This window comes from Allomuricauda sp. TY007 (genome assembly GCF_010468565.1).
Classification (GTDB): Bacteria; Bacteroidota; Bacteroidia; order Flavobacteriales; family Flavobacteriaceae; genus Flagellimonas.
Genome location: NZ_WUEG01000004.1, coordinates 230,687 through 288,357, shown reverse-complemented (window position 1 = coordinate 288,357; position 57,671 = coordinate 230,687). Strand labels below are relative to the sequence as shown.

The window sequence follows — 57,671 nt, the reverse complement described above, 5'->3', positions numbered from 1 at the left end:
GAGGTATTACAATATATGGTCACAACCGATAGAATGGCCGAAATTGGCGATGTTTTGGCCAACACATTGGGCGCATTTGCAGGAATTGGGCTTATTGTGTGGGTTTTTTCTAAGAAAAACCCGTTAAAATGGAAATTTTAATTGTTTATTTAACCAATTAATAATTAAATTAGCAAACACTAAATTTAGAAAAGGAGAAAAAGGATGGAACCAAAAAAGAACCCGAAAGCAGACGTAGGAAGAAACAGTACGCTATATTTTGTTATAGGATTGGCCGCTGTTTTGGCATTGGTCTACGGTGCCATGGAGTGGAAAAAATATGATAAGGTCAATGACTACGACATTTCTATGAATGTTGAAGATCAATTGGACGAAGAAGTGCCAATGACCGAGCAAATCAAAACTCCGCCACCGCCACCGCCACCTGCTGCCCCCGAAGTAATCGAGGTTGTAGAAGATGAAGAAGAGGTGGAAGAGACCGTTATCGAGTCTACCGAAACTAGCCAAGAAGAAGAGGTGATCGAAATCGAGGAAGTTGAAGTGGAAGAGGTGGAAGAGGATATTTCCGTTCCTTTTGCCGTAATTGAAGATGTTCCTGTTTTCCCAGGTTGTGAAAATGCAAGCGATAAGAAAGCATGTTTCCAAGAAATGATGCAGAAGCACATCCGTAAAAACTTCCGTTACCCAGAAATTGCCCAAGAAATGGGGGTTCAAGGTAGGGTTAGCGTAATTTTCGTTATCCAGAAAGATGGAAGTATCGGAAACATTAGAATGCGCGGACCGGATAAAAACTTAGAAGCTGAGGCAATGAGAATTATCCAAAAACTGCCTAAAATGACTCCTGGAAAGCAAAGAGGTAGACCCGTAAAAGTACCTTTCAGTATTCCAATTACATTTAAGCTACAGTAATAAGAGTTATATAATTCCTGTCGAGGCAGGAATGGAAAAGCCCGAATGATAATTTCATTCGGGCTTTTTTTATGGATTTAACTCCAAGAATCATAAAACTTTAGCTTTCGTTGCAAAAGATACGTACTGGCGTTATCTTTGCCAGCCAATAAAGATGTGGATGAAATCTGCCGTAGGTTCCGTAAAAAATAATACCTTTTCCTTATTATTTTCCGATTTTAAGGAGATTACCAAGGCCAAACTGGCCATTAGTGTGGTTTTCTCTTCCATCGCGGGGTATTTTCTAGGCGCATACCAGATTGATGTAGTTTCCCTTTTATTATTAATGTTCGGGGGCTATTGTATGGTAGGGGCATCAAATGCATACAATCAAATCATAGAAAAAGATTTGGACGCTTTAATGAAGCGTACCAGAAATAGACCCATCCCATCAGGGAGAATGTCCGTGAGAACCGCATTGATCATTGCCGTAGTCTTGACGGTCTTGGGGGTGTTGGCATTATTTGCCCTAAGCCCAAAAACAGCCATGTTCGGGGCCATATCCATTTTTTTGTACACCAGTGTGTATACACCATTAAAAACCAAATCGCCACTTTCAGTATTTGTGGGGGCTTTTCCTGGGGCGATTCCTTTTATGTTGGGGTGGGTAGCGGCAACGGATGATTTTGGCATTGAACCAGGAACGTTGTTCATGATCCAGTTTTTTTGGCAGTTTCCCCACTTTTGGGCACTTGGCTGGATGCTGGACGAAGATTACAAACAGGCAGGGTTTAAAATGTTGCCTACAGGCAAAAAGGACAAGGGAACAGCAATACAAATCATTCTGTATACCATTTGGATGATCGTTATCTCCATAATCCCCGTATTTGGTTTTACAGGAAGATTGCATCTTTCTATTCCAGCAGCCGTAATTGTACTGCTGTCCGGATTGGTCATGTTGTTCTTCGCCTTCAAATTATACGAAAACAGGGACAATCCTTCAGCAAGGAAATTGATGTTGGCCAGTGTCACCTATATATCATTGATTCAAATAGTGTACGTAATAGATAAGTTTATAAACTAAAATGGATTTAACCCAAGGAACAGCGAAAGAAAAGAACAGTCGGGCAAAAAAAATGATGCTCTGGTTCGGTATTGTGAGTTTGATCATGGGCTTTGCCGGTTGGACCAGTGCTTACATAGTGAGTAGTAAACGGGAGGATTGGGTAAGCGATTTGGAGCTGCCAAGTGCATTTTTCATTAGCACCGCCATGATTATCTTGAGCAGTATTACCTATTTGTTGGCAAAAAAAGCCGTAGCCAAGAACAATCAAAAGAACGGGACAATATTTTTGCTCATCACATTGGTGCTCGGAATAACATTTATATCCTTACAATTTGTAGGATTTTCCCAGATGTTGGAAAACGGCTATTATTTTACTGGTCCCACGAGCAACATAAAAATGTCCTACGTATTTTTGTTGGCAGCGGTGCACATTGCCCACGTCGTGGCAGGATTAATATCACTTTCTGTGGTATTGGTACAGCAACTCAGAAATAAGTATACCCCCGAAAATATGTTGGGAATGGAGCTTGGTGCCACATTCTGGCATTTTCTGGATTTTATTTGGGTATATCTAATTCTATTTATGTATTTCGTGAAATAAATTTTGATTGGAGCAGTTTTCAATCAAGTTTGTCTTTTACAATACATCAAAAAATGTAAATTTGTGAAAGTTTTAATAAAACGACCTTTTATATGGATGCAACGGTAAGTACCGGTACAGAAGACAGTGTTTGGGGAGGCGGGAACAGACCCCTCGGCGCTAGCTATGGAAAAATGATGATGTGGTTTTTTATCATGTCGGATGCCTTGACCTTTTCTGGTTTTTTGGTGGCATACGGTTTCTCAAGATTTAAGTTTATAGAGCTATGGCCAATTGCCGATGAGGTATTTACCCACGTGCCTTTCTTCCATGGAAACTACCCCATGTACTATGTGGCCTTTATGACCTTTATTTTGATTATGTCTTCCGTAACCATGGTATTGGCTGTGGATGCAGGTCATAAAATGAAACAGAAAAGCGTTATCCTTTACATGTTCCTTACCATAATCGGTGGTGCCATCTTCGTTGGTTCACAAGCTTGGGAATGGGCAACTTTTATAAAAGGGGATTATGGAGCGGTAGAAACGAACTCGGGAAGAATTCTTCAGTTTGTGAATGCCGAAACAGGTGAAAGAGCTGCTTTGTCGGATTTTGCCGAAACCCTACCGGAAGAAAGGATAAAGCACCAAGCAAACGAGGGAATTTGGTTTGAGAACGAAGGTTACAAAACATCCTATTCTCTAAATGAAGTTGTGGAAGGTTTCAAGGCAACACCAAATATCTTGATCCGTACCGAACAATTGAATGAAGAGGGAGAAAAGACCCTTTTGGACAGAAAAGAATCTTTGGCCAAAATATTGGAAGCCAATCAAGTGGTAGAAGGTGCCAACCTTGTCCACAACGAATACGGTCATAGACTGTTCGCGGATTTCTTCTTCTTTATCACAGGATTCCATGGATTCCACGTATTCTCGGGTGTAGTAATCAACATCATCATATTCTTTAATGTGATTTTGGGCACATACCAACGCAGGGGCCATTACGAAATGGTGGAGAAAGTTGGGCTGTACTGGCACTTTGTGGATTTGGTATGGGTATTCGTATTTACATTCTTTTATTTGGTATAAAAACATTGATTTTAAATGGCACACGAACATAAACTTGAGATTTTTAGAGGACTTTTAAAATTTAAGTCGAACACCCAAAAAATTTGGGGCGTACTTATCTTCCTTACAATAGTTACCACTATTGAAGTTGCTTTGGGTATTGTTAAACCAAGATTTTTGACCCACGGCTACTTTTTGGGGATGAAATTGCTCAATTGGATTTTTATCATCCTAACGTTGGTGAAAGCCTATTACATTGCGTGGGACTTTATGCACCTTAGGGACGAAAAAACACCACTAAGAAGGGTAATTGTATGGACCCCCGTATTCCTAATATGTTATTTAATATTCATTCTGCTGTTCGAAGCAGATTACATTTATAATGTATATACCGAGGGATTCATAACCTGGGACTTCTAAAAAAGTATTTAACAAAATTAAAAGACGGTTTTCCAACCGTCTTTTTTTATTTTTGTACGGTTGAACACTATGAAAAAGAAAATCGTATTAGCCGCCCTTTTTGTGCTCCCTGTCGTGGTCTACTTGTTTTTTGCATCAGGGGTAAACAATTTTGGACGTTTGCCAATCCTTACCGAAAAAGTGTCCGATGTTTCCCGAATGGATCCCAACGTTCAGTTTAAAGACAAGATAACCATTCTCGGTTTTTTGGGAAACAATGTGGAAAAAATGCAAGGAAATGCTTTCAATCTAAATCAAAAGATTTACAAAAGATTTGGGGAGTTCAACGATTTTCAAATGATTATGGTCGTTCCCAAAGGTAATGAAGAGCAAGTGGGAGAGTTGAAGAATGAATTGGGGAAATTGTCCAATGTGGATAAATGGCACTTTGCCTTTGGAGCCGAAGACGAAATCAAGTCACTTTTTGAATCATTGCAAGCCAATATTGATTTGGACGATGATTTGGCTACACCCAATGTTTTTATAGTTGACAAAGACCTAAGCCTACGCGGACGAACCGACGACGAAGATGAAGGTGTCAAATATGGATTTGATACCTCTTCCGTAGCAGAACTGAACAATAAAATGGTGGACGATGTCAAGATTATCTTGGCAGAATACCGTCTGGCCCTAAAAAAGAACAATGCCGACAGGAGCAAATAATAAAAAAAAGTACACCTACATTTGGGTATCCGCAATCATCTTGATTTTTGGGATTTTTGCCGTGTACGAAATTACAAAACGTGTAAAAGGGGGCACAGTCGTGGAAAACGACCGTATGAGTGTTCCAAACAAAAATACCAAAGTGGGTTTTGTGGTAAACCAGGGAGAAAAACGAAGAGTTCCCGACTTTTCATTTTACAATCAGGATAGCGTATTAGTTACCAACGAAGATTATTTGGGGAAGGTATATGTGGTGGAATTCTTCTTTACCACCTGTCCTACCATTTGCCCTGTAATGACCAAGAACTTGGTAGAACTGCAGGAAACCTTTAAAGGAGATGAGGATTTTGGGGTGGCATCCTTTACCATCAACCCACGGTATGATACACCATCCGTGTTGACCAAGTATGCCAAAAAATATGGGATTACGGATAAGGATTGGCACTTGTTGACAGGTAATCAGGACAAGATCTATCAATTGGCACGAGAAGGATTTTACATCTTTGCCAATGAAGACCAAGATGCCCCGGGCGGGTTTGAGCATTCCGGTATGTTCGCATTGGTTGATAAAAATGGATATATTCGTTCGCGTGAAGATGAATTTGGCAACCCGCTGATCTATTATCGCGGTACCATTACAGAAGAGCAAGAAGTAAACTCAGAAGGGGAAACCCAACAGATTACAATTTTAAAAGAGGACATTAAAAAATTATTGGCAGAATGACCGATGAAATTTCTTTGAAGGAAAAACGGTATAATAGGTTGATTACCGTAATTTCAATAGCAGTACCACTAGTGGTTGCTCTATTGTTTGGGTATAAAATTCCAAATGCAAAGCCATTATCATTTTTGCCGCCGATCTATGCGGGAATCAATGGTTTAACCTCTATATTGCTTATTGTTGCATTTATAGCCATTAAAAATGGCAGACAATTGATACACCGTAGGTTGATGACGACCAATATTGTGCTTTCAGCATTGTTTCTGATCATGTATGTAGCCTATCATATGACCTCTGAAACGACTGTTTTTGGTGGAGAAGGCCCCATTAAATTTGTTTATTACTTTATTTTGATGACACACATTGTCTTGTCCATATCGGTAATTCCTTTGGTGCTGATTACTTACTCAAAGGTGTATCTCGACGATTTTGAGGCTCACAGGCAATGGGCAAAATATACCTTCCCAATATGGCTATATGTTGCGGTTACCGGAGTTCTGGTCTATGTGATGATTTCACCCTATTATCAATATTGATTTTTCCATGAAAACAAAATTGCTACTCATTCTATTTGTTATATTGGTTTTCCCAACTGTGTCGGAAGCCCAGTGTGCTATGTGCCGTGCAGTTGTGGAAAGTGAATCCGATGGAAAAACTGCAGAGGCGATCAATAACGGAATTGTTTACCTAATGGCCGTGCCCTATGTTTTGGTGGCAGGCCTTTTCTACTTCATTTATAGAAAAATGAGAAGCTAAAATAGCTTTTCTGCACAAGTTTTACCTTACACCTGTATATTTAGTAAGTTTGATTGTCTTATTGATAGACGCTTGCGTGACTCATTAATCAAAATAACCGGCCTTGTTCGACCTGGAACAGTGGCAAAAATATTTGACACCATAATAAAGGGTCAGCAACATTTTTTTAACCGGACTTTCTGTTGCCACGGGTATCTTTATTTGGGTAATCCTACCTGGGTTTTGCCAAGGAACATATGATTAAATCCGTCGTTAGGAAAAAAAAGTAAAAAATCTTGTAACAATTTAACAACTTTACTGTCTTACTTGCAGAGGTAAACGTAAGATAGCTAACATCATCAATCATGATAGAAATCAAAGATCTTCATAAATCCTATAAAATGGGGAGCAACTCCCTTCATGTTTTAAAGGGAATAAATTTTAAAGTAGAAGAAGGGGAGCTTGTGGCCATTATGGGATCTTCCGGATCTGGAAAATCCACATTGTTGAACATTTTGGGAATGTTGGACGGCGCGGATTCCGGTGAGTATACCTTGGATGGTGTGCCGATCAAAAACCTGAGCGAAACCAAGGCTGCCCAATATAGGAACAAATTCTTGGGATTCATCTTTCAATCCTTCAACTTGATCAATTATAAAAGTGCCTTGGAGAATGTGGCCCTTCCGCTCTATTATCAAAAAGTGCCCAGAAAGGAGCGCCAAGAAAAGGCCATGAAGTATTTGGAGCGAGTTGGCTTAAAACCATGGGCGGACCACTTGCCCAGTGAACTTTCCGGAGGTCAAAAGCAAAGGGTGGCCATTGCGCGAGCCATGGCTGCAGAACCCAAAGTGCTTTTGGCGGATGAGCCAACGGGTGCCTTGGACAGTACAACTTCTTATGAGGTCATGGACCTTATCCAAAAAATCAACGATGACGGCAATACCATATTAGTGGTTACCCACGAGGAAGATATAGCCCACATGTGCAAACGTATAGTACACCTTAAGGATGGTGTTATTGTGGAAGACAAGAAAATTGAACAAGTAAGAGCAGAACAGTATGTTTGATCGAGACGTTTGGCAGGAAATATTCAATACGATCAAAACCAATAAGCTGAGAACTTTTTTGACAGGTTTCTCCGTGGGGTGGGCCATCTTTATTTTGGTAATGTTGCTCGCTTCGGTAAACGGTATGCAGAATGGTTTTGTTGGTCAGTTCAACGATGATGCCACCAACTCTATCTTTGTTCGCCCAGGAACTACATCCAAAGCGTATGGTGGTTTTGAAGCTGGCAGACGTATTCAATTAAAAAATGATGATTTAGAATATATCAAGCAGAGCTTTTCTAAAGATATTGAATACATAAGTGCCCGATATTATGCCAACGCAGCGGCAAGGTATAAAGACGAAACAGGCTCATATTCCGTGCAGGCAACCCATCCCGATCATCAGGCCATAGAAAAAACCTTGGTAGTTGCCGGTAGGTATATTAATGAGGCAGATATTGTCAATAAGGCCAAAGTAGCTGTAATCGGCAGAAAAGTGGCCGAAGATCTGTTCAAAAAAGAAGACCCTCTTGGAAAGTTTATAGAGTTCAATGGTTTACCCTTTAGGGTAATCGGGATTTTTACCGATGATGGCGATGACAATGCGGAAAGAAGAATTTATGCGCCAGTGAGTACCTATCAACGCATTTATGGCAACACCAACGAAATTGCCAGTATTGCTTTGACCTATAATCCCAATTATGATTTGACAGAGGCATTGGCATTTTCCGAAAGATTGGAAATGTTGATGAAAAGACGTCATAAAATTGCTCCGGACGATCAAGCTGGCCTTAATGTATGGAACTATGCAGAAGCCTTTGAAAATATCAGCAGTTTTACATCGGTTTTAAAAGGAATCGGTATCGGAGTTGGTTTTTTGATCCTCGTTGCAGGAATCGTTGGTATCGGAAATATTATGGTATTTACGATCAAGGAAAGAACAAAAGAAATCGGGGTGCGGAAAGCACTTGGGGCAAGACCACGTCAAATAATAAACTTGGTATTGTTGGAATCCGTTTTTATTACCGCCATTTCTGGTTTTGTGGGATTGTTGTTTGCTTGGATGATTTTGGCAGCGGTAGGCCCCATGATAGAAACACCTGCCTTTAGCAACCCCTCTGTAAATCTTTCCACCGTGGTTACGGCCACAATTATTTTGATAATTGCAGGAGTATTGGCAGGGCTATTACCGGCCATGAAAGCTGCAAATGTTAAACCCATTGTTGCACTAAGTGATATATAGTTATGTGGTTATTTGATAAGGATTTGTGGATAGAAATTTTTCATACGCTGAGCAAGAATATGTTCAGGACCTTCCTAACTATGTTGGGCGTAATTTTCGCCATGATCATATTGGTGCTGTTATTGGGGTCTGCCAATGGAATGAGCAATGGTTTCAATAAAATTTTTGCAGGAACAGCCTCGAACAGCTTGTTTGTTTGGGGACAATCAACCTCCGAACCCTACAAAGGTTTTGAACGTGGGCGAAGAATCCGTTACAAGCTCGAAGATGCGGACATCTTAAAAAGACAGATTCCGGAGATTGAGGTCCTGGCACCACGAATTGAGCTGGCCAATCACAGGGGAACCGTAACCGTTTACAGAAATGGACAGACAAGTGGTTCTGCAGTGTACGGGGACTTTCCGGAAATAGACAACATCACCAAAAAGAAACTGGTGGAAGGCAGGTTCTTGAACCAGACCGATATTGAACATTCCAAAAAAGTATGTGTTATTGGGGAGGAGACCTATAAACTCCTTTTTGATAAAGGGGATAAGGCCATAGGCGAGGATATCCGTATCAACGGCGTATATTTTAGTGTGGTGGGAATTTACAAGCCCAACAACAACATTAATATTGATGGAGAAAATGCAGTATTTATACCCTTTACCACTTTTCAAAAAGCCTTTAATTCTGGCGATAGGATGGGATGGATGGCCATAGCGGTCGAAGAGAATACACCAGTGCCCTTTGTAGAAAGTCAGATTAAGAGCATTTTAAAGGCCAAGTACGATATCCACCCAGATGACGAGCGTGCCATAGGAAGCTTCGATATGTCGGAAATATTCAATAACATCACAGCATTTACAACGGTTCTAAAAGGGTTTTCCTTTTTTGTGGGAATCTTCACATTACTGGCGGGCGTGATAGCCATTAGTAATATACTATTGATTACGGTAAAGGAGCGTACACAAGAGATAGGAGTGCGTAGGGCCTTGGGCGCAACCCCGGTCATCGTAAAACGTCAAATTGTTGTGGAAGCCATCGTTTTAACAGCATTTGCAGGTTTGGTAGGATTTGCGGTCGCAGTGGGAATATTATCCATTTTGGATGCCATGTTTGGCAGCGGGGAGAACTTCCCTTTCGTGCAGCCCATGATAAGCATTCCACAGTTTATCGTATCATTCATTTTAATGGTAGGGCTAAGTGTGCTCATAGGCCTATTGCCAGCCAACCGGGCCGTAAAAATTAAGCCCATAGACGCACTAAGAGAAGAATAATCATCAATACAATTAAATAACGAATCAAATAAGCAAGAATGAACAAGTATGTAAAATACGGATTGATAGGGGTAGTGGTCATTGGTATTTTGGCCGCCGTTGTCTACTTTTTAAAGCAGAACAGTACTCCTGTAGAGCTGTATAAAACCGAAACAGCAGAACGAAAGGACATTGTAAATAAAGTAATCGTTACCGGAAAGGTAATACCTGAGGATGAGATCAACATCAAACCTCAAATTTCCGGGATTATAGATAAAATCCTATTGGAAGAAGGAGCCAAGGTAAAGTCCGGTGACCTTATCGCAGTAATAAAAGTGGTTCCCAATGAGCAATCCGTGAACCAAGCCGCAGGAAGGGTCCGTAATGCGGAATTGGCCCTTAACAATGCCAAAATAGAGTACGATAGAAACAAAACGCTGTTTGATAAAGGTGTTATCTCCAGTCAGGACTTTAACAACTTAAAGTTGACCTATGACCAGGCTTTGCAAGAATTAAAAAATGCCCAGGCCGATTATCAGATTATCAGAAAAGGTTCTGCCGGAGGTTCAGCTAGTGCCAACACTAACATTAGAGCCACTGTTTCCGGAACTATTCTTGAGATTCCTGTAAAAGAAGGAGATCAGGTAATCCAAAGCAACAACTTTAACGAAGGGACCACCATAGCCACCATCGCCGATATGTCCAAAATGATTTTTGAAGGTGAAGTGGACGAGGCCGAGGTTGGAAAGTTAAGTGTGGGAATGCCATTGGAAATAAGCCTTGGAGCCTTGGAGGAGCAAAAATTCGATGCCAAATTAAAATTCATTGCACCTAAAGGGGTGGAAGAAGAAGGTGCTGTTCAGTTTAAGATCGAAGGTGATTTGGATGTCAAAGAAAGCGATAGCACCTCGTATGTGCGGGCCGGGTACAGTGCAAATGCCTCCATTGTTTTGGAAGAGAAAAAGGATGTGTTGGCCATAAAAGAAGCTTTGCTTCAGTTTGATAAGGAGACCGAAAAACCATACGTGGAAGTACAGACAGGCGAAAACGAATTCGAACGCAAAGATCTTGAGTTGGGTGTCAGTGATGGTATAGACGTAGAAATTGTTTCAGGCATTGACGAAGATGATAAGATCAAAGTTTGGAACAAGCTCGAGAAGAAATCTGAAGAGGATTAATCCATGCTGACCATCATTTTACAAACCAAAATCAAAAAACGAATGAAAAATAGCATAACGTTACTACTATTATTGTTCGCCGTTACCTTGACCAGTGCCCAAGTACGTCAATGGACGCTACAGGAATGTGTGGAATACGCGGTGGAGAACAATTTGACCGTAGAACAATTTGAACTAGATCTGGAAAACGCTAAAATAGATAAGTCCGATGCCATAGGAAATATGCTTCCTAGCTTAAATGGATCAGTATCGGTATCGAGCAATACAGGTTTCTCCATTAACCCAACAAACAACCTGCCTACAAACAGCACGGCAAATAACATGAACATTGGTGTTAGCTCCAATGTAACCCTTTTTGATGGCTTGAGGAACATGCACCAATTGAACAGGGCAAAAATGAATGCCATTGCCAACCAATATCGTTTGGATAATTTAAAGGACGATATTCGTTTAAATGTGGCCAATGCCTATTTACAGGTACTATCCAACAAGGAGCAATTAAAAACCTTTAAGGCGCAATACGCCGTTACGGAACAAGATCTGAAAAGAACCAAGGAGTTGGTGGAATCCGGAGTTGTGCCAAGGGGGGATCTTTTGGAGATTGAGGCAACCGCTGCCAATCAAGAACAGCAGATCGTGAACGGTGAAAGCAATGTTTTGATCGCTCGTGTTAATTTGGCACAATTGCTACAGATAACCGATTACGAAAACTTTGATATTGCAGAAGAGGAGTTCGAAATTCCGCCTTCGGATATCCTTAAAAACTCTCCAAAGGTAATTTTTGATAAGGCCTTGGGTTTTAGAAACGATATCAAATTCTCCGAATCCAATGTGGATTTGGCCGAACAGGACCTTAAGATTGCCAAAGGTGCTTATTTGCCGACCTTGTCTGCATTTTTCCAGTACGGTACAAGATATTCCGATGTGACCCAAATACCTGACGGTGATGGAATTCCCTACACGCCGAACCTAACGGACCAGTTATGGATTTTTGATGGTATAAGTTACGGGGCACAATTGAACATACCCATATTTAACGGATGGAGCACTCGTAACAACGTGATGCGATCTAAGATCAGTCTGGAAAAAGCAAAATTGCAATTTAAACAGGATAAGCTGGACTTGGAAAACACTATCCAACAGGCCTATGTGGATGTAAGTACGTTTGAAAAGGCTTATATCGCAGCGGAAAAAACTTTGGAAGCCAGACGTTTGGCCTACGAATATGCCAAAGAGCGTTTTGATGTTGGATTAATGAACGCTTTTGACTTTAGCCAGGCACAGTCCAGAGTGGAAAATGCCCAAGCCGATGTGATCCGCACCAAGTACGATTATATCTTCCGGTTGAAAATATTGGAGTTCTACTTCGGGTTGCCCATTGCATTAAACTAGTATCTTTGTGGCCGCTATGGCTATACTACTACATTTAGAAACTGCGACCACCAATTGCTCCGTAAGCATATCTAAGGATGACGACATCCTAGTCCTAAAAGAGAACAATGCCACAAGCTATTCGCATTCGGAACAATTGCATGTATTTATAAAAGAAGCCTTGAAAGAGGCTTCTTTGTCATTTTTGGACCTGGATGCCATTTCTATAAGTAAAGGACCCGGTTCGTACACAGGTCTCCGGATAGGGGTGTCCGCGGCCAAAGGGCTCTGTTTTTCCTTGGACTTACCTTTGATTTCCGTACCTACTTTACAAAGTATGGCCCATCAAGTGGATTTAAAACCGGGGGAATTGGTGATTCCTGTGCTGGATGCCAGGCGCATGGAAGTCTATTCCTGTGTCTATGGTTCTGATTATAAAGAAGTACGAGAGACCCGTGCAGAGATTGTCAATGAGGAATCTTTTGCTGATTATGTTTCCAATACCAAAGTATATGTGGTGGGTAGTGGAGCAGAAAAATGTAGGGGTGTTTTGCAACACCCCAATTTTATTTTTAATGAATCTGTAGTTCCTTCTGCTAAGGAAATGGCTTCAATTGCCTTCCATAAATATATTTCCAAACAATTTGAGGATGTGGCCTATTTTGAACCTTACTACCTCAAAGACTTTGTCCTTCAGCAGAAAAAGAAAAAAAATTAATCTTCCAATGCTTTGTGCATAACCCTTTGTGGGAATGGAATTTCGATTCCAGCAGCATCAAAGCGTAATTTTGTTTGTTCCATTACATAAAAATGTGCTGGCCAAAACACATCATTATTGGCCCAAAAGCGTAACGTTAGGTTTACCGAACTGTCTGCCAATGCGCCAACGTAGACTTCCGGTGCTGGCTCGGTATTGATGTTGGGATTATCCGCGCAAATCTGTAACAAGATTTCTTTGGCTTCCTTGATGTTGGACCCGTAACCGATACCCACATCTATTTTATCCCTTCGGGTATCTTCCATATTGTAGTTCACAATGTTCCCATTGGACAGTTGTCCGTTAGGGATAATGGCAATTTGGTTGCCAAAAGTGCTCAACTTAGTGTTGAAAATGGAAATTTCCTTTACAGTGCCATCCACACCTTGTGCAGAAATCCAATCCCCTACCTTAAAAGGTTTAAAAATGAGGATAAGTACCCCGCCGGCAAAATTGGCCAAAGACCCCTGTAATGCCAAACCAACAGCAAGGCCTGCGGCACCCACAATGGCGACCAAGGAAGAGGTCTTAACACCCAATTGCGTAATCACCAAAACAAACAGTAATGCTTTTAGGGTAATACTGATAAAACTCTGTAAGAAAGATTCCAAGGTTTCATCATAATCCTTTTTTGCAAAAAAGCGACGGACCATTCGATTGAAAAATTTGATGACCCAAAGACCTATAAAAAATGTGATGATAGCTGTTATAAGACTTGGTAAAATGCCTACAGCCCAATCCATGGCCTGATCAATGTATGTTTGATAATTTTCTAGTTCTTCCATAATGGTTTTTTAGTTTAAATGGCAACGTAGTTAATATTCAACTGAAATAAAAGAAAAGGTTTTTAAACAAATGTTAATGTTGCCTACAGCTGTTTTAAAGCCTCTTCCGCTTTTGTTACAGGGAGCTTACAGGCCCCTTCTATACAAACATAGACTAAGGTTTTGTTAGGGTTTTCCCTGTTTTTTAATAATTCCAAATTTCCCTCTTTTCTGGAACCTGCCAAAATACTGTTGGGCACATATTCCTTGCCAATTTGTTGCCCTAAACTTTTGTAGTCCTCGCCAAGTATGGCGATTTCATAAAAATCTTGATTCTGAAATAGCACCAAATGCAACCAGTTGGCAAAACCTTGTGCCCTGCGATCAAAATCCTTTTGAACATTTTTCAACATTTGCTCGGACATGGTTCCATAGGGTTCTTTGGGATAAAGCTTGTGAAATTTATACAGATTGATGGCCATGATGGAGTTCGAGGAAGAAATTACATTATCATCCACCTCTATGGTTCTTCTGATCAAAGATTGATCTTCATCCGAAGTATAAAAGAACATGCCGGAAGCTTCATCAAAAAAGTGTTTTTTGGAATGATCAAGAAGATTTTTTGCCAAATCGAGCCACTTTTCATCAAAAGTAACCTCGTATAGCGAAAAATAGGCGTCGATTACGGAGGCATAATCCTCTAAAAAACCATTGATGGTGCTTTTCCCGGCTTTATGGTTACGGTAAAGCGAGCCATCACTTTTAATCATTTCACGCTCAATAAACTCGGCATTTTTTAGCGCAAGTTTTAGATAGGCGTCATTGCCTAAATAACGGTATGCATCAACCAGCCCTTTTAACATCAAACCGTTCCAAGAGGTCAAGATTTTATCATCCAAACGCGGTTTGGAGCGTTCGTTTCTTTCCTTTTTAAGCGTGTCCAGATTCTCATTTATTTGAGCATTCAATTCGGAAACGGAAATATTGAATTCTTCGGCTATTTCTTCATCATTTTTATCCCTAATGAGCACATAGTTTTCTTCTTCCCAGTATCCATAGGAATTAATGTTGAAATACTTTTGAAATAACTCGAAGTCATCTCCCAATAAACGAGTAAGTTCTTCTTTGGTCCAAACATAATAGGCGCCTTCTATCAATTCACCGTTTTTATCAAGACTGTCGGCATCCAAAGAGGAATAAAAACCGCCACTGCGATCCAAAAGTTCTTCTTGAACAAAGTTGATGGTTTCTTCCACTGCGTTTTTGTACAATTCGTTTTTGGTTACGGCGTAGGCCTTGGCATAAAGGCTTGTCAACTGACCATTGTCGTACAGCATTTTCTCAAAATGGGGCACATGCCATTTAACATCCACGGCGTATCTGGAAAACCCTCCCCCTACATGATCGTATACACCGCCGTAGGCCATCCGGGTCAGGGTCGTGTCCACGAACTCCATAATTTTAGGTTTGTCCATGGCGGTGGCATAGTGCAATAAAAAATCCCAGTTGTTGGGCATCATAAATTTGGGGGCGCGCTTGTGGCCACCTAAAAATGTATCAAAATATTGGGTCCAATTTTGGATTGCCACTTCCAGTTGATCCAAAGAATACAGGTCACTGTCCTTATCGTTTTCCACCAAATTGATGGCTTGGAGACCATTGGCCAAATCCGTGGCGTATTGGGTTACCCGTGGTTTATCTTTTTTATAAAGTTCTGCGAGCTGCTCCAACGATTTTATCCAATTGTCCTTGGGCACGTACGTAGCACCCCAAAAAGGCCTTCCATCGGGTAGCGCAACTATGTTTAGGGGCCACCCACCTTGCCCAGATATCATTTGGATGGCGTCCATGTAAATCTGGTCCACATCGGGACGCTCCTCACGGTCAATTTTAATGTTGATGAAGTTTTTGTTCATCACCTCGGCCACTTCCGCATCTTCAAAACATTCCTTTTCCATCACATGGCACCAATGACAAGCGGCATAGCCAATACTGATGAGCAATAGCTTATCCTCTTTTTTTGCCCGTTCCAACACATCGGGGTGCCATGCTTCCCAATTTACGGGATTGTGGGCATGTTGCAGAAGATAGGGGCTAGTCTCATGGATGAGTGCATTGGTATGTTCGTGGGTCACTTCCTTAGGTTTTTGTTTGCAACTTAGGGTTGCGATTGTAATTATTATGAAGAAAAGCACTTTTTTCATTAGCTGAACATTTTAAGCATAAAAAAATGCGTCCGTTGCGGGACGCATTTCCTTTTCTTCAAATTTTCTACTGAACTTCAAAAGTAATTTTTACGTTTACCCTGTAGTCATCAATTTTTCCATCTTTTACCGTGGCGCTTTGCTCGTTGATGTAGATGGAACGAATATTTTTGACGGATTTTGATGCTTGGTCCAACGCTTTGTTGGTTGCATCTTCCCAGCTTTTGCTGGAATTCGCCAATACTTCAATAACTTTTAAAACTGCCATGGTCAATGTATTTTTTAGATTCCCTTGAATTTAACAAATTTTGATGGAAATCCGGCAGTAAAATGAAGATAATTAGCCGTTTAAAGCCACTACTTCCTTGATTTTTTCGCCCATCATGTTCTTGAGCATGGTCTCGATGCCATTTTTTAGTGTAAATGTAGAAGATGGACAACCACTACAAGCACCTTGAAGGATTACGCTAACCGTACCACTTTGCTCTTCATAAGATTGGAAAAGAATGTTTCCGCCATCGCTGGCAACGGCAGGTTTTACATATTCTTCCAAAATGTCTATGATTTGCAGGGAAGTATCATCATAATCGGTCTGCACCGTTTTTTGCTCTACCGTTTCCTTACTTTTTTGAATGGCCTCTGCTGTTACTACGTCCTTGCCATCAGCCAAATAATCCCGGATAAACTCACGCAATTGCATGTTGATTTCCTCCCAATCCGCAACCTCATATTTGGTAACGGAAACATAGTTCTCGTCCATAAAAACCTCTTTTACAAAGGGAAAATGGAACAATTCTATGGCCAAAGGCGAATCTTTCGCTTCATCAATATTCTTGAATTCGTAAGTGCTGGGAACAATACGCTTGTTGGAGACAAACTTCATCACCGCAGGATTGGGGGTCACCTCCGCATAAACGGTAATGGGCTGCTTCTTTTTAACATCTTCTTCGTTTACCACAGGTTCTCCAGCATTAAGGTACTCCACCAATTGCTGGGCCACTTCGTCCTTAACATCGTTCCACTCCACAATGTCAAACCTTTCCAATGCCACAAAATTACTGGAAATGTAAACGGTTTTGATAAATGGAAGATAGAAGAGTTGTTGTGCCAAGGGGGAATTTTTGGCCTCGTCTATATTTTTATACTCATAGTTGCCCTTAACCAAAAAATGGTTGGCTTCCAACTTGATTATCTTGGGGTTGTTGGTAGGAACAACCGTAATGTTGTATTCTTTCATCTTGAATCTTTGATACAAAAATACCAATAGTTAGGATGCGCAGCAAAATATTATAATAATGTGTGCTGCTTGCCGTTATCTTAGTGTTTTATTGTATTGAACAACCATCTAGCCCCAACCGTCACATGAGACGTATTTTAACCTCAATTATCCTAACCCTGTTTTTTGGGTCCGTGGCCAAAGCACAGGAAGGAATTCCCGTGTATTTTGATTACTTGGCGGACAATTATTACTTGGTCTATCCATCCATGGCAGGTATCGCCGAGGGGACCAAAGTTCGTCTTACCGCTAGGAAACAGTGGTTTAATGTGGATGAAGCACCAAGCTTACAAACATTGAACATAAATTCCAGGGTTGGTGAACGCAGTGGGATAGGGGGCATACTTTTTAACGATTCCAATGGGTACCACTCCCAAACGGGCTTCAAAGCGACTTACGCACACCATTTGCAATTAGGCGGCGATTTTAGAACGCTCAACCAGCTATCTTTAGGTTTGAGTGCAGGCATTATTCTCAGTAGTTTGGACGAAACGGAATTTAGGTCCGTAATTCCAGACCCTGTTGTTACCGGGGTAAAGAACACGGCGAGCTATTTTAATATGGATTTGGGCGTTTCCTACAATTTGTTCGAGTTTTATGCACATGCTGCTATTTTAAATATTTTGGGCAGTGGACGTGACTTATACACGGCAGCTGAATTTGACAACTTGAGACGTTACCTGTTCTCCGTTGGATATGTTTTTGGAAAAAATACACGGGTTGAACCATCCATTTTGTTCCAGATGACGGATTTTACCAAAGAGAAAACTGTAGATTTGAATGCCAAGGTGTACCGAGATGTGAGTTTTGGTACAGTATGGGCAGGTTTGTCGTACCGACGTAGTTTTGATGGGGCACAATTTCAATCCAACGGAAATTTCGGTGAACAACGCTTGCAATTGTTTACGCCGATTATCGGGGTTAATGTGAATAGATTCATGTTTTCTTACAATTATTCCTACCAATCCGGGGATATCCGTTTTGATAACGGTGGTTTTCATCAAATCACTTTGGGTTACGATTTTGGACAAAGCGACCAAGGCAATCGTTACGATTGTTACTGCCCGGCTGCGAATAATTAACTTTCAAACATAATTGATGGATGTAGGTTCAAGGGTAGCCTGTCGCAGTCGAAAGGGTAGTCGAGATGCTTTTTTGTTTAAAAGGTAAATTTTACATCAATGATCATGAAACCAGTGAGGGGTAAATCCCCAGAAATAGGAAAAGATTGTTTTATAGCTGAAAACGCCACTATTGTTGGTGAGGTATGTATGGGCGACCAGTGCAGTGTTTGGTTCAATGCCGTGATCAGGGGCGATGTCCATTATATAAAAATGGGAAACAAGGTCAATGTGCAGGACGGTGCCGTGATTCATTGTACGTATGAAAAATCCCCAACCACTATCGGAAATAACGTTTCTATTGGACATAATGCCATAGTGCACGGTTGTACCATTAAGGATAATGTGCTGGTGGGCATGGGCAGTATAATCATGGATGATTGTGTGGTGGAAAGCAATTCCATTATTGCAGCGGGTGCGGTTGTTACCAAAGGTACACATGTAGAAGCCGGGAGTATATATGCGGGTATGCCAGCTAAAAAGATAAAGGACATCAGTCCGGAGCTTTCCAAGGGAGAAATAGATAGGATCGCCAACAACTATGTAAAGTACTCCAGCTGGTTTAAAGAAGGGTAAGCAAACAAATTATCCCTATTTTTGTCCCACTCAAAAACTCGACAATTATGAATGCATATATTTTTCCGGGACAGGGAGCACAATTTGTAGGTATGGGCTTGGACCTCTACGAAAACCATTCCGAAGCACAGGAACTTTTTGAAAAAGCCAACGAAATTCTTGGGTTTTCCATAACCGATATCATGTTCGAGGGCACTGCCGAAGACCTAAAACAGACCAAGGTGACCCAGCCCGCCATCTTTTTGCACTCCGTGATTTTGAGCAAGGTGTTGGGAGATGCTTTTAAGCCCGATATGGTGGCCGGACATTCCTTGGGGGAATTCTCCGCTTTGGTAGCCAACGGGACCTTAAATTTTGAAGATGGCCTAAAATTAGTGTCACAACGTGCCTTGGCAATGCAAAAGGCTTGTGAAGTTCAACCCAGTACCATGGCTGCTGTTTTGGGCTTGGAAGATGAGGTGGTAGAAAAAATTTGTGCCGAAGTGGAAGGTATTGTGGTTCCCGCCAACTATAATTGTCCAGGGCAATTGGTAATCTCTGGAGAGGTGGATGCGGTAAACATAGCCTGCGAAAAAATGAAGGAGGCCGGGGCAAGAAGAGCCTTGTTATTGCCGGTTGGAGGAGCATTTCATTCCCCTTTAATGGAACCGGCAAGGGAAGAATTGGCGGCAGCGATTGAATCTACGGAATTCAAAATACCTACTTGCCCTATTTATCAAAACGTGACGACCACGGCCGTGTCCGATGCCGAGGAAATCAAGAAGAATTTAATACTACAATTAACGGCCCCCGTAAAGTGGACGCAAAGCGTGCAACAAATGGTAAAAGATGGGGCTACATCCTTTGTGGAAGTAGGGCCGGGCAAGGTGTTGCAAGGCTTGGTTAAAAAAATCCACCGCGAGGCCGAAACCAGTTCGGCGACAGTTTCATAGGTAAGGAAAACACTTTATCCGAATAAATTGAGGTTTAAACTAATTGGCAAGGATATTCCTTGCCTTTTTTTGTAATATTGGTAGCCCCAAATCACCGACCTATATATAGCTTTTGGACAAACTGAAACTGATTGAACTGGTGATGTCAACCTTATATAAAAATGCCCCAAATAAACCCAGGACTGCCATAGTTCGTGGTGGGCTATTGTTTGTTCTTTTTATACTTCTTGGTATTGGTGTGGGGTATGGGCAAACTATAGTCATAGATGATGGGGATGGTGTTAATACTTCTGAAACAGGTACTTTTGATACCTTTACAGTTGTTTTGGATACACAACCTGCAACTGATGTTGTGCTCAATGTTGTTTCGGGCAATACGAACGAGGGAACGGTTGATTTTAGCACATTAACTTTCACCAATGCAAACTGGAATATCGAGCAAACGATTACCGTTACTGGTATGGATGATGATATTATTGATGGAACACAACCATACAATATTTCAATTGAGGTAAATGATTCTGTCAGTGATGACACTTTTGATGGTCTTTCAGAAGTTATATCGGCTCAGAATACGGATAATGATTCAGCGGGCATAACCATTACGGAAACGGATGGGAACACTGTTACTTCAGAAGATGGGACAACAGACACCTTTTCCGTGGTATTGGATGCCCAACCAACAAGCGATGTTGTATTAAATGTTGCATCGGATGATGTAGGGGAGGGTACCGTTTCCCCATCAATATTGACATTTACATCAGGAGATTGGGATACACCGCAAGAAGTAACCATAACTGGGGTTGACGATACAATTATTGATGGTGACCAATCCTATAATGTGACGGTAAGCGTGAACGATGGTTCTAGTGATGATGCTTTTGATGGTCTTTTTGAAACTGTTCCAGCCAGCAATGCCGATAATGACTCCGCTAGTTTTTCAATAGTTGAAACGGATGGATCTACAAATACTTCAGAGGATGGAACGACAGATACTTTCACGGTTGTTCTGGACGCCCAGCCGACGACGGACGTTGTTCTGGACGTTGTGTCCGGTAACACCGATGAGGGAACGGTTGACTTTGGCACATTAACTTTTACCAATACCAACTGGGATACCCCGCAAACGGTCACCGTCACGGGTGTGGACGATGCCATCGTGGATGGGACTGTGACCTATAATATTACAGTTAGCGTAAATGCTACGAACAGTGACAATGCCTTTGATTCGTTGTCGGACCAATTGGTGCCGGTAGAAAACGCGGATGATGACACAGCTTCAATAATCATCACACAAACAGACGGCGGCACTGTTACCTCGGAAGATGGAACCACGGATACCTTCGAAGTGCTATTGGGAGCACAACCCACAAGTGATGTTGTGCTTAATATTTCATCCAGTGATACTGGTGAGGGCGATGTTAGTACAAGTCAGTTGACATTTACCAATGCAAATTGGGATACCTCACAGGAAATAGCCGTGACTGGTGTAGATGATAATATTATTGATGGTACACAACCTTATAATATAACAATCAGTGTTGATAATTCCGTCAGTGATGATGCTTTTGACGGTCTTTTAGAAGTTGTATCCGCTCAGAATACGGATAATGATTCAGCGAGCATAACCATTACGGAGACGGATGGGAACACTGTTACGTCAGAAGATGGTACTACAGACACCTTTTCCGTGATATTGGATGCTCAACCAACAAGTGATGTTGTATTAAATGTTGCATCGGATGATGTAGGGGAGGGTACCGTTTCTCCATCAATATTGACATTTACATCAGGAGATTGGGATACACTGCAAGAAGTAACCATAACTGGGGTTGACGATACAATTATTGATGGTGACCAATCCTATAATGTGACGGTAAGCGTGAACGATGGTTCTAGTGATGATGCTTTTGATGGTCTTTTTGAAACCGTTCCAGCCAGCAATGCCGATAATGACTCCGCTAGTTTTTCAATAGTTGAAACGGATGGATCTACAAATACTTCAGAAGATGGAGCTACGGATACTTTTACCGTAGTTTTGGATATACAGCCAACAAGTAATGTGGTGTTTGACATTGAGTCCGATGATACAGGGGAGGGAACTGTCTCTACTGCAATTTTGACATTTACACCTGCCAACTGGGATACACCACAAATGGTTACGGTCACAGGTGAAGATGATTTTATTATAGATGGTGCCCAAACTTTTGCCGTAAACGTAGATGTTAATAATACAAACAGCGATGACGCTTTTGATAACTTAGCCGAAACTGTTTCAGTAACGAATTCCGATGATGATGTAGCCGGGTTTACTATAGTGGAATCGGATGGAGAAACTTTAACTTCAGAGGCAGGGACTACGGATACATTTACGGTTGTGCTTAATCGCAGGACTTTAATAGGTAATGTGGTTTTTGATATTACTTCTGATGACGTGGGGGAAGGAACGGTTTCACCTTCAACATTAACATTTACTACGGGAAACTGGAACGTTCCTCAAACGGTAACGGTAACAGGGGTTGATGATGCTATTGTAGATGGTTTGCAACCTTATAACATAAATGTTAGTGTAGCAGCAGGAAGTGCACTTTCATATTTGGGTGTTTCTGATCAAAATGTTTCAGCTGAAAATATTGACGACGACAGTGCATCCGTAACGATTGCAAACGCAAGCGGTAATGAAGATGATGGCCCCATTACAGTTTCTGCAACTTTAAACAACGAGGTCACAGGTGGCTTTACAGTTAATGTTTCTTCCGCTGATGGTACAGCAACAATCGCTAGTTCTGATTATACATCGGTCAACGAAACGTTAACATTTGCGGGGAATGCGGGTGAAGTACAGACTTTTGATGTAATTCCAACTGCTGATGCATTAATTGAAGGGGATGAAACCTTGGAAGTTTCAATGTCTGGTTTGGGTGGCACAGCCTTTACTATTGATATTTCTGATACAGCTACCGTTACAATAAACAACGATGATTCCTGTGCCGCAGGAACAACAGCCCCATCACTTAACGATGTAGGTAAGGAGTTCTGTGTAGCAAGTTTTGATGATTTTACTCAGGATTTGGATAATTATGTAGATGAAGCTGCACCAATTGGAACAGAATTGGTTTGGAGCTCAAACCCTGACTCAAGTGTAACAGCGGATTATTTGGCTTCAAGTGTTGTAACAGGCACACAGGTGGTCAACAACAATACCTATTACGGATTTTATTACGATAGTTTAAACAATTGTGCTAGCCCCAATACGGTAACGGTGCAGCTATCCGTAAACGAAGAACCCAACCCTGGAACCACAACTGGGGCCAGTGTTTGTGCCGATTCTTCGAACGGTGGCACCACCATAGATTTGGACAATCAACTTTCGGGAGCAGATCCAGGGCTTTGGAGTATCACTATGGACCCATCAGGTGGAGCTATAACCATTGATGCAGATAATGTGGTAAATTTTGATGGTCAACCTTTAGGCGACTATATTTTTACCTACACGGCTACGGCAGAAGGAGTTTGTTCCGACAAAACGGTAAATTTAATCATAACGGTTGATGATTGTTCCGGCCCTTGCGACGCTGGAAATACGGCCCCAACGTTTAACGGAGACGATACCACCATAGAATTTTGTGATGAAGTAAATACAGATTTGAGCAGTTATGTGTCGAGTACTGCCCCGGCAGGAACCACTCTTATTTGGAGTACGAGTTCGGAACCTTCAGAAACTGGAGCACACCTTAATAGCAGCAATGTAGTTGAACCTGGAACCTATTACGGCTTTTACTACGATGAGGTCAACGATTGTGGTAGCCCAGTTCTCGCCATTACTTTGGTACGTAATTTTACCCCGACAATTGATACGACCAGTGGAGATTCCAGTTGTGATGCCGCTATGTTAACATTAACAGCTAATGCATCGGTAGCAGATGAGAGTACCGTCAGTTACACATGGTATGATGCACCAACAGGCGGAAATATTGTTGGCACAAGTGCTACTTACACAACAAATACTTTGACCGAAACAACCTCTTTTTATGTTTCAGCTTCCGCCAACGGATGCGAATCTGATCGCGTGGAGGTGGTGGCTACCATTACCGATACACCAAATGCAGGTACAGCAACAAATACTTCGGCCTGTAATGTAGCAGGAAATGGAGGACCTAATGTAATAGATTTGGATGATACCCTCATCGGGGCAGATCCTGGAACTTGGGCCATCATTACAGACCCATCCAACGGAGATCTTAGCATTGGTTCCGATAATAATATTGATTTCACGGGATTGGCTACGGGCGACTATGTGTTTGAATATACCACTGCCACCGAAGCTCCTTGCCTACCAACATCCGTGCAAGTGACCATCTCAGTAAGTGATTGTACCGTAGATACTGACGGTGATGGGCTTACCGATGGGGAAGAAACTAACTTGGGCACCGACCCTAATAATCCCGATACGGATGGCGATGGCCTGACAGATGGCGAAGAAGTATTGGCGGTGGATGATCCAAGCACCGATGCTGTACCTGAAAATGCAACCGATCCTTTGGATGCTTGTGATCCTTTCTTGACGCCAGATTGTAATCCCGAGGATATAGATTTGGCGATAACCAAAGAAGTGAACGAAACGGAAGTGCTGTTGAACTCCAATATCACCTTTACCATTATTGTGGAAAATACCACAATGGATAGGGTGTTGGATATTGTGGTGAGTGACCTTTTGGGAAATGAGTATCAATATCAATCCAGTACTCCTTCCAAAGGAAGTTATGATGAAACCACAGGAGAATGGATCATTGACGAACTTGATGCCGAAGAGCAAGTGACCCTGGAGATTTCGGTAACAGTTACAGAATCTGGAGCCTTGGAAAACACAGCAAATCTTGTGTCTTCATTTCCAAATGATGGTATAGCTGACAACAATACAGCCACAGTGCAAATTCAGGTAAATCGTAGCGGATGCGAGGACCCGGGAACCATTTGTACCATCTTTTCTCCCAATGGAGACGGACGTAACGATACATTGACCCTTGTGGACCACACAAGCTATCCAAATAATTCATTCGAAGTATTCGACCGCTACGGCAACAGCGTCTTCCAAATGAACGGATACGACAGTTCGTGGGACGGTACGGGCAAAAACGGAGATTTGCCCAAAGGCACCTATTTCTATGTTTTGGACCTGAACGGCGACGGAACGGACGTGGTAAAAGGGTGGATTCAAATTGTAAGGAACAACTAAAATGCCAAATAAAAAAGGTTTTTCAAAATACGGAATGGTTCTAGGAGTGCTTTGTATGGCGTTTGGCTACACCCATGCCCAAAAAGAACCACAGTACACCCAATACATGTACAACATAGGCAGTTTTAACCCAGCTTATGTGGGAACTGTGGAGAGTCCTGAAATTATTGGCCTGTACCGTGCACAATGGGTGGATATTCCCGGTGCGCCGACCACCATACGTGGAGGGGCCAACATTCCTTTCAACAACGAAAAAATGGGACTGGGCGTCAACATTGTTAACGATGTACTTGGACCATCCACACAAACCTATTTTGATGTGGCCTATTCCTATCAAATTCAATTATCCGAAGACACTAAACTATCCTTTGGACTTAATGCAGGAGGTTCGTCCTTGAACATTGATTATTCCAAAGGTACTTTTGAAGACCCATCGGACGGTTCCATCTTGGGAGGGAATTATAGCAACTTCTATCCGACCGTGGGTGCAGGACTGTTTATGTACCACAAAGAAGACTGGTATTTAGGACTTTCAGTACCCAATTTTTTGACCAATGCCCTATATAATGATGAAGTGGCGACCATTGTAGAAGACAATATGCAGTTCAATGCCATCGGGGGCTATGTGTTCGAGTTGGGAGAACAAACCAAATTTAAACCGGCCTTTTTGGTGAATTATCTTCAGGGTTCCCCGGTAACCGTAAACCTGTCGGCCAATTTTCAATTTATTGATGCATTGACCATCGGGGCTTCCTATCGGTTTGATAATGCCGTGAGCGGACTGGCTGGATTCCAAATTTCCAACGGAATGTTCATTGGATACTCTTACGATTATAATACCAATGGTTTGGGCGAGTACAGCGGCGGTTCGCATGAAGCCATTTTAAAATTTTATATAGGTAGAGGCGGTTTTGACTTTGGAAACAACAATTCAAAGAACAAAAAATCAAAAAATAAAGGTAAGCAGATAGATTCCCCAAGATTTTTCTAACATGAACCATACAAAAAAAATACAGATAACACTTTTGGCATCCCTGTTGGGTGTGGTTTTCTGCTTCGCCCAAAAAAAGAAGTCTCAAGGCGATGTTTTCTTTTTTCAATACGAATACCAAAAAGCAGTCAATGCATACGAAGAAGAACTTTCCGAAGGTGTGTTGACCAAGCAGCAGTTCCTGAACCTTGCGGACGCTTATTTTGAAACAAATAATTACGGCAAGGCTTCGGAAGCCTATATGAAAATCTATGACCAAGACACTTTGATGGACACGCACCATTACAATAAAATGTTGCAGAGCCTATCCAAAAGTCCGAATGTCGATGGAAAGAGAGATTTTTTAACCAGTATATCATCAAGTTTTCCAAAGGAACTGATGGAGAACATGGAATTCAACAATCAGTTGTTGCAAAATGGCGCGGATGGAAATCAGTTGGAGTACGAAATCTTCAATTTGGAGGGCAATAGCCCCCAAACGGATTTTGCCCCCAGCTTTTACAATGATAAGTTATTGTTCTCCAGCGGGCGTCAAGTCAATAAAAAACTACGGTACGAACCAGGTAACGAAGGCTATTTCAATATTTATGAATCCGAGATTCAACCTAATGGGCAAATTACTGCTCTGCAATCTTTCCAAGAACTAAAGGATACCGATTACCATGAAGCGACACCGTTTTTTTCGCCTGGATTGAACAGTGTGTTTTATGTGCTGTCCAATACGCAAGATGGCGAACTGGCCTTTGATGAAAACGGTAAAAACGCCTTGGCCATTGCAAAGCAAAACATTGGAGGTTCCTACCAATTGTTGCTAAAGGATTTGAGCACCTCTTTCTATTATCCTTTTTACGATGATGCCAGCGGAAAACTCTACTTTTCTGCAGATTTCGAAGAGGGCTACGGAGGAACGGACATTTATTTTGTGTACACCAATAATGGACAGGTAATGTCCGCCCCGATCAATTTAGGGCCACGTATCAACTCATCCGGTAACGAGATCGCACCTTTTATTTTTGAGAACAGTTTTTATTTTGCCTCGGACGTATTCTTCGGACTTGGCGGTATGGACATTTATAAATCCAATATTGAAGACGGAGGTTTCGGAATCCCTATCAATCTGGGAGCACCCATTAATACCGAATTCGATGATTTTGGAATGATCATTAGAAATGATGGCGATGGATTGTTGGGCTATTTCGCATCTAACCGTACAGGCGGAAAAGGTAAAGATGATATTTATGGCTTTAAGGTTGACGAAAAGCCCGGCCTCAAGACCATTACCTTTAAAGGTGCCGTTGTGAATGCGAGCAGTACATCCAAAATAGTGCCTAATGCAACAGTGAGTCTTTGGGATATGAACGGGGAAATGTTGGCAGAGACCACTTCGGATGAAGAAGGCCAATACAGACTGGAAATCCCGTATGAGCCCGAGTTGGTGTTGGATGCATCCAAAGAGCGTTATTCAAGATTTATCAAAAAGTTTGATAAAGATGAGTTGGATGCCTTGCAAAACAGCATTTTTGATGTGCCCATCGCCTTTTACAATGACCTTGTGGAAGAGCGCGAGGGCCAGAAAGTGGTGAAGATGGACGATTTTTATTTCAATACCAGTTCCACACAACTAACGGATGATATCAAAAGCGAGCTTACCAAAGTCATTGATTTTATTGATGCGTTTCCCCGTGCCCAACTCAGAATTGAAACCTACACGGATAGCAGGGGAGGGAGCAGTACCAATTTTCGGCTTACCCAGGCCCGCTCCGATGCCATTAAAAAATATTTGGTGGAAAACGGTGTTCCGGCAAGCAATATCTTGTATTCCGTAGGTTATGGAGAGGACAAAATTTTGAACAATTGTACCAACGGCGTGTTCTGTTTGGAAACCTTGCACAAAAAAAACCAGCGCTCCTTGATTGTTGTTCTTAATGACAACGTGCTGTTTGATTAAAACTAAACCAACAACATCCAACAATAGTACAGCGCAAACAGTGAAAGGAAAATCATCCCACAATAGGTAAGCATTTTTAGTCCCATTTTAGGCTGATGTTCCTTTGGAACATCTTTTCCAGTTACCGTTTTTAGGTTCATCCATCCCAAAAGTGGGGCAAAAACAAAGGACACAAACGTAGCCAACCCCACCAGGTCCCCCATATTGGCACTAAACAGACTGATCACTATCCAATTGATCCATGCCATTGCAATGACCATCAAGGCGAAAGCATGTTTTTGGTTATAGATGTTTTTCTTAGGATATAGTTTTTGAAGCACGTCCAAACTCACACGGGAAATAGCGTCATGGGCTGTCATGCATGTACTGAACATGGTCGCAAAAGCAGCTACAGCAATAAAAAAGTAGGCCCAATTGCCAATATGTGTGGTGAACAGATTGACCAACTGGTCGGCAAAAACCACGGCATTGCCGCTGAGTTCGGTTCCGGTACCATACAGGGTCATCCAACCAATAATCATAAAAAACAGCGCCAAAACAGCCGTTAAAATATAGCCTACGTTAAATTCTTGCAGGGCAAGTTTAAGTGTGGGCTTGTTCTTCATGGTCTTTAGGTTTTCCATGCCCCAAAGGCTCACCCATCCTGATGCCTCTACGGCCGTGGGCATCCACCCCACAAGACCGATTAAAAACAAAATCCCGACCTCATTAAAAATTTCAGGCCTTTGGTAGGATGCAGCATCAGGTACGGGCCCTTTTTGCAACACCATCACCGTTGTGACCAACAAGGCGATAAAAAGTATGGTAATGACCGCTTTCAAGGAATTTTCAAGAAATCGGTACTTCCCAATGATCAAAATCAAACCGATAAAAACAAACAAGCCCAACGATATAACTCCAGCACCCACCGAGCTCACATCGAATAAATTCATGAATAAACCTGCCGTTACCACATAAAGCGCTGCTAAAATGGTAAAGGTGGAAATCAGGGTAACGAAGGCGTAGATGTACAAATAGGTCTTGCCTAAATTGGTGTATCCCTCGATCAGACTTTTTTCCGTTACCGTGGTGTATCGTATCCCAAATTCAAAAAAAGGATATTTGAGCAGGTTGGCCAAAACAATGGGAATTACCATTACCCATCCATATTGTGCACCTGCTTTGGTGGAAAGGACCAAATGTGAGGTGCCAATGGCCATGCTGGCAAACAATAGGCCAGGGCCGAGTGCTTTTAACAATGCTTTCATGCAGCTTGTTTGTTAATTTTCAGGCAGGAAGATATGTTTTTTTTGCTTAAAGTCTTTGGATTCTCCCTTTGATGCAATCCTTTATTCTTTCCCTAAAAGTGATTTTTGGAACAGCTTGAAGATGCGGGTATACTCGTCCGTCCAACTGCTGGGCTCCACAAAACCGTGTCGCTCCACAGGATAAACTGCCATTTCCCAATTTTCCTTGCCGAGTTCGATCAAGCGTTGGGAAAGCCTTACCATATCCTGAAAATGCACATTATCGTCCACCATGCCATGAAGAATCAAAAGGTCGCCTTGCAAACCATCAGCAAAATAAATGGGAGAACTGCGTTTATAGGCCAAGCTATCGGTAGCAGGTGTATTTAAAATTCGTGCTGTATAACCATGATTGTACGCGGCCCAATCCCCAACAGAACGAATCGCTCCACCAGCACTAAAGGTGTCCGGTGCATTGAACATGCCCATAAGTGTGATAAATCCACCGTAGGAGCCTCCGTAAATACCTATTTTATCTGTATCAATACCGTAATCATCCACCAACATTTTGGCACCATCCACTTGATCGGACAAATCCTTGCCGCCCATGTGCCGGTAAATTCCAGTACGCCAATCTCTACCATATCCGGCACTTCCACGGTAATCAATATCAAGAACGGTGTAACCATTATCCACCAACAGGTTGTGGAACATATATTCCCTAAAATAGGAGCTCCACCACTTGTGTGCGTTCTGTAAATATCCCGCACCATGTACAAAAATCACGGCTGCCTTATTTTTTACCGAAGCTTCGGGTTGGTATAATCTTGCGTGAACTTTTGCACCATCCGATGCCTTGAACGTAATGATTTCTGGGTCTTTCCAATCATACGCATTAAATGCATCACTATTGGATTTGGTGATTTGCTCTGCTTTGGGATTTCCACCTGTCTCAACAGGATTATTTTTAATGAACAATTCCGTAGGCTTGTTGGAATACGAGTAGAGAATGGCCATTTTTTCCTCATTGGGGGAAAGCACCACATCATTTCTACCCACCATAGTGGTCAACTGTTCCCATTTTCCACCTTTGAGTGCCATGGAATAGAATTGACGATCGCCCGGATGGGTCTTGTTGGAAGTAAAATACCATCTGTTTTTATCTTTGGATAGGAAAGCATCATAAATTTCAAACTCCCCAGAAGTTAAGGCCTTGGTTTTCTTGTTGTTGATGTCCATGGTGTACAAATGGGAATACCCTGTTTTTTCGGACATGAACCAAATTTTATTGCCATCGGGCATCCATCCTAAATCGCCTCCTCGATAGCGGCCTATGCCTGGACCTCCGATCCAAGCTTCATCATGTTGGCGGTCCAATTGCTCCACTTTGCCCGTTTTTGGATCCAGTAAAACAAGCCAACGGTCTTTGTAATCGTTGGCTTGGATGTCCAAAATAGCTTTGCTGCCATCCATGTTCCAGGTAGGTCCATTAATATATCCGATACGGTCCTCGTTTTCATACGTTTTGTCCGGATAATCCTTGGTGTACTCCGGAACATAGTCCAAACCCTCCAGATTATCCAAAACCACGGGATAGTTTTTGCGGTTTTCCACATCGTACACAAACATTTCGTATTGTGTGGGTTCATCGCCTACTTTGGAGCGGGTGTTTTGATCTTCGGTATAGCCCGATTCCGTTACAAAATGGGGCACAATCGTTCCTTTGGAATCAGGGCGATCCATCAAAATATAAGTGATGTAAGAACCAGAAGGGTCTATTTGCAGACTGATGACCCTTTTTCCATCTGTTTCGAGTTCCAGTGGTTGTAGCGTTTCCAGTTTTTTGCTGATATGTTCCCCAGCATCTCTTTTTGCTTTTCGCTCCTGCAGTACATCAAAAATCTCCAATTGGTCTTGATAGAGCCATTCATCCTTGGTGTTGCGTTTTGGTTCTTTATCCTTGGACTTTACAAAATGTGTTTTTTGTTCCATCAATCCCGAAACAATGTTCCAAGTGTAAAGTTCCCCATCCTTTACAAAAGCTATGCTTTTTCCATCATCGGTAAAATGTGGGTTACTTTCCCGTTCTTGGGTTTTGGTAATGGGCCTGGATTGATGGGTGTCAACATCCAACAAAAAAACATCCCCGTTTTTGGCATAAACCGCCTTTGTTTTGCTTTGGTCGTATGTTAATCTAGATGAGGGGAGAGCATTGGCTTGCAAAAAACCAACTTTTTTAATGTTTTTGCTATTGACGGAGTACGCATAAAGCGAATCGCTCATGGCATTGTCAGGATTCCAATCAAAGTACAAGGTTTTTCCATCGGTGGACCAATAGGGGCTGGACGGCCTATGTCCGACAAAGTCATCCCCTTGCATAATATCCTTTATTTTTAAGGCGGAGATATTCCCCTTTTGAGCCAGTAAAGTGTTGAAAGTGATAAGAAAAAGTACGAACGTCGTAAAAAATCTTCCCATGATGGTTGTAAGGTTTAAAGATGGTTTGTTCTTCAAATATCGTGTATTTTGATGAGTTTGTATTATAAGCTATAAAAATGAAAATTGGGAAAAGCTCCTGTTTTATGCACAGAAAAAGTATCTTTAAAACGCACTAGATGCAAGAAAAATCAATCTATCCCTTTTGGATTATGAGGTAATATATTGATTTTAAGAAAAGTAAAACTAAACCAAACATATATCCATGCAGATAATAGAGAACGGCACTGTTTACGATGCGATCATAGTAGGCTCGGGAGCAGGAGGGGGCATGTCGGCGAAAGTTTTGTCGGAGGCCGGCCTTAAGGTCGCCGTGGTCGAGGCGGGCCCCTTTTTCGACCCTGCGAAGCCGGAGCACCAGACGCAGTTGAAATGGCCCTATGAAAGTCCAAGAAGGGGAAAAAGTACCCGGTTCCGTCCTTTTGGCGATTTTGATGCGGCCTATGGCGGCTGGGACATCGAGGGGGAGCCCTACACCCAAGGGGAGGACACGAGATTCGATTGGTTCCGTTCCCGGATGCTGGGGGGTCGGACGAACCACTGGGGGAGGATCTCCCTGCGTTTCGGCCCGAAGGACTTCAAGCACAAGGACGTTGACGGGCACGGTGACAACTGGCCCATAGGCTATGATGACGTAAAGCCGTATTACGAYAAGGTGGACAAGATGATCGGGGTGTTCGGCACCAACGAGGGGCTTCCCAACGACCCGGACGGTTTCTTTCTGCCACCGCCCAAGCCCAGGCTCCAYGAACTKTTYTAYATCAAGGGGGCGAAAAAGAGCAATATCCCGGTGTACCCATCGCGTATGTCGATGAGATCAACGAGGACAGGGGCGTGTGCTTCTAYTGCGGGCAGTGCAACCGYGCCTGCCAGGTGTACGCCGATTTCTCCGCGGGGACCTGCCTTATCTTCCCGGCACAGAAGAACGGTGGCCAGATCGACCTTTTCGTGAACTGTATGGTCCGTGAGGTGACCACGGACGAAGAGGGCAGGGCCACGGGCGTATCCTACATCAACAAGGAGGACAGGAAAGAATATAAACTGAAGGGCAAGGTAGTGGTCCTTGGGGCCTCGGCCTGCAGTTCGGCACGTATACTCTTGAACTCGAAGAGCAAACAGCATCCGAACGGGCTGGGCAACAGCAGCGATGTGGTGGGCAAATACCTGCACGATTCCACGGGGGCCGATAGGGCGGCTTTTGTACCGGGGCTGATGAACCGGAAGGTGTCCTACAACGAAGATGGTGTAGGCGGCATGCACGTGTACTCCCCTTGGTGGGGCGACAATTCCAAGCTCGATTTTCCGCGTGGCTACCACATCGAGGTTTGGGGCGGCATGGGAATGCCGAGCTACGGCTTCGGCTTTAACGTGAACGAGTTCAACAAGTTCTTCGGAACCAAGGTGGGCGGCTACGGGGACGTGCTGCGCAGCGATGCGAAGAAGTACTACGGGGCGGTCGTTGGAATGGCCGGAAGGGGCGAATCCATCGCCCGGAAGGAGAACTACTGTGAGATCGACCCGACCACGGTGGACGAGTTCGGCATCCCGGTACTGAAGTTCCACTATCAATGGAGCCAGTTGGAGATCAACCAGGCGAGGCACATGCAGGATACCTTCGAGGAGATCTTGGTCAATATGGGCGGTGAGCCCTTGGGGGACAAGCCGGGGAAGGAGACCAACTACGGGCTTCACAACCCTGGGCGGATCATCCAYGAGGTGGGGACCACCCGGATGGGCAATGACCCGAGGACCTCTGTGACCAACAAGTACCAGCAGTTGCACGATGTGGACAACGTGTTCATCGTGGACGCGGGGCCTTTCGTGTCGCAGGCGGACAAGAACTGTACCTGGACGATACTGGCGCTCTCGATGAGGGCATCGGAGTACATTGTGGAGCAACTCAAACAACAAAACATATAGGGAGATGGACAGAAGAAAGAGTTTAAAGTCGATAGTACTGGGCTCSGTGGCCGGTGGACTGGCCATGCACGGGTGCAAGCCCGCTACGGARGGCACGGAACTGACAGAGGCCCCGAAGATCACCTACCCGGGACGGGTGCCGCAGGAAACRGAACTGATCAACGAACTACRGGACGAACAGTTCCTSAACCCGCACGARRYGGAGACATTGACCGTGCTSTGCGACCTTATCCTGCCCCCTTCGGAGGAGTACAARGGGGCRTCGGACGCCGATGTKGTGGGCTTCATCGAGTTCATGGCCAAGGACGAGGAGACCCTGGGRCCTGATATCCGCGGGGGCATCATGTGGCTGGACCACAAGGGCAACACGGAGTACGGGACGGAGTTTGTAAAGTCCACAGAGGACCAGCAGAAGGAAATTTTGGACGGTATCGCTTACTACGACCCTGAGGTACCGGGCAAYGAGCGTCCCTTTGAGGTGAACTTCTTCTCSTTGGTGAGGAACCTGACSATGACGGGCTTCTAYACGAGCAAGATCGGGATCGAGGAGATCGGTTACAAAGGGAACCAGCCGAACGTATGGGACGGCGTTCCGGAGGATGTACTGGAACAGCACGGGGTAAGCTACGACGAGGAATGGCTCGCCAAATGCGTGGACCAGAGCAAGCGGGGCATCATCGCAGAGTGGGACGAGGATGGCAATTTGTTGACATAATAAAGGTTTCACTAAAAAATAAAAAGCCCTGGCCTTTCAAAGGCCAGGGCTTTTTTAATTTATGTTGATGATGTTATAAGGCTTCCAAAGCTATGATGTCCACTTCCCCTGATATATGTAGGTCGTTGCCTGTAACATTGTCTAATGCAGGAATGGTGAACGCGAATGAAAAGGTCAGGTGTTTGGCGGTGGTATCGTAGGTAACATCCTTAATTATGTCATCATCTTCAGGGGTAAAAAAAGGCCAATTACCGTCCACAACAAAATATTTATTGTCATCCCCCACAACTGCATATTCGTTGATTTGAATATTGAAAAGGTCTATGCTTTGGGAGTCCTCCCCTGGATTGGTAACCTCGAATGTGATTTTAACAAAAGAATTTGTGTCATCTTGGTTTTTATCTGGGACACTAAGGAAACGCCTTATATCGAAAAAATAAGTGTTGCCACCAAAGTTAACATTATTGTTGATAGGTAATTCAGCAGGGTCAATAGGTGTAAACTTAAACGATGTGGAGTCTTGGAACAGTACATCATCCACTCTCTTTCCCTCCATTTCAAGAGTGATATATCCATATTGGGTTAATTCATCAAAGCCTACCCCATTTTCTCCATCTTGCCCATCTTGCCCATCGGCACCATCTTGCCCATCAGTGCCATCTTGCCCGTCTTCACCATCTTGTCCGTCTTCACCGTTTTTGCCATCGGCACCATCTATTCCATCAACTCCGTTGATTCCATTTTTTCCATCGACCCCATTTTTTCCATCGATTCCATCTTCACCATCAGAACAAGAGACCATGGCTATGCCAAGTGCAAGAATGGCAATGCTAAAAAGTTTAATTAGTTTCATAGAATATAAATTTTAAGACAAAGGTAGTTTTGCTATTTATTTAAAAGAGAGGTAATTGATGGATGCCAGGTTTAAATTGACAGATGGGTGTTTTGAATGGATATACGAAATTGAAAAAGTTCATATATTGAATAAAAAGACATTATACTTAGTTTAATTGAAGTGAAGATAACCGCCCATTATCCCAAAGAGCCCCTCAATCAAATTTTTAGGGAATGTTACTATATCCACCTTGAGAGTGATTATGGTACGGGGCAGATTCCCGTAATTGATGATTGCTGTTATGATTTTGTATTTTTCAAGGAGGCTTCGGGTGCTTTTTATTATGGTGTGGACTCGCGAAAAGTCGCTATCCATAGCAAGGTTTTTACCATTCACAATGTAACGCCACCGTATCGGATTGAAGCAGCAGGTTCGCTTACTTTTTTTACGATAAAGCTGCAACCTTGGGTGAACGCCCATTTTTTTTCGTCGTTACAACAATCGGCTGTGGTGGATATAGTAAATACTGATGCAACTTTGTTGCGGTTTCACAATAGTGTTTTTAAAGTGGATGAGTTCTCCGATAGGTTTTCTTTGGCAATGGAATTTATGCAGGGCAACATGTTTGAACCGACACCCTCGATGGAATTGGTGCGCGAACTCTGCAATTATATTTATGAAAAACAGGGAAAAGTAACAGTGAACCAACTGAGTGAATATTTTGAGAAATCGAGGCAATATTTGGGCAAGGTTTTTAAAAAAGAAGTGATGTATTCGCTAAAAAAATTCATTATTACCGTTCGGATATTGGATTTGGTCAAGTTCAAAGCCAAAAACCCTGATATTTCCCTTACGCAGCTCAGCTACGATTATGGCTATTTCGACCAAGCACATTTCATCAACGATTTCAAAAAGGTTTGTGGAGTTGTACCCTTACAGTTTTTCAATAATTTACCTGAGTTTTTGTTGCGACACCAATAGTTTCCATTTTTACAATTATTTTGATGAGGCTTGTGCCTTCTTTGCACAAACAAATTGATTATGAGGAATTATTTGATTGTTTTGATGGTATTCTTGTCAATGAGTTGCCTTGAGGACAGGAAAAGGGCTGTGCAGCTTTCATCAAAAATGGAAGCAGTAAAGGATTCTGTAGATACTTATTTTTCCAAACTTACGGAACTGAAAAAATTCAACGGGGTTGTGTTGGTCTATAAAAATGATACGCTATTGCTCAATAAAGCGTATAATTTAAATAATAAGGGCACTACATACATAACAACCCGTTCACAGTTTGATATCCATTCGGTTTCCAAATTAATGACCTATTATTTGTTGGCCAAATTGGAGCACGAAGGAGAACTTTCCATAGACCAGACCTTAAACAATTATTTTGAAGACTTTCCCAAAGGGAAAGAAATCACACTTGAGATGTTATTGAAACATACATCGGGTTTGCCAAGGGAGTTGGTGGGTTTTGAAGGTGAAGAGTACGACTTGACCTCCAGTGAGATTATAGAGTTGGCCAAAAAGCAATCTTTGTTGTTTGCTCCTGGAACCAATGTGCAATATTCCAACGTGGGGTATGAACTTTTGTACGGCATTGTCTCAAGGGCTTATGATAAACCTTTTGCCCAATGTGTTGTGGATGAAATTTTTGAACCCTTGCAAATGGATTCGAGCGGGGCGCATTTTTTTGTCAAGGAAAACCGGGTCAAAAATATGGCCCAAAACCATGTGTTGAAGGATAATGAATTAGTACAGATAGATAATATTCAGCACGACGAATTCCGAACAGCCCGATTGTTTTCTACTGCAAACGATTTAAAGAAGTTTATAGATCATGTAAAACAAGAACCCTATGCTTCATTTTTAAAAGATGGGAACGGGGTCATTGCCAAAGATGGTGGTTCCAAGGGCATCAGGGCACAAGTTTATACCGATTTACAGAACAATTTTGATTTTGTATTGCTGGCCAATTATGACGGGATACCGTTTTTTGACACTATTGATGATATGGTAAAGCTAATGATGTCCCAACCTGTAAAATATCCAAAGGAAATCAATAGAAATTCCATTGTTGTTAAGAAAGAAGTGCTTCAGCAGTATGAAGGCTCCTATACTTTTGCCGATTTTGACGGATTGGTCTTGGAGGTAAGACTTGTAGATGGGCAATTGGCTATTTTTCAGGAAGGGGATAAAGTAGGGGGGCTACAAGCAGAAACCCCGACGGTGTTTTTTGAGGATCCAAAAGCTGCCGAATCTTTTGAGTTCATCAAAAATGAATCCGGCTCTTTTGATGCATTAATGGGGTGGAAAGGTATTGTTGTGGAAGGTAAGCGGAACTAATTTTTCACTACTAAGAAAAAAAACCTGTAAACAACATTATGTTTACAGGTTTTTTATGTACTCGAGGCGGGAGGTTAATAGTAGGATATCAATCAATTTTTTTAAACCTATAATATCAGTAAATACAGGAGGTTTGTCCCGTGTGAGTTTATTGATGTTGAATTGTGTTGAATTAAATTGGCTTTTGGTTGTCTAAATGTTGTCTAAACTTTAAATTTACTACTCGTAAACAGAGAGTAGATGTCTTCCATAAGATTTCAAATTCAGAGTAAGTCAGAGAATGCCAACATTTATGTACGTATATCGCTTGCCAGAGGTAAGGTTTGGAAAAGAAAAACTGGATATACTGTAAATCCTAAATTTTGGAGCAAGACAAAAGGTATGCCCATTCAAAAAGATGAGCACCTTAAAAGCCTAAAAGCGAATTTAAATAGTTTCAGCATTAAGCTCGAGAGGGGCATGAATAAGGCTGTAAAAAACGGGGTTCCGATAACAGGTGAATGGCTGGAACAGGAGATTTCTGTTATTAATAACTCAAAACAAACAATAGAACTTGATGTTCTTGTTAATTATATCAATCATATCATAGATACTGCCAGCTCTAGGCCAAATCAAAAAGGAGGAATAGGGCTGTCGGAAAGGAGGGTAAAAGGTTATATCACATTTAGAGGGGTTATAGAGAGATTTGAAAAAGATTTCAGAAAAGGGAAACCAATATTGATCCGTGAAGTTGACTTGCAATTGGTTGAGTTATTTAAAAAATGGCTTTTTTCAAAAAAATACTCCATTAACTATGTCGGAAAAAACGTTGATAATTTAAAGGCTGTTTGCAATGATGCCGATAGAAACGGAATTGAAACCTCATCTGCTTTAAGGAATATCCGCAGTTTTTCGGAACAAAAGGAACCTGAAGCCATCATTTATCTTTCTGAAGAAGAGCAATCAGTAATTGCAAATAAAGAATTAAAGCGGGATGCGTTGGTGAATGCCCGGAAATGGCTTTTACTTGGTTGTCTTATTGGGCAGAGAGGCAGTGATCTCCTGAAATTGACCGAGAATGACATAAAGCAGCTAGAAGGTATCAGAGTTATTGAAATCAAACAAAGGAAGACGGGTAAACTAGTAGCAGTTCCATTATTGCCTGAGGCCGAGAATATTTTGAAAGATGGATTCCCATATCAGATTTCGTTGCAAAACTTCAACGAATACATCAAGGAAATTTGCAAACTGGCCAAACTGGATACTCCTACACCTGGCCTTAAAAGACATAAAGCTAAAAAAGGAGAGAAAAAGGGAATAAAGCCAAGTGTGAAAGGTATTTACCCAAAACATGAGTTGATAGGAAGCCACGTATGCCGTAGGTCGTTTGCAACCAATTTTTATGGAAGGATACCAACCCCAATACTTATCAATATAACGGCTCACTCAACCGAAAAATTATTCTTGCGTTACATTGGAAAAACTACCTATGATAATGCGTATCAAATGGTGGAATATTTCGGTAAACTTCAAAGCAAGAGCAAGAAGGAATCGAATTTGACGGTGTTGAAGAATAATGTTGTGTGAAATATTTATTATGAACGGACCTAAAAAGAAAAGACTTCAGTCAGATACCAAAGCACCGGATAACATTGTGAATATGACGGTAAGGGAAAGGATTGATAGGGAACTCGTCATAATAGATACAATTTTTAGAAGTCAGTTAGGGGAAATTAATTCAGATAGATTATTGATAGGTGAACCCAAATACCTAAGATTTTTGTTCAGCGTCCAATCCGATACGGAGCTATTTAAAATTGAATCATACATTTCCCATTATTCAAAAAGAATAGAAAAGTCTATCAATAACACGTTATTGCAAAATGAATTAAGGGGTTATCATAAAAGGGCCAATGAATTGATAGACCTCTTTAATTTTAAACTTACCGAAGAAAGTGTAATTGTAAAGGCCTATAGGGATAACTTACCAGAATCCTTTGAAGAAAAATTGGATTACCAAAATCAACACTCTGCCGTAGTCTTGGTCAATCATCTTAAAATATCGAAAATCATTTTTGGGGCCTTTAATAGCTTTCAAAAGGATGGTTTTTCATGGGAAACAAGGAATCATAATTACGTTTCAACAAATTATGAACTTGCTATCTTTTGTGAAAAATTATGTCGTTTCGTAGCTGATTGCGGTATTATAAAATTAAAGAACAACAACAAATTAAGCTTTGATTCTACTGACAAAGGAATTGAAAAATGTTTTGAAAGTGGTTGGTTCGAAGTCGGTTTAAAATTTGCATCTGGAGAGGCTCAACTTGCTGCGAATCGAAAGAATCAAGAAGGATTAAGTTGGGACTATGTGACAAAGGAATTAGGGTTGGACCCCAAAAAACACAGACCGTATTTGTCAGAAACATGGAACGATACCAATAAGACTTCCGATAAGAATATTTACAATAACAAGGATAAGGTAACGACTATTATTAACTATTGTGAAGAAAATGGAATCACGGTAGTAGATGACTTCATGAATAAATTATCATTCGATTAAACCAAGCTAAACTTCCTTTTTATTAACTCCAAACGGTACTGAATCAGTACCAAACTCGTACGGTACCAAGTGTTAGTACCAATCTATGGAGTGCAATTTTGCTTTCATAACATCAAAACTAAGGTTATGGAAGGAAATCAAATCATTTTACAGGGTATTAGTGAAGCAAGCCTCGTCGGTAGGATTAAATTGGCCATCAAGGAGGTCTTGGAAGAAAATACCGTTGATTCCGATTCTACTGATAAAATCGGATTACTGACCAGGGATGAGGTATGCCAATTGCTTAAAATAAATAGAACAACACTTTGGAGCTATACTAAGCAAAAAAAGCTAAAGAGCTATGGTATCGGAAACCGTGTCTATTACAAGAAGAATGAGGTTTTAGATGCCGTAAAACCCCTAAAAAAATAAGCCCATGGAAATGATGATCAATGGGCTAAATTCGTTGGAGAGCGAACAGTTCAAAGATAGGCAATTATTTATATCCTTCTTGCGAAAAAGGATTGAGAGTGGTACAGGCTCCAGTATCGAATCACTCCGGGAGGAAAATTCAGAAGAAAGACTTTTCTACTTAGGTGCGTATTATGTAACTACTACCAAAAAAGCGTTATGTGAAGCCTTGGATATCCCAATTGAAGCTGCTTGCCGGTATAAAAGAGCAAGGGAAAAAGATGGGGTTTTGAAGCAATCAGAGGAGGACGTAATTTGCCCTGTCACCAGACATCCAGCAAGGCTGATCAGCACCAATCCCAAGGAGTTTAAAAAACTACACAATTCCAATCAACTCAAAATATTCACCACATGAAGGCAATGAGCAAATTGATTGGATTGTCGATGGAACTGCAAAGGAAGCAATACCCAACCATACCAGAACACGCGAGACCCAAGCCCAAGTACACCGATAAAACCAGTAACGGTTTGACCAAGTGCATAATTGATTGGATAAATTTCAACGGATACCAAGCCGAACGTATTAATTCTATGGGCAGGCCATTGGACACAAGAAAATCAGTTAAAGATGTGCTTGGCCGCACTAGGACGGTCGGATCCATAAAATGGGTAAAGGGACAATCGCAAAACGGAACAGCAGATATTTCCGCCACTATAAAGGGCCGTTCAGTTAAGATTGAGGTTAAATGTCAAGGATCTGGGGATAGGTACCAAAGTCAAGCGCAAAAGGAATATCAAAAATCAATTGAAAAGGCGGGGGGTGTATACATCATTGCCAGAACGTTCCAAGGCTTTATGAATTGGTACGATAGATTTGTAAATGCAAGGATATGAGGGATGAGCGATATTTTAATTTTCCTATTCAACTTTTAAGTGGCTACCTGGGCAAACCAAAAGATACTCTTGATAACATCATTGATTATGCCATTTACAAACACACTTTAGAATTCGAATACGATAATGGCATCGAAAGCATGACCAAATCCGCAGCTAAATTTTTTGGTCTTTCCGTGCCCGATAAGCAATGGGTTTATGAAAAAGGAAAAGAGCTATATCGAAAATTCCCTGTTGATGGACCAAAGGTGGGATTATCCAAGTCAATTCTTTGGGACTATTATAAGAACGATAAAACAGAATTTCAACACCTATGTTTATTAGGTTTCTTGGGAATCAAAAGCATTTTACAAAACAAGGCCTATTGCAAAATGAATAATAAGTTCTGGCTATCCAGAATGGATGGAAAAGCAAAATCTGTGAATGACATATCAGAATTATCTCCAGTGATTAGGTCTTACGCAAATGAATATCAAACCAGAAAGATCAAAACTGAACTAAGGGATAATTGGAACCTTGTGACCTATTCCAGATACACGAGAGGTTTTTACGTCAGTTTCAAAATGGAGCTTGAAGAATTGATCTATGAAGCAGAAAAAAGAAGAAAATCCACTCGTGAAAAGCAATCAAAATTTGAAGAAAAAATAGCCCTCGAAAGGGTACTAAAAAGGTTGTATGGATAACACGACCATTGCACGACCTATAAAAAAGAGTTTTTCAACAATTGTTTTTTTACTCTCATACTGGTTTTAAAATGTACACGACCTATAAAAAGATATTGTAGAAAGAACTTTTAAAAATAACTTTTAGAAAGACATTGAAAAAGGTGTTTTCACTTTTTTTGGTTGAAAATGACAATCAAAATGAAGTATTTGGAAGTCATTACGCGCGTAGAGGACTTTGAAAAAAAATTGAAAAAGAAAAGAAAAAATTCCGGCCAAAAAGAAAAGAATTTATGGACATATTCCAACAACAAAAACAGTTTATACAAATTAAATACAAGTTAAGTGCAACATTCTCTGATTAAGTCTATTGTGTTGATTTAGATGAGGTAATTTTAAACCAAAGTAGTTAAAAATAGTTATGGCCAATACGACTGGAAAAAAATTCGGTGGAAGAAAAAAGGGAACCCCAAACAAGCAAACCAAGGAATTTAGAGAGCGGTTATCAACTCTTTTGGATGATAGATGGGACACGTTCATTCAGGATCTCGACAAGATGTCGCCTAGAGAGCGCGTGGACACTATGGTAAAATTGATGGAATACACTATTCCTAAACTTAGCCGCACGGAAATAGACGATGTGACGGACATTGAGAAGATAATGCAATTAAGCCCAGATGAACGTCTGGCCAGATTGGAAGAACTGAAGAAATTAAAAAAAGTGGTGTGATATGGACCTAAAGAAACAGTTTGAACTTTATCGTGATGCATACATAGTGGACCATCCGTGTTTCAACGTGGGAATACTTTGTAAAACGATTGATTTTGATGAGGAATTCAAGCCTTTGCCAAAATTGTACAATGGAACCGCTCAAAATAGATGGGCCATGCCAGGATTCATTCCGACATTTTCAAGGATTTTCGAGGGCAATCCGCTTGCAATTGATCCGAATATTGAACTGGAAGAGCCACCGAAAAACGAAACACTTGAAAAGCTGCTAGATCTTTTCATTGAACCAGTCTTTAACAATGGGATAAAATATTACAAAAGCGAAGAAATCAAGGCCCTTGGCATTAACCATCAATGGTTCAAGGTCATATTCATTAGCGAGAACACTAACTATTTTTTAAACTGAAACTATGGTAACACACGAACAGGCAGAAGTGATAAAAGAGTATTTGGATGTATACCAGATGCACTTTTTTGATGGAACTAGACTGGCAAAGTTGGAGGAAGTGAATCGAAGCGTAAAGGCTGGTACCCCACGTTATCCTGAAATTATGGCCATGATGGGACTGGATTCGGACAAGGACAAGCAGACATCGGAGGAAATTGTCAAAAGAGAGATGCAATTGGCCAAAGAACGAAGGTTGTTGTATTTCGATGAAATCAAGGCCATTCACAATCAATTGTCAGATATGGGAATAGATGAAAGGGTAAAAAGAATACAGGAATCATTGCATTTAAAGGTCATTGTAAACCACAAGGATAACATCATGACCGAAGATGCCATGGGTATGAGCGAAGCTGGCACTTTAATGAGCATTATACGAGACAAATTGTAACTGAACACTAAACTTTAAAATTTGAAACTATGCCAAACGGGAAAATTACGGGCAGAGATCTAATTGATAATAGCGCATTCCAGGTCTTTGAGCAATTGCAAGGACAAGTATTAGAGAGCATTAAAAAAATGAATAACCTTGGAACGGCCATGAGGAACGCTTCAAGCCCAGCCGAATTGAGAAATGCAACGAATCAAAGTTTAACTGCAATCAAAAATGCAGATGGTGCACTTGAGAAAATGACAAGGACCACTATCAAGTATAGGCAGCAAAATAATACAAATCTAGCGCAGTTACGATCTTTGAACAGTGCATATCAGCAGCAGAGTAGGCTTCTTATATCTCTAAGGCAAAGACAAAAGGACCTCAACATCCAAAAAGTACAAGGAGCGAAATTGACCAAGGCGCAAGAGGTAGAACTAAAAAGATTGACCGCTCAAGTACGAAGACTGGATGCAAATCTTAAGAAAGTTGATTCTGCTGCAGGCCAGTTCGGGAGGAACGTTGGAAACTACCCAAAAGTTTTAGGGACCGCTACACGTTCGTTGAGAGCATTTGTAGGGGCTTTTGGCTTTACCAGTGGCATTTTTTTGATGGCGCAGGCATTACGGGAGACTTTCCGGATATTTAAGGAGTTTGATCAAGCACAAGCAGATTTAGCAGCTATCTTAGGTAAATCCAGAAAGGAAATCGTAAACCTTACAAAGCAAACCAAGGAATTAGGAGCAACTACTGCTTTTACCGCTACACAGGTGGCTCAACTCCAATTAGAATTGTCTAAACTTGGGTTTTCAGAAGATCAGATTCTTGCATCTGCTGCGGCCATAGAGCAATTGGCAATTGCAACGGGAGTAGATGCAGCAAGGGCAGCAAAGTTGGCCGGGGCAGCTATAAGGGGATTCAATTTGGACGCGGAGGAAGCTATAAGGGTTTCTTCAGTGCTTGCGGTATCAACAACCAAGTCAGCATCATCCTTTGAGACATTGGAGGTTGCATTGCCCAAGGTTTCTGCAATAGCAAAGGCTTTCAATTTTACCATTGAAGACACGGTTGCATTACTTTCCGGGCTACAGAATGCAGGTTTTGAAGCCAGTATCGCCGGAACTTCATTAAGACAGATATTCCTGCAGTTGGCTGATTCCAATGGTAAACTGGCCAAACGGTTAGGTGGCAATGTCAGGAGCTTTGATGAGTTGGTTGCTGCCTTCAAAAAAGTAGAATCGGAGGGAATTGATCTTGCTGAAGCATTTGAATTGACCAATGCGAGAAGTGTTGCGGCCTTTAAAGTGTTTCTACAAGGTGCGGATGACCTCAAAACTTTAAGGGACAGTATAACTGATGTAAATGGTGAACTAAAGAAGCTAGCGGATACTAAATTGGATTCACTGAAAGGTGAAATAACCTTGCTCAATTCGGCATGGGAGGGATTGGTCCTTTCAGTTGAGGACGGAACCGGCTCAATTTCCAAGTTTTTTAAGGGTGCGGTCAAAGGGATTCGATCGGTATTTGAACTACTAAAGGACTTAAACTCATCACCAGAGGAGTTACAGGAAGCCTTTAACAAGGGGCTTAGCCTTGAAGCCTACGAAGAGGCTTTGAACAACCTGAAGATAGATTCCATAAAAACGGGCAAGACAATTGCTGAGGTTGCTAGGGACAATTTCTTCAAGTTCACGAATGAAGCCGATATTGCCCGTGATGAAGTCAATAGATTAAAGGAAAGCATCAAAAACGCCAATGAACAGATAAAAAAAGGCGGGCCGGTAGCAGAAGCCTATAGCAATGAACTTGTTTATTTGGAGGAGGATCTTAGCAAGGCTAGTAAAACCCTTGCAATAAAAGAAGGAAAGTTAAAGGCAGTAAATGAAGCCATAAGGAAGAACATCATAGCCACCAAAGAGGGCAGTAAGGAGGAACGTGAAAAACAGAAATTCCTGCTTGGGACCATTGGGTACTATGAAAACTACATTCAAGAACTGGTAAAATTACAGAAGAACACGGCACGAAATGAAGCCGAATTTGATAGTTTCCAGAAAGAGATCGATAAGGCAAGAGTTAAAATATTACAGTTGCAAAGTGCACTTGTCAAGTTTGAGGGAAAGAAAGTGGTACTTGATCTAAATATCAGCGACAAGGAGTTTGAAAAAGCTTTGAACAATGCTGAAAAAGCGGTACAAGAATGGATTCGGAACTATCAAATACAGCTTGATAATGCCGAATACTACACTGAGTTAAAAGCAGATGCCATTCAAGGAATATTCTCAGGGGTATTCAATACCTTTTCCAAGGAATTCAACTTTGACTTTTCCAGTCTTGATTTTGTATTTGATTCCATAGCTGATAAACAAAATAAACTCTTCTCGAGAGAGAATGTTGATGATTGGGCCAACTTTACCAAAGGCGCAATAGGGAGTGTATTGGATGCTTCACTGAACAGATATGAAATTGAAATTCAAGAAGCACAAAGGGCGAGGGACCTCATCATTAACAATGACCGAGCAACTGAAAAACAGAAAAGGGCAGCGGAGAAAAAATACGATGAGGAAATTCGAAACATAAGAATTAGGAGGGCCAAGGCCGAAAGGGATGCCACTTTAATAAGGATCGCATCCGATACCGCCGCTGGTATTGTAAGCGCACTTGCCCAGATTCCAAAGTTTGATTTTGGAATATCGGCTGCGGCTTTTGCCGCTTTCATAGCCGCTACGGGTGCTGCACAAGCTGCATTGGTAGCATCGCAGCCTCTTCCCCAATTCTTCAAGGGAAAGAACCTTATGGACAATTACGAGGGTCCGGCCACTTGGGGGGAGCGCGGAAAAGAGGTAAAGATTGGCTCAGATGGCAGCGTGGAGGTGTCACCGAACAGAACAACACCTTTGTACGTCAAAAAGGATGATATCATTACACCTTCTATTGATGACTTCAACCGTAGAATGAAGCAACCAAATTCCGAAGTGTTCAAAAGAGTGTCAAGGTCGTTGCAGGACGATACCGAAACGAGGTCTAGGATTGTAATGGTGAAATCCGATTCGGATACAAAGACAATTGAAAAAGCTTTTGAGCGTGTCATGCGCAAATATGCCAATAGGCCCATCCATGTAAACGCCAAAGTGGTCGATGACCGAAAAGTAAAAAGTTACTTGTAAGGCAGGAATATTCAGGTTTTTTTATTCATGATGAAGATATTTCGTGGATCACCACGCGCGTGTAGGAAGATTTTATTCATATCACACCGCGTGCGCGTGTATCGATAGACAAATATTTGATTTTGTAGGAATTTGCCCTATATTTAATGGACTCCCCCTTATTTTGATAATCAAACCAAAACCTAAACATTATGAAAAGGACGATGCTTCTTCTCATGGCTGGAATCCTATCCAGTTGCATTAACAATTCAAATAGTAGCGAACTAGAAAAATTAAAGACGGAAAACAAGAAATTGACCGTGATGGTTGACAGTCTTTTAAAGACTCCAGAGAACCGATATAACAAAGCTTATGGCTTACTAGAGCAAAATAACGATTCGTTGGCCTTATCAGAATTAAAACAATTGGTCCAATATTACCCAAAATCCGACTATGCAGAAAAGGCTGTTGATGAAATTTCACGAATCGAGGCTGAACAAAAAAAACAAAAGGAAGAAGAGGAACGAATAAAAAGATTGGGGTTTAAAGCGGTCAAAGCCGCAACTAAGATAAAATATGATTACTTGACTTTGAATTTTACCGATATTCAATTCAGGGAAAACTTTGTTTTTGATTCCTACGATGATAGATATCATTATCGGAGTGCCGAAAGGGGCAGTAAATACCTTGTGGTCAGGGTTTCAATTACTTCCGAGGTCAACAACGCATCATTGCCTAGAATTTTGGCGTATGCATTGAAAGACGGTGAACTTATTAGCATAACACCTCTAGGATTGAGGTATGAGTTTAGAAGATGGGAAGATTATGGAAGCTACCTTGGGAACAATGCCGATTATGGGAATGATTTTGCCCAGATTAGTACGATTGGATTTAATTTGGGAAGCCAAATTTCAGAAAGTGAATTCAAGGGTTTCCCTATTTATGTCGTCATGCAAAAGACCAAAGCATTTCATAGAAATGAGGGGAGGTTTGACAATCCTCCAGTTTCTTATAAAGCTGATGACCACAACTACAAAAATATTTTGACTCTGCAGGATTTTAGCGATACCGGGGATTATTTACTGGTCAAAAGGTTGTGATTTTTAGATTAGTTGACAATGCCATATTTGTATAGAGTGATTCCATCATCTGTGATGCGAAATATTTTACCCTCTTGAAATGCAATGCTACATGAAGATAGGAGCGTAAATTCATAACTGTAAAAGTTAATCTCCTCCAGCCAAGGGTCTATTTTCATTACAAAATCATAATACCATCTGCCACCTTCGCCCATGGCCTCTAGGATCTTCAACCCTCGTACTGTAATGGAGTCCAATATTTCCAGTAGATGACTCAATTTTTCAAAAGTAATATTTCCATTGATGTATGACCTGAAAAGATTGCCCATTATCTTAGATTTGATGGTTCGATTGAATCTTTCATTGTGAAGCAATATCAGCTCTAGTACTTGAATCCGAAATTTTGGATTTTGATCAAATCTCCTTTTGAATCCTGACAGTTTTTGATTTGAAACATTTCCTTTGTGAAACTCACTGAGAAAAGTCAACAAGTTCCGGATATGGTTCCTTTTATTGAACTCTTTCCCAACATTGTAGAAAGCAGTTGCTGTTTTCACAATGGGGATTTGTGACAAAAGTTCGTTTTCAATAATGAGATCCAGCCCTACTTCGGTGAAATCCTTTGACAGGTCCAAATTGGTTTTAAAAATTTCGGATTCGACCTCATCAATCAATGAACGGTTGTCGGAATGCGCTAGGTTATCCATCCCCTTTTCTTTTCATCGCTCTTTTCTTTCTGTTCCTTATCTGGCTATTCCTGAGCACACCCATAACAATCTCGGTGGCCTGGGCATCGGTCATTATCGGCTTTCTTTTCGGTGGAACGGTGACTTCCGCTTTCCTGACCCCGAGCATGGCGTAGAGTCTTTCTCTCTCCTCTTCTGGAAGGGCGTTGATGATTGGCAAAATGTTTTCGGCTGTCATGTGGCTATTGTTTGTCGATGAGGTTTTTCAATTCATCCATAGATGATATTTTGTGAATTACGTTTTGGTATTGAACAAATCCAAATGGTTCACTATCTCCTGCCTTACTTGAAAACAAATCTTTAACCTCAACATCTAAGGCATCCGCAATTTTTTGCATGGTTTCAAGTGTAGGATTCCCATTGATTAATTTGCTCAACCCGACAGGGGACATCTTCAGTTTTTCGGCAAGTTCAATTTGGGTCCTGCCCTTTTCCTTTAAAATTTCCTTTACTCGTATCATATTATTGGTTTTTGACAAAAATAAACATTAATGTTTAATTAAAGGCAATATTATTATACCTAAAAGTTAAATTTAATTTGGATAATATTATATTTATGTGTTATATTTGAACCATAGAATTAAACATAAAAGTATAATAAAATGAAGTCAACCACTAATTTCCGCAGTAAAGTATTCAAAAGAGCGCATGAGATAGCTAAGAGAACCAACAAAGGATTTGCCGTATGTCTAAGTAAAGCCTGGGCATTGTACCGTCTGGCCAAGGCCATGACCAAAAAAGATGAGGTTTGCTTTACCTACGAGAAAAAAGACGGATCGCTAAGGCGTGCCCATGGTACCTTAAAGGATGTTGGCCGCTTTATCAAGGGAACCGGGAGAACCTCATCGGGCGTGTTCCATTATTGGGACCTTGAAGCGGTAGCGTTTCGCTGCTTTAGAGTGGAAAACCTTGTGGCTGTATTCAATTAAAATCAAAACTGAAGAAAATGAAAAATTTGAGAACACTAAGAAGAAAAGTTAACCCGGTCAAAATATCCAGAACTATAAAGATGGTAAGAGTTACCGAAAATGTAAGTCCGATGGCTTATTATCCTCCACATACTCACTTTCCCATAGATAGTAATACCGAAGAAGCTGTTTTACAGTCATTCAGATCATGGGCGTACTTGGGTGATACGGAAAAGCTCTTGAGCGAATTGAATGGATTAAGGGAGAACCTAATCATTGTTGAGAAAGAGATTGGTTAAATTTATCAAATCACCCATTTTCAATGTCTAGCAAGAACAGTGAACACTTTTTTAAACAAATAAAGGCTGGTAAACCTTATTCCACTGGAATTTTCAAGGGGTATACTGGTCCATGGTCCAAATTGACCAAAAGCCAAAAGGAAAAGGCCCTTTCCCAAAGATGGTACGTGAGATGGGCCTTTAGGAACCCAGAAACAGGAAAACTGAAGAGACAACGGAATATTTATGGGGGAGCCAATCGCTTTGCCACCCACAAGGAAAGACTGCAAGTGTTAAGACTCATTGAGGAAAAACTCATTTACCTTTTGAGTAAAGGTTTCAATCCTTACAATGAAGATATAGAACAGGAAGAGGCCCATACCGTATCATCGGCCATAGACGCGGCAATGGAGGTGAAGCGGCTGCACATGAAGCCTGAAAGCTTCACCCGGTTCAAAAGCGACATCAACAAGTTTAAAAAATATCTTTACTCTAAAGGATATCGGGACCGTTTTATTGAATCCGTTACAAAAAAGACCGTTAACAATTATCTCAATGAATGTCTGGAGACGGTGAGCGCAAGAAGTAGGAACAATTACCGAACCAATATATCCACCCTTTGGCAGTGCATGGAAGATGAGGGGATTGTTGAACGCAACTTTGTAAAGTCCATAAAGATGATAAAGTCCGTGCCGAAAAGAAACAGAACTTGGTCAAACCAACAGGTTCAACAGCTCTTTGAACACCTTGAAAAAAACGACCCTAGATTGTTGCTGGTCATTGAACTTGTAAGTTATAATTTTTTGAGGCCAAAGGAAGTGATGAGATTGACCGTTGGCAGTTTTAATTTAAAGGAAAAAACATTGTCAGTGGAAGTGAAGGGGGGACGTGTGCGAACCAAACTGATTCCCGATGTGATGATGGAACGGTTGCCGCACATGGAAGGTCTGGACAATGATATCCACTTGATAGGCCAAAACGGAATTTTGGAAAAATGGGACATAACGGCAGAGTCAAAGAGGGGGCGCATCTCCAGGGACTTTAGAAAGGTAAAGGATATGTTCGGTATAGGCGAGGATTTCGGCATTTATTCATTCAGACACACCTTTATAACGAAGCTCTACAGAAAACTAAGGGAATCTCTATCTCCTTTTGAGGTGAAGAGCAAACTGATGAACATTACTGGGCATGAGACTATGGCCGCACTTGAAAAATACTTGAGGTCGATAGATGCTGAATTGCCTGAAGATTATTCGGATATGCTCAAATGAACCGCCATGGCCTGATTAGACAATGTCTATTCCAAATAAGAAATTAATGACTGATTAGCCCCACTTTTTCAATTTGTTGTCTAATAGTTGTCTAGATAAAAACAAATAACCCTGAAAATCAATTGATTAACAGGGTTAAAAGTACTCGAGGCGGGACTTGAACCCGCACGGGCAATAATGCCCACAGGATTTTAAGTCCGGCGTGTCTACCAATTCCACCACTCGAGCTTGACTGCCGTAGGCATGGCAGGACTTAGTTTTCAATATTTTAATTTTTCTGGCGTTGAATTAAATCCTTCAAGAATTCTTTTCCATACCCAGATTTCAATTTTTTCTCTTCTGCCCTGGCTTCTAACCTCGTTTTAAACTCTTTTCTAAAAATTAAAACAAATGGTCTGTAAGGCCTTGTCGTTTTATTTTTACCTGAGTTATGTTCCCTTATCCTTCTTTCAATGTCAGAAGTGATTCCGACGTAAATATAGTTTCTTTTTAAACTATTTAAAGCATATGTGTAAAACATAACACCGTTTTCAGCATCTCTGTCTACCAACCTGCCTGCCGGCAGGTTCCACCACTCGAGCAGGACTTGTATCTAAAAAAAAACTCCACCCGTGGTGACTGAGCGGAGTCGAAGTCGAGCGAAAAACGGGATTCGAACCCGCGACCTCCACCTTGGCAAGGTGATGCTCTACCAACTGAGCTATTTTCGCATTTTAATGAACTCTGCACTTTTCCCAAGCGCGGATGCAAATTTATAATATTTCTATTAAAATAAAAGAATTTTTTTAGGAAGAAGCCTTTTTCTTTTTTCCCAATAGTCGTTTGATCTCGTTGAGCTTCATTAAAGCTTCCACAGGTGTCAGTGTATCAATGTCCAAGTGCAATATTTCTTCTTTAATCTCTTCCAACAGTGGGTCGTCCAAATTGAAAAAGCTGAGCTGCATCTCGCTCTGGGATGCTTGCAGTTTATCCGTCATCTCTTCGCTGGAGTGCGATTTTTCCAGTTTTTTAAGGATTTTGTTCGCTTTTTGAATCACCTGTTGGGGCATGCCCGCCATTTTTGCCACATGGATTCCAAAACTGTGTTCACTTCCACCAGGCACCAATTTTCGAAGAAAAAGTACATTGTCCTCCAATTCCTTTACAGAAACGTTATAGTTTTTGATACGGCCAAAGGTATTGGTCATGTCATTGAGTTCGTGATAGTGTGTAGCGAACAATGTCTTTGCCTTGGCAGGGTGTTCGTGCAGATATTCCGAAATGGCCCAAGCAATGGAGATTCCATCATAAGTGCTTGTTCCGCGACCAATCTCGTCCAAAAGCACCAAACTGCGTTCCGATAGATTGTTCAAAATGGAGGCGGTCTCGTTCATTTCCACCATAAAGGTCGATTCACCCATCGAAATATTATCGCTGGCCCCAACCCTTGTGAATATTTTGTCCACAACACCCAGATTGGCTTCCGTGGCAGGGACAAAACTTCCCATTTGTGCCAATAAAACAATAAGGGCGGTTTGCCGTAACAAAGCCGATTTACCACTCATGTTAGGGCCGGTAATCATAATAATCTGTTGTTCTTCACGATTAAGAAGTACATCGTTGGTCACATAGGCATCCCCAATGGGCAATTGCTTTTCAATAACGGGGTGCCTACCTTCCTTAATATCAATGTCAGTGGTATCGTTCACTGAAGGTTCCACATAATTATTCTCCTTAGCCAGTTGGGCAAATCCGCAAAGGCAATCCAGTTGGGCAATCAAGTTGGCGTTCAGTTGAACAGGAGCAATGTATTCCTGCATCCAGACCAACAATTGTTCAAAAAGCTGCTGTTCCAGTTGGTAAATTCGTTCTTCGGCCCCCAGGATTTTGGATTCGTACTCCTTTAGTTCCTCTGTAATGTATCGCTCTGCATTGACCAAGGTCTGTTTTCTTATCCAAGTGTCAGGAACTTTGTCCTTATGGGTGTTTCGAACCTCAATATAATAGCCAAACACATTGTTGGAAGCGATTTTCAAGGAGGTAATGCCCGTTTCCTTGGTTTCACGTTCCAGCATTTTGTCCAGATAATCCTTGCTGGAATAAGCAAGTCCACGCAATTCGTCCAATTCTTCGGAATAGCCTTCTGCAATGGTGTTGCCTTTGGCAATGTTCACAGGAGCTTCCTCGTTGAGCACTTCTTTTATCTTGGAACGGAGTGCATCACAATCGTTTAAGCGGTCTCCAATATTTTTTAATGAATCGTTGGTACTGTTTTCGGCCAATTGCTTGATGGGAACAACTGCTTCTAGTGAATTTTTAAGTTGAACCACCTCCTTGGGATTGATCTTCCCTGTGGCCAATTTAGATATCAAGCGTTCCAAATCCCCCATTTGTTTAATGTAAGCCTGAATTTTGTCAAGCTGTTCGTCTTCACTTTTTAAATGGGACACAACTTGATGCCGTTGCTTGATTTTTTCCACATTTTTTAAAGGAAGAGCCAACCATCTTTTCAATAGTCGCCCGCCCATTGGAGAAATGGTTTTGTCGATAATATCCAACAAGGTCACCGCATTCTGGTGCGAGGAATGATAGAGTTCCAGATTTCTGATGGTAAAGCGGTCCATCCAAACATATTCCTCCTCCGCAATACGTTGTATTTTATTGATGTGCTGTAATCGGCTATGCTGGGTTTCGGACAGATAGTGCAATACCGCACCCGAGGCGATAATGCCATGGTTGAGATGGTCGATGCCAAAACCCTTTAGGGTTTTAGTGCCAAAATGATTGTTCAGGCTCTCCTCGGCATAATCCTCCTGAAAAATCCAATCCTCTAAAAAGAAACTGTGGAATTGGTTACCGAAGCACTCCACAAAATCCTTTTTATGGCTTTTGGATACCAAGACTTCGTTCGGTGAAAAATTTTGAAGCAGTTTGTCCACCTGTTCCACCGACCCCTCGGAGGTGAGGTATTCCCCTGTGGAAATATCCAAAAAGGAAACCCCTAACTTGTTGCGTCCAAAATGCACCGCACATAAAAAATTGTTGCTCTTGGCAGAAAGGATATCGTCATTTAACGCAACTCCGGGAGTAACCAGTTCGGTAACCCCTCGTTTTACAATGCTTTTCGTTTGTTTTGGATCTTCCAATTGGTCGCAAATGGCCACCCGCTGTCCGGCTTTCACCAATTTCGGTAAATAGGTGTTCAGGGAATGGTGCGGAAAACCTGCTAATTCGGTCTTGTCGCCGCCATTGTTCCGGTGCGTAAGGATAATGCCCAATATTTTGGCGGCCTTTACCGCATCTTCTCCAAAGGTCTCGTAAAAATCGCCAACGCGGAACAACAACAAGGCATCAGGGTGTTTTACCTTAATGGCATTGTACTGTTGCATCAACGGGGTTACTTTCTTATTCTTTTTCTTGGCTGCCAAAGCGATTTAATTCTGTTATTTTTGCCCTGTTCGGGTAGAGGTTTATTAAAAGACTCAATGTCACATCGAGCGCAGTCGAGATGTTTTTGTTGACCTTTCGACTGCGCTCAAGGTGACAAAAAGCCATTGCTAAGAGTTTTGTCAAATAAACACCTTAACGTCTAAATGTTGTTAAAACGAATATATTGTTTTCATAACCCATCAAAAATTTTTGTTGATATTTTTGCCCCAATGTTTAAAAAATGAGTCGAAAACTGGAAAATAGTGAGCTGGACCGATTGGATGTGACTGGTTTTAAGGAGGCGAAAAAATCTCCTATCATCATCATTTTGGATAATGTCCGTAGCTTGAACAATATTGGTTCTGTCTTCCGTACTGCTGATGCTTTTTTGGTTCAGAAGATTTATCTCTGCGGAATTACAGCGACTCCACCCCATAAAGACATCCGAAAAACAGCATTGGGCGCTACCGAAAGTGTTGATTGGGAATATCGAAAAGATACTTTGGAATTGGTAGAGGAATTAAAGCAAAAGGGGGTTCAAATAGTATCTGTTGAACAGGCAGAAAATGCAATTATGTTGAATGATTTCCAAGTTGATTCAGAAAAAACTATCGCCTTGATCTTCGGAAACGAGGTCAAAGGGGTCTCCCAGGAAGTAGTATCTGCCAGCGATACAGTTTTGGAGATTCCGCAGTTTGGGACCAAGCATTCTTTGAATATCTCGGTTAGTACTGGTGTTGTGGTCTGGGATATCTGGTCCAAGCAAAATCCCTAAAATAAAAAAAGCCCTGCAAAACAGGGCCATATATAAAGTCTGAGTTAGTTAGTTTCTCGTATTGAGGCTGCTAATAAAATAAAACCATTCGTTATATCCAAACATTTTCCAAAAATTCTCTTAAATGTTTGATGAAAGTATATTGTCTTCCAGCTTTTCTAATATGAATTCGTAATCGGCCGGATTGCTAACAAAATCCAGTTCTCCCATATCCACGATAATGGTGTTTTGACTCGGATGACTTTTAATAAAATCCAGATACCCCTTATTGATTTTCTCTAAATATGCCGGGTCAATGTTCTGTTCATAATCACGCCCCCTTTTTTTGATATTGGCCAACAACCGTTCGGTACTTTGATAGAGATAGAGGTAAATCTCCGGTTTTCTTACCTCTTTGTACATAAAATTAAAAACCTTTCGGTATAGGTTGTACTCCTCTTTTTGCAAGGTGACCTTGGCAAATATGAGCGACTTGAAGATATCGTAATCGCTGACCATAAAATTTTTGAAGAGATCAAATTGTGAGGTATCCTCCATAAACTGTTGGTAACGATCTGCCAAAAAGGACATTTCCAAAGGAAATGCATAGCGTGCTTGGTCTTCATAAAATTTGGGAAGAAAGGGGTTGTCCGCAAAGCGCTCCAACACCAACTTGGCATTAAAATCGTTGGCAATCATTTTGGAAAGCGTGGTTTTCCCGGCACCAATGTTTCCTTCAATGGCAATCAATTGCAATTGGGAAAAAAGCCCCGACCGATCTTTAAAAAGCTTGTGCTTGGTTTTGGTGAGCCGGCTCTTGTCCCTGCACTCCTGTAAAAGATTACGGGTGTCCTTGTACAGCACAGGATGGTAAAATTGTGGTGCTATATCTCCCAAAGGCTTCAAAACAAAGTTTCTGTGCTGCATTTGCGGATGTGGAATCACCAAATCATCATTATTTATTACCTCCGATCCAAAATAAATAATATCGATATCCAAAGTTCGCGAACTATACCCGCCTTCTACGGAACGGATTCTGCCGAACTCTTTTTCAATCTGCAACAAAACATTTAGTAATTCCTCAGGGTTTAAAGGGGTCAATAGCGATATAACAATATTTAGGAATTGATCGCCCTCGAAACCAATTGCCGGATTTTCATAAACCGAAGAAATATCCAGGACCTTGCCTGCTTTTTGCTGGATACGAAAAATGGCTTTTTGGAGGTTCGCACGGCGATTCCCCAAATTGCTTCCCAACGAAAGATATACCTTTTGCTTTCTGCCCATAATCGAAGAAACAAAGTAAACAAAACAATACTACAATGGTTATATTTGAGGCGTATTAAATTTTATTGAATGAAGTTTTTAAGAAACCTATTGGCCTCAATTTTGGGGAGCTTGGTAGCATTTGGAATATTGATGGGGATGTTCTTCATCTTTTTGGCCCTAATGGGAAGTATGGACGATGGTGTTGTGGTGAAAAAGAACTCTGTACTGGAGCTCAGTTTTGTGGGTCCTATTTTGGATTATACAGGAAAGGATGAGACCGACCCCTTTGCTGCCTTTGGTGGTGAAGAACTCGGTTTGGATGAAATACTGCACGCCATTAAAGTCGCCAAAAACGATGACAATATCGAAGGTATTAGCATTACTACCGGTTATTTACTGGCAGGTGTGGCCCAAACCCGCGAAATAAGAAAAGCACTGTTGGATTTTAAGTCGAGCGGAAAATTTGTAATGGCCCATTCCGATGTGTATGCACAGCGGGATTATTACTTGGCCAGTGCAGCCGATGAGGTATACATTAACCCTGTTGGTGTTTTGGATTTTAAGGGACTGGCCACCGAAGTACTTTTTTATAAAGAGCTTCAGGAAAAGTCCGGGATAAAGATGGAAGTCATCCGCCACGGAAAGTACAAAAGTGCTGTGGAACCCTTTCTTTCCGATACCATGAGCGAAGAAAACCGTACCCAAATCAAAGAATTGATTACTTCTATTTGGAGTGTTATCGTGGACGATATTTCGGAATCTCGAAACATTACGCCCCAAAACTTGAACATCATTGCCGATACCCTTGGAGGAAGAACACCAGAGTATGCGGTAACTTCGGGACTCTTGGATGGAGCCTTGCATTACGATGAGTACGAGGGGCTGCTCAAGGAAAAAATGAAGGTATCGGAAGATGACGAACTAAACTATGTGGGGTTTAAGGATTATGTGCAGAAAGCCAACAAAAAGAGCATAAGAACAGGGGCGGACAAGATAGCCGTTATCTATGCCCAAGGAGAGATTCTGGGTGGAGAAGGTGGAAAAGATTACATAGGACAAGACCTTATTGTGGATGCTTTGCATAAAGCAGTGGAGAATGAGCGTGTAAAGGCCATTGTACTGCGTGTAAATTCGCCTGGAGGCAGTGCCTTGGTCTCAGATATTATTTGGAGGGAAATGCAGTT

General features: G+C 41.6%; 54 protein-coding genes, 2 tRNA genes and 1 pseudogene (2 of these 57 running past the window's edge). 42 read left to right on the top strand and 15 right to left on the bottom strand.

From position 1 onward, the window contains the following. The 16 genes from GO009_RS06195 to tsaB all read left to right on the top strand — a co-directional run. A protein-coding gene (locus tag GO009_RS06195) for a VanZ family protein (protein WP_369008826.1) crosses the window boundary here: on the top strand, window positions 1–141 show its 3' portion. The gene continues 267 nt to the left of window position 1, outside the view; 141 of the gene's 408 nt are visible here — the last part of the coding sequence; its start codon lies off the left edge, out of view; it ends in the stop codon at window positions 139–141. 63 nt (window positions 142–204) lie between these two features. Continuing rightward, window positions 205–909 (top strand): energy transducer TonB, encoded by a 705-nt coding sequence (locus GO009_RS06190; RefSeq protein WP_163625346.1) that lies wholly within the window; start codon window positions 205–207, stop codon window positions 907–909. Between the two features lie 160 nt (window positions 910–1,069). Beyond that, window positions 1,070–1,972, top strand: a complete 903-nt coding sequence (gene cyoE / locus GO009_RS06185; RefSeq protein WP_163625345.1) for a heme o synthase — start codon at window positions 1,070–1,072, stop codon at window positions 1,970–1,972. 1 nt (window position 1,973) lies between these two features. Next, window positions 1,974–2,555, top strand: a complete 582-nt coding sequence (locus tag GO009_RS06180; RefSeq protein WP_163625344.1) for a heme-copper oxidase subunit III — start codon at window positions 1,974–1,976, stop codon at window positions 2,553–2,555. A gap of 92 nt (window positions 2,556–2,647) precedes the next feature. Beyond that, the gene (locus GO009_RS06175) at window positions 2,648–3,622 is read left to right on the top strand and encodes a cytochrome c oxidase subunit 3 (RefSeq protein WP_163625343.1); all 975 of its coding nucleotides are present in this window, start codon (window positions 2,648–2,650) and stop codon (window positions 3,620–3,622) included. 15 nt (window positions 3,623–3,637) lie between these two features. After that, window positions 3,638–4,021 carry a cytochrome C oxidase subunit IV family protein gene (locus tag GO009_RS06170; RefSeq protein WP_163625342.1) on the top strand — a complete coding sequence of 128 codons (384 nt, stop codon included), beginning with the start codon at window positions 3,638–3,640 and terminating at the stop codon, window positions 4,019–4,021. Between the two features lie 69 nt (window positions 4,022–4,090). Further along, complete coding sequence (locus GO009_RS06165; RefSeq protein WP_163625341.1) at window positions 4,091–4,723, top strand: hypothetical protein; 633 nt, start codon at window positions 4,091–4,093, stop codon at window positions 4,721–4,723. Then, the gene (locus GO009_RS06160; RefSeq protein WP_163625340.1) at window positions 4,704–5,447 is read left to right on the top strand and encodes an SCO family protein; all 744 of its coding nucleotides are present in this window, start codon (window positions 4,704–4,706) and stop codon (window positions 5,445–5,447) included. Before GO009_RS06165 ends, GO009_RS06160 begins: the two co-directional genes overlap by 20 nt. Beyond that, entirely contained in the window at window positions 5,444–5,980 is a 537-nt protein-coding gene (locus GO009_RS06155; RefSeq protein WP_163625339.1) for a DUF420 domain-containing protein, read from the top strand. Before GO009_RS06160 ends, GO009_RS06155 begins: the two co-directional genes overlap by 4 nt. A gap of 7 nt (window positions 5,981–5,987) precedes the next feature. Further along, complete coding sequence (locus tag GO009_RS06150; protein WP_163625338.1) at window positions 5,988–6,200, top strand: hypothetical protein; 213 nt, start codon at window positions 5,988–5,990, stop codon at window positions 6,198–6,200. Window positions 6,201–6,544: 344 nt separating this feature from the next. Continuing rightward, window positions 6,545–7,246 carry an ABC transporter ATP-binding protein gene (locus GO009_RS06145; protein WP_163625337.1) on the top strand — a complete coding sequence of 234 codons (702 nt, stop codon included), beginning with the start codon at window positions 6,545–6,547 and terminating at the stop codon, window positions 7,244–7,246. Beyond that, window positions 7,239–8,468: an ABC transporter permease gene (locus tag GO009_RS06140; RefSeq protein ID WP_163625336.1), complete on the top strand. Its 1,230-nt coding sequence runs from the start codon at window positions 7,239–7,241 to the stop codon at window positions 8,466–8,468. The genes GO009_RS06145 and GO009_RS06140 overlap by 8 nt, the downstream gene beginning before the upstream one ends. Before the next feature lie 2 nt (window positions 8,469–8,470). Continuing rightward, window positions 8,471–9,727 (top strand): ABC transporter permease, encoded by a 1,257-nt coding sequence (locus GO009_RS06135; RefSeq protein WP_163625335.1) that lies wholly within the window; start codon window positions 8,471–8,473, stop codon window positions 9,725–9,727. Window positions 9,728–9,765: 38 nt separating this feature from the next. Next, entirely contained in the window at window positions 9,766–10,884 is a 1,119-nt protein-coding gene (locus GO009_RS06130) for an efflux RND transporter periplasmic adaptor subunit (RefSeq protein WP_163625334.1), read from the top strand. A gap of 42 nt (window positions 10,885–10,926) precedes the next feature. Next, entirely contained in the window at window positions 10,927–12,276 is a 1,350-nt protein-coding gene (locus GO009_RS06125; protein ID WP_163625333.1) for a TolC family protein, read from the top strand. 16 nt (window positions 12,277–12,292) lie between these two features. After that, window positions 12,293–12,973 carry a tRNA (adenosine(37)-N6)-threonylcarbamoyltransferase complex dimerization subunit type 1 TsaB gene (tsaB, locus tag GO009_RS06120; RefSeq protein ID WP_203532374.1) on the top strand — a complete coding sequence of 227 codons (681 nt, stop codon included), beginning with the start codon at window positions 12,293–12,295 and terminating at the stop codon, window positions 12,971–12,973. On the opposite strand, the gene GO009_RS06115 is transcribed toward tsaB, so the two are convergent. The 4 genes from GO009_RS06115 to GO009_RS06100 form a co-directional block, all read right to left on the bottom strand. Then, on the bottom strand, window positions 12,970–13,797 hold the full coding sequence (locus tag GO009_RS06115; protein ID WP_163625331.1) for a mechanosensitive ion channel family protein: 828 nt from the start codon (window positions 13,795–13,797) through the stop codon (window positions 12,970–12,972). The genes tsaB and GO009_RS06115 overlap by 4 nt on opposite strands. An 83-nt stretch (window positions 13,798–13,880) precedes the next feature. Further along, a complete protein-coding gene (locus GO009_RS06110; protein ID WP_163625330.1) occupies window positions 13,881–15,980 on the bottom strand; it encodes a thioredoxin domain-containing protein in 2,100 nt (699 codons plus the stop codon). A gap of 67 nt (window positions 15,981–16,047) precedes the next feature. Then, window positions 16,048–16,248: a dodecin family protein gene (locus tag GO009_RS06105; RefSeq protein WP_163625329.1), complete on the bottom strand. Its 201-nt coding sequence runs from the start codon at window positions 16,246–16,248 to the stop codon at window positions 16,048–16,050. A gap of 72 nt (window positions 16,249–16,320) precedes the next feature. Continuing rightward, window positions 16,321–17,217 carry a NifU family protein gene (locus GO009_RS06100; protein ID WP_163625328.1) on the bottom strand — a complete coding sequence of 299 codons (897 nt, stop codon included), beginning with the start codon at window positions 17,215–17,217 and terminating at the stop codon, window positions 16,321–16,323. Between the two features lie 125 nt (window positions 17,218–17,342). On the opposite strand from GO009_RS06100, the gene GO009_RS06095 reads away from it, so the two are divergent. The 6 genes from GO009_RS06095 (at window position 17,343) to GO009_RS06070 (ending at window position 28,060) form a co-directional block, all read left to right on the top strand. Continuing rightward, window positions 17,343–18,338, top strand: a complete 996-nt coding sequence (locus GO009_RS06095) for a type IX secretion system membrane protein PorP/SprF (protein ID WP_163625327.1) — start codon at window positions 17,343–17,345, stop codon at window positions 18,336–18,338. Between the two features lie 99 nt (window positions 18,339–18,437). Continuing rightward, the gene (locus GO009_RS06090) at window positions 18,438–18,953 is read left to right on the top strand and encodes a gamma carbonic anhydrase family protein (protein ID WP_163625326.1); all 516 of its coding nucleotides are present in this window, start codon (window positions 18,438–18,440) and stop codon (window positions 18,951–18,953) included. Between the two features lie 47 nt (window positions 18,954–19,000). Next, window positions 19,001–19,885 (top strand): ACP S-malonyltransferase, encoded by an 885-nt coding sequence (fabD, locus tag GO009_RS06085; RefSeq protein WP_163625325.1) that lies wholly within the window; start codon window positions 19,001–19,003, stop codon window positions 19,883–19,885. A 112-nt stretch (window positions 19,886–19,997) separates the two neighbouring features. Further along, a complete protein-coding gene (locus GO009_RS06080; RefSeq protein ID WP_163625324.1) occupies window positions 19,998–25,121 on the top strand; it encodes a gliding motility-associated C-terminal domain-containing protein in 5,124 nt (1,707 codons plus the stop codon). Between the two features lies 1 nt (window position 25,122). Then, entirely contained in the window at window positions 25,123–26,112 is a 990-nt protein-coding gene (locus tag GO009_RS06075; protein ID WP_163625323.1) for a type IX secretion system membrane protein PorP/SprF, read from the top strand. 1 nt (window position 26,113) lies between these two features. Further along, a complete protein-coding gene (locus GO009_RS06070) occupies window positions 26,114–28,060 on the top strand; it encodes an OmpA family protein (protein ID WP_163625322.1) in 1,947 nt (648 codons plus the stop codon). A gap of 2 nt (window positions 28,061–28,062) precedes the next feature. Here GO009_RS06070 and GO009_RS06065 read toward each other — a convergent pair whose 3' ends face one another. Together GO009_RS06065 and GO009_RS06060 are read right to left on the bottom strand one after the other, a co-directional pair. Further along, window positions 28,063–29,307 carry an NRAMP family divalent metal transporter gene (locus GO009_RS06065; protein WP_163625321.1) on the bottom strand — a complete coding sequence of 415 codons (1,245 nt, stop codon included), beginning with the start codon at window positions 29,305–29,307 and terminating at the stop codon, window positions 28,063–28,065. Window positions 29,308–29,388: 81 nt separating this feature from the next. Then, on the bottom strand, window positions 29,389–31,764 hold the full coding sequence (locus GO009_RS06060) for a prolyl oligopeptidase family serine peptidase (protein ID WP_163625320.1): 2,376 nt from the start codon (window positions 31,762–31,764) through the stop codon (window positions 29,389–29,391). A gap of 223 nt (window positions 31,765–31,987) precedes the next feature. Between GO009_RS06060 and GO009_RS17895 the strand changes: the two are divergent. Together GO009_RS17895 and GO009_RS06050 are read left to right on the top strand one after the other, a co-directional pair. Next, window positions 31,988–33,702: pseudogene (locus GO009_RS17895) on the top strand (GMC oxidoreductase). Window positions 33,703–33,706: 4 nt separating this feature from the next. Next, window positions 33,707–34,417, top strand: coding sequence for a gluconate 2-dehydrogenase subunit 3 family protein (locus GO009_RS06050; RefSeq protein WP_163625319.1), 711 nt, complete (start codon window positions 33,707–33,709; stop codon window positions 34,415–34,417). Window positions 34,418–34,490: 73 nt separating this feature from the next. Here GO009_RS06050 and GO009_RS06045 read toward each other — a convergent pair whose 3' ends face one another. Continuing rightward, entirely contained in the window at window positions 34,491–35,270 is a 780-nt protein-coding gene (locus GO009_RS06045; RefSeq protein ID WP_163625318.1) for a collagen-like protein, read from the bottom strand. Between the two features lie 162 nt (window positions 35,271–35,432). On the opposite strand from GO009_RS06045, the gene GO009_RS17890 reads away from it, so the two are divergent. The 13 genes from GO009_RS17890 (at window position 35,433) to GO009_RS05980 (ending at window position 47,874) form a co-directional block, all read left to right on the top strand. Then, window positions 35,433–36,233: a helix-turn-helix transcriptional regulator gene (locus GO009_RS17890; RefSeq protein ID WP_163625317.1), complete on the top strand. Its 801-nt coding sequence runs from the start codon at window positions 35,433–35,435 to the stop codon at window positions 36,231–36,233. 60 nt (window positions 36,234–36,293) lie between these two features. Further along, window positions 36,294–37,598, top strand: coding sequence for a serine hydrolase (locus GO009_RS06035; RefSeq protein ID WP_163625316.1), 1,305 nt, complete (start codon window positions 36,294–36,296; stop codon window positions 37,596–37,598). 240 nt (window positions 37,599–37,838) lie between these two features. Beyond that, entirely contained in the window at window positions 37,839–39,164 is a 1,326-nt protein-coding gene (locus GO009_RS06030; protein WP_163625315.1) for a phage integrase SAM-like domain-containing protein, read from the top strand. A gap of 67 nt (window positions 39,165–39,231) precedes the next feature. Further along, window positions 39,232–40,137, top strand: a complete 906-nt coding sequence (locus GO009_RS06025; protein WP_163625314.1) for a hypothetical protein — start codon at window positions 39,232–39,234, stop codon at window positions 40,135–40,137. A gap of 126 nt (window positions 40,138–40,263) precedes the next feature. Further along, window positions 40,264–40,548, top strand: a complete 285-nt coding sequence (locus GO009_RS06020) for a helix-turn-helix domain-containing protein (RefSeq protein ID WP_163625313.1) — start codon at window positions 40,264–40,266, stop codon at window positions 40,546–40,548. A gap of 4 nt (window positions 40,549–40,552) precedes the next feature. Then, on the top strand, window positions 40,553–40,942 hold the full coding sequence (locus tag GO009_RS06015; protein ID WP_163625312.1) for a hypothetical protein: 390 nt from the start codon (window positions 40,553–40,555) through the stop codon (window positions 40,940–40,942). A 5-nt stretch (window positions 40,943–40,947) separates the two neighbouring features. Then, entirely contained in the window at window positions 40,948–41,421 is a 474-nt protein-coding gene (locus GO009_RS06010; protein WP_163625311.1) for a hypothetical protein, read from the top strand. Between the two features lie 176 nt (window positions 41,422–41,597). Then, window positions 41,598–42,104, top strand: coding sequence for a hypothetical protein (locus GO009_RS06005; RefSeq protein ID WP_163625310.1), 507 nt, complete (start codon window positions 41,598–41,600; stop codon window positions 42,102–42,104). A gap of 400 nt (window positions 42,105–42,504) precedes the next feature. Further along, window positions 42,505–42,813 (top strand): hypothetical protein, encoded by a 309-nt coding sequence (locus tag GO009_RS06000; RefSeq protein WP_163625309.1) that lies wholly within the window; start codon window positions 42,505–42,507, stop codon window positions 42,811–42,813. Between the two features lies 1 nt (window position 42,814). Continuing rightward, window positions 42,815–43,219: a hypothetical protein gene (locus GO009_RS05995; protein ID WP_163625308.1), complete on the top strand. Its 405-nt coding sequence runs from the start codon at window positions 42,815–42,817 to the stop codon at window positions 43,217–43,219. Between the two features lie 4 nt (window positions 43,220–43,223). Beyond that, a complete protein-coding gene (locus GO009_RS05990; protein ID WP_163625307.1) occupies window positions 43,224–43,649 on the top strand; it encodes a hypothetical protein in 426 nt (141 codons plus the stop codon). 29 nt (window positions 43,650–43,678) lie between these two features. After that, entirely contained in the window at window positions 43,679–46,795 is a 3,117-nt protein-coding gene (locus GO009_RS05985; protein WP_163625306.1) for a phage tail tape measure protein, read from the top strand. A gap of 191 nt (window positions 46,796–46,986) precedes the next feature. Then, window positions 46,987–47,874 (top strand): tol-pal system YbgF family protein, encoded by an 888-nt coding sequence (locus tag GO009_RS05980; RefSeq protein ID WP_163625305.1) that lies wholly within the window; start codon window positions 46,987–46,989, stop codon window positions 47,872–47,874. An 8-nt stretch (window positions 47,875–47,882) separates the two neighbouring features. Here GO009_RS05980 and GO009_RS05975 read toward each other — a convergent pair whose 3' ends face one another. The 3 genes from GO009_RS05975 to GO009_RS05965 are packed head-to-tail and all read right to left on the bottom strand — an operon-like array spanning window position 47,883 to window position 49,060. Next, window positions 47,883–48,560 (bottom strand): hypothetical protein, encoded by a 678-nt coding sequence (locus GO009_RS05975; protein ID WP_163625304.1) that lies wholly within the window; start codon window positions 48,558–48,560, stop codon window positions 47,883–47,885. Further along, window positions 48,553–48,777 carry a hypothetical protein gene (locus GO009_RS05970; RefSeq protein ID WP_163625303.1) on the bottom strand — a complete coding sequence of 75 codons (225 nt, stop codon included), beginning with the start codon at window positions 48,775–48,777 and terminating at the stop codon, window positions 48,553–48,555. Before GO009_RS05970 ends, GO009_RS05975 begins: the two co-directional genes overlap by 8 nt. Window positions 48,778–48,781: 4 nt before the next feature. After that, window positions 48,782–49,060, bottom strand: a complete 279-nt coding sequence (locus GO009_RS05965; RefSeq protein WP_163625302.1) for a helix-turn-helix domain-containing protein — start codon at window positions 49,058–49,060, stop codon at window positions 48,782–48,784. Between the two features lie 141 nt (window positions 49,061–49,201). On the opposite strand from GO009_RS05965, the gene GO009_RS05960 reads away from it, so the two are divergent. The 3 genes from GO009_RS05960 to GO009_RS05950 are packed head-to-tail and all read left to right on the top strand — an operon-like array spanning window position 49,202 to window position 51,056. After that, window positions 49,202–49,528, top strand: coding sequence for an SH3 beta-barrel fold-containing protein (locus GO009_RS05960; protein ID WP_163625301.1), 327 nt, complete (start codon window positions 49,202–49,204; stop codon window positions 49,526–49,528). 17 nt (window positions 49,529–49,545) lie between these two features. Then, window positions 49,546–49,806, top strand: a complete 261-nt coding sequence (locus GO009_RS05955) for a hypothetical protein (protein ID WP_163625300.1) — start codon at window positions 49,546–49,548, stop codon at window positions 49,804–49,806. A gap of 23 nt (window positions 49,807–49,829) precedes the next feature. Further along, window positions 49,830–51,056, top strand: a complete 1,227-nt coding sequence (locus tag GO009_RS05950; protein ID WP_163625299.1) for a tyrosine-type recombinase/integrase — start codon at window positions 49,830–49,832, stop codon at window positions 51,054–51,056. A 142-nt stretch (window positions 51,057–51,198) separates the two neighbouring features. Here the strand turns inward: GO009_RS05950 and GO009_RS05945 are convergent. From GO009_RS05945 to mutS, 4 genes are all read right to left on the bottom strand, one after another. Continuing rightward, a tRNA-Leu gene (locus tag GO009_RS05945) sits at window positions 51,199–51,284 on the bottom strand. Window positions 51,285–51,324: 40 nt separating this feature from the next. Beyond that, window positions 51,325–51,576 (bottom strand): GIY-YIG nuclease family protein, encoded by a 252-nt coding sequence (locus GO009_RS05940; RefSeq protein ID WP_163625298.1) that lies wholly within the window; start codon window positions 51,574–51,576, stop codon window positions 51,325–51,327. 117 nt (window positions 51,577–51,693) lie between these two features. Next, a tRNA-Gly gene (locus GO009_RS05935) sits at window positions 51,694–51,766 on the bottom strand. 75 nt (window positions 51,767–51,841) lie between these two features. Further along, window positions 51,842–54,424: a DNA mismatch repair protein MutS gene (gene mutS / locus GO009_RS05930; RefSeq protein ID WP_163625455.1), complete on the bottom strand. Its 2,583-nt coding sequence runs from the start codon at window positions 54,422–54,424 to the stop codon at window positions 51,842–51,844. 281 nt (window positions 54,425–54,705) lie between these two features. On the opposite strand from mutS, the gene GO009_RS05925 reads away from it, so the two are divergent. Beyond that, window positions 54,706–55,239, top strand: a complete 534-nt coding sequence (locus GO009_RS05925; RefSeq protein ID WP_163625297.1) for an RNA methyltransferase — start codon at window positions 54,706–54,708, stop codon at window positions 55,237–55,239. A gap of 120 nt (window positions 55,240–55,359) precedes the next feature. On the opposite strand, the gene folK is transcribed toward GO009_RS05925, so the two are convergent. Beyond that, the gene (folK, locus tag GO009_RS05920; RefSeq protein ID WP_163625296.1) at window positions 55,360–56,505 is read right to left on the bottom strand and encodes a 2-amino-4-hydroxy-6-hydroxymethyldihydropteridine diphosphokinase; all 1,146 of its coding nucleotides are present in this window, start codon (window positions 56,503–56,505) and stop codon (window positions 55,360–55,362) included. A 69-nt stretch (window positions 56,506–56,574) separates the two neighbouring features. Between folK and sppA the strand changes: the two genes are divergently transcribed. After that, window positions 56,575–57,671: the 5' portion of a signal peptide peptidase SppA gene (gene sppA / locus GO009_RS05915; RefSeq protein ID WP_163625295.1), read on the top strand. 664 nt of this gene lie beyond the right edge of the window; 1,097 of the gene's 1,761 nt are visible here — the first part of the coding sequence; the start codon lies at window positions 56,575–56,577; its stop codon lies off the right edge, out of view.

What these genes read in the sequence shown, in the direction of transcription:
- GO009_RS06190 (WP_163625346.1), top strand. Translation starts at nt 205, where the DNA reads ATGGAACCAAAAAAGAACCCGAAAGCAGACGTAGGAAGAAACAGTACG.
- cyoE (WP_163625345.1), top strand. Translation starts at nt 1,070, where the DNA reads ATGAAATCTGCCGTAGGTTCCGTAAAAAATAATACCTTTTCCTTATTA.
- GO009_RS06180 (WP_163625344.1), top strand. Translation starts at nt 1,974, where the DNA reads ATGGATTTAACCCAAGGAACAGCGAAAGAAAAGAACAGTCGGGCAAAA.
- GO009_RS06175 (WP_163625343.1), top strand. Translation starts at nt 2,648, where the DNA reads ATGGATGCAACGGTAAGTACCGGTACAGAAGACAGTGTTTGGGGAGGC.
- GO009_RS06170 (WP_163625342.1), top strand. Translation starts at nt 3,638, where the DNA reads ATGGCACACGAACATAAACTTGAGATTTTTAGAGGACTTTTAAAATTT.
- GO009_RS06165 (WP_163625341.1), top strand. Translation starts at nt 4,091, where the DNA reads ATGAAAAAGAAAATCGTATTAGCCGCCCTTTTTGTGCTCCCTGTCGTG.
- GO009_RS06160 (WP_163625340.1), top strand. Translation starts at nt 4,704, where the DNA reads ATGCCGACAGGAGCAAATAATAAAAAAAAGTACACCTACATTTGGGTA.
- GO009_RS06155 (WP_163625339.1), top strand. Translation starts at nt 5,444, where the DNA reads ATGACCGATGAAATTTCTTTGAAGGAAAAACGGTATAATAGGTTGATT.
- GO009_RS06150 (WP_163625338.1), top strand. Translation starts at nt 5,988, where the DNA reads ATGAAAACAAAATTGCTACTCATTCTATTTGTTATATTGGTTTTCCCA.
- GO009_RS06145 (WP_163625337.1), top strand. Translation starts at nt 6,545, where the DNA reads ATGATAGAAATCAAAGATCTTCATAAATCCTATAAAATGGGGAGCAAC.
- GO009_RS06140 (WP_163625336.1), top strand. Translation starts at nt 7,239, where the DNA reads ATGTTTGATCGAGACGTTTGGCAGGAAATATTCAATACGATCAAAACC.
- GO009_RS06135 (WP_163625335.1), top strand. Translation starts at nt 8,471, where the DNA reads ATGTGGTTATTTGATAAGGATTTGTGGATAGAAATTTTTCATACGCTG.
- GO009_RS06130 (WP_163625334.1), top strand. Translation starts at nt 9,766, where the DNA reads ATGAACAAGTATGTAAAATACGGATTGATAGGGGTAGTGGTCATTGGT.
- GO009_RS06125 (WP_163625333.1), top strand. Translation starts at nt 10,927, where the DNA reads ATGAAAAATAGCATAACGTTACTACTATTATTGTTCGCCGTTACCTTG.
- tsaB (WP_203532374.1), top strand. Translation starts at nt 12,293, where the DNA reads ATGGCTATACTACTACATTTAGAAACTGCGACCACCAATTGCTCCGTA.
- GO009_RS06115 (WP_163625331.1), bottom strand. Translation starts at nt 13,797, where the DNA reads ATGGAAGAACTAGAAAATTATCAAACATACATTGATCAGGCCATGGAT.
- GO009_RS06110 (WP_163625330.1), bottom strand. Translation starts at nt 15,980, where the DNA reads ATGAAAAAAGTGCTTTTCTTCATAATAATTACAATCGCAACCCTAAGT.
- GO009_RS06105 (WP_163625329.1), bottom strand. Translation starts at nt 16,248, where the DNA reads ATGGCAGTTTTAAAAGTTATTGAAGTATTGGCGAATTCCAGCAAAAGC.
- GO009_RS06100 (WP_163625328.1), bottom strand. Translation starts at nt 17,217, where the DNA reads ATGAAAGAATACAACATTACGGTTGTTCCTACCAACAACCCCAAGATA.
- GO009_RS06095 (WP_163625327.1), top strand. Translation starts at nt 17,343, where the DNA reads ATGAGACGTATTTTAACCTCAATTATCCTAACCCTGTTTTTTGGGTCC.
- GO009_RS06090 (WP_163625326.1), top strand. Translation starts at nt 18,438, where the DNA reads ATGATCATGAAACCAGTGAGGGGTAAATCCCCAGAAATAGGAAAAGAT.
- fabD (WP_163625325.1), top strand. Translation starts at nt 19,001, where the DNA reads ATGAATGCATATATTTTTCCGGGACAGGGAGCACAATTTGTAGGTATG.
- GO009_RS06075 (WP_163625323.1), top strand. Translation starts at nt 25,123, where the DNA reads ATGCCAAATAAAAAAGGTTTTTCAAAATACGGAATGGTTCTAGGAGTG.
- GO009_RS06070 (WP_163625322.1), top strand. Translation starts at nt 26,114, where the DNA reads ATGAACCATACAAAAAAAATACAGATAACACTTTTGGCATCCCTGTTG.
- GO009_RS06065 (WP_163625321.1), bottom strand. Translation starts at nt 29,307, where the DNA reads ATGAAAGCATTGTTAAAAGCACTCGGCCCTGGCCTATTGTTTGCCAGC.
- GO009_RS06060 (WP_163625320.1), bottom strand. Translation starts at nt 31,764, where the DNA reads ATGGGAAGATTTTTTACGACGTTCGTACTTTTTCTTATCACTTTCAAC.
- GO009_RS06045 (WP_163625318.1), bottom strand. Translation starts at nt 35,270, where the DNA reads ATGAAACTAATTAAACTTTTTAGCATTGCCATTCTTGCACTTGGCATA.
- GO009_RS06035 (WP_163625316.1), top strand. Translation starts at nt 36,294, where the DNA reads ATGAGGAATTATTTGATTGTTTTGATGGTATTCTTGTCAATGAGTTGC.
- GO009_RS06030 (WP_163625315.1), top strand. Translation starts at nt 37,839, where the DNA reads ATGTCTTCCATAAGATTTCAAATTCAGAGTAAGTCAGAGAATGCCAAC.
- GO009_RS06020 (WP_163625313.1), top strand. Translation starts at nt 40,264, where the DNA reads ATGGAAGGAAATCAAATCATTTTACAGGGTATTAGTGAAGCAAGCCTC.
- GO009_RS06015 (WP_163625312.1), top strand. Translation starts at nt 40,553, where the DNA reads ATGGAAATGATGATCAATGGGCTAAATTCGTTGGAGAGCGAACAGTTC.
- GO009_RS06010 (WP_163625311.1), top strand. Translation starts at nt 40,948, where the DNA reads ATGAGCAAATTGATTGGATTGTCGATGGAACTGCAAAGGAAGCAATAC.
- GO009_RS06000 (WP_163625309.1), top strand. Translation starts at nt 42,505, where the DNA reads ATGGCCAATACGACTGGAAAAAAATTCGGTGGAAGAAAAAAGGGAACC.
- GO009_RS05995 (WP_163625308.1), top strand. Translation starts at nt 42,815, where the DNA reads ATGGACCTAAAGAAACAGTTTGAACTTTATCGTGATGCATACATAGTG.
- GO009_RS05990 (WP_163625307.1), top strand. Translation starts at nt 43,224, where the DNA reads ATGGTAACACACGAACAGGCAGAAGTGATAAAAGAGTATTTGGATGTA.
- GO009_RS05985 (WP_163625306.1), top strand. Translation starts at nt 43,679, where the DNA reads ATGCCAAACGGGAAAATTACGGGCAGAGATCTAATTGATAATAGCGCA.
- GO009_RS05980 (WP_163625305.1), top strand. Translation starts at nt 46,987, where the DNA reads ATGAAAAGGACGATGCTTCTTCTCATGGCTGGAATCCTATCCAGTTGC.
- GO009_RS05975 (WP_163625304.1), bottom strand. Translation starts at nt 48,560, where the DNA reads ATGGATAACCTAGCGCATTCCGACAACCGTTCATTGATTGATGAGGTC.
- GO009_RS05970 (WP_163625303.1), bottom strand. Translation starts at nt 48,777, where the DNA reads ATGACAGCCGAAAACATTTTGCCAATCATCAACGCCCTTCCAGAAGAG.
- GO009_RS05965 (WP_163625302.1), bottom strand. Translation starts at nt 49,060, where the DNA reads ATGATACGAGTAAAGGAAATTTTAAAGGAAAAGGGCAGGACCCAAATT.
- GO009_RS05960 (WP_163625301.1), top strand. Translation starts at nt 49,202, where the DNA reads ATGAAGTCAACCACTAATTTCCGCAGTAAAGTATTCAAAAGAGCGCAT.
- GO009_RS05955 (WP_163625300.1), top strand. Translation starts at nt 49,546, where the DNA reads ATGAAAAATTTGAGAACACTAAGAAGAAAAGTTAACCCGGTCAAAATA.
- GO009_RS05950 (WP_163625299.1), top strand. Translation starts at nt 49,830, where the DNA reads ATGTCTAGCAAGAACAGTGAACACTTTTTTAAACAAATAAAGGCTGGT.
- GO009_RS05940 (WP_163625298.1), bottom strand. Translation starts at nt 51,576, where the DNA reads ATGTTTTACACATATGCTTTAAATAGTTTAAAAAGAAACTATATTTAC.
- mutS (WP_163625455.1), bottom strand. Translation starts at nt 54,424, where the DNA reads ATGCAACAGTACAATGCCATTAAGGTAAAACACCCTGATGCCTTGTTG.
- GO009_RS05925 (WP_163625297.1), top strand. Translation starts at nt 54,706, where the DNA reads ATGAGTCGAAAACTGGAAAATAGTGAGCTGGACCGATTGGATGTGACT.
- folK (WP_163625296.1), bottom strand. Translation starts at nt 56,505, where the DNA reads ATGGGCAGAAAGCAAAAGGTATATCTTTCGTTGGGAAGCAATTTGGGG.